We start from the raw sequence: 57671 nt of genomic DNA, 5'->3' as shown, positions 1-57671 counted from the left end.
ATTAATGGAGCGGCCTGAGCCATTAAGCTATCCACAAAACCATCCGAAATATCGTTTTTACGGAAACAACATAAAGCGAATGATTGATGTGGCAAAAAGTTGGGAAGAAGGCGATAAAAAAGAAGGCCTTATCCTTACCATTGCAAACCACATGAAAAAGTGTTTTCTAAACTGGAATAAGGACACTGTGGAAGATGATGTAATCTTTGCACATCTTTTTGAACTTTCCGACGGAGAAATCAATTTGAAAAACAGCGATGAAGATTTGAGTGACGCTTCCAATCTATTGAAAAATAAAAAGCGTTTCAATACCACTTCCTCCAACAAGAAAAACTACAAATCAAACAGCAACAGCAACAACAATAACCGCAACCGTAAGCGTCATTAATATTTCAATCATTATTTATGGGAACTTTCCAAATAGAAGGCGGGCATAAACTGAAAGGCGAAATTACGCCACAAGGTGCCAAGAACGAAGCCTTACAAATTCTTTGTGCAGTATTGTTAACCCCGGAAAAGGTTATCATTGAAAACATTCCGGATATTCTGGACGTCAACAAGCTTATAAAAATTTTAGAAAATCTGGGTGTAAAAATCCAAAAACTCGGTAAGGGAAAATACGCATTTATTGCTGATGAAATAAATTTGGGCTATCTAGAATCTGAACTTTTCAAGCAGGAGGGAAGCTCATTGCGTGGTTCAATAATGATTGTTGGACCATTGTTGGCAAGGTTTGGGAAAGGATATATTCCACGTCCGGGTGGCGATAAAATTGGAAGAAGAAGGCTGGACACGCACTTTGAAGGTTTTATAAAACTTGGAGCAAAATTCAGATATAATAAGGAAGAACGTTTTTACGGTGTAGAAGCTCCCAAAGGTTTAAAGGGATCTTATATGCTTTTAGACCAAGCTTCGGTTACAGGAACGGCAAATATTGTGATGGCGGCTGTTTTGGCCAAAGGGACTACTACCATTTACAACGCAGCTTGTGAGCCTTACATTCAGCAGCTTTGTAAAATGCTTAGTTCAATGGGAGCAAATATTAGCGGTGTTGGCTCTAATCTATTGGTTATTGAGGGTGTTGAAAATCTTACCGGTTGTGAGCACAGAATTCTACCAGATATGATTGAGATTGGCAGCTGGATAGGTTTGGCTGCAATGACAAGAAGTGAAATTACCATTAAAAATGTGAGTTGGGAAAATTTAGGTTTAATACCTGAAACCTTTAGACAACTTGGTATAAAACTGAACAAAAAAGGTGATGATATTCATATTCCATCTCAAAAAGAATACGAAATTCAAGGTTATATTGATGGCTCTATACTTACGGTAGCAGATGCGCCGTGGCCCGGTTTTACACCAGATTTATTGAGTATAGTTCTCGTAGTATGTACGCAGGCAAAAGGAAGTGTGCTTATTCACCAAAAAATGTTTGAAAGTCGTCTATTTTTTGTGGATAAGTTGATAGATATGGGCGCAAAAATAATTCTTTGCGATCCGCACCGCGCCGTCGTTATTGGTCATAACTTCCAATCTAACCTCAAAGCAACAACAATGGTTTCGCCAGATATTCGGGCGGGAATTTCATTATTGATAGCAGCACTTTCAGCACAGGGAACTAGTACTATCCACAATATTGAGCAGATTGATAGGGGGTATGAAAATATTGACGAGAGACTTCGGGCAATTGGCGCAAAAATTACACGAACAGAGCCTTAAATCAAGTTAAGCTTTTCGATTCTTATTAATCTCGTCCTGTAGTTTTCTACGAAGCTTTTGTTCGCGCTCCAAACTGTTTCTGCGGTAATCTTCAAGTTCAATTTCCATTTCAGCCATTTTCAATTGGGTCTCGTTTGTAATTTTGTGGCTGTTCAAAAACCTGTAGAATAAAAATCCGCTTATCAATAACAAAATCAGGATTATACCCCACATTATTGTATTGTAAGTGGCTTTGGAAGTAAGTATTCCGAAAATCGATATACCATCTTCCTTTTCTTTTGAAGTGGCGAGATTTTGCTTTGTATTTGTTAAACCCTGACGAAGCGAATCAACTTCATTTTTCTGCTGTACTAGTTCAGTTTCCTGACTTTTAATTTTTTTCTCCAAAGAAGAAACGGAATCTAAAATATTTCGTTTTAAAGTAACGAGTTGCGTCTTCTTAACGACCTTAAATTCTTGGTAACTATTGCTTTTATCAAAAGCATCAATCATTTGATTGTTTAATGTATTTTTTTCAACTTGAATAGAATCCTGCGCGTTAGCGTTCAGGGTAAGTAGAAATAAAGGAAAGGTAAGTAATAAAATCTTCTTCATGGTTTCAGGTTTGTTGCGATGCTTTATTTAACTGTGCAAGAGTAGCAAAATTGTGCTGAATGGCATAAAATTCCTATCGCTTTACGTTTTTTTTAACAAATATGAATTCCTGAAAAAAATAATAATATTACGAAACGGCTCTTTTATAAACCTGCAGACAGCGCTCTCTAGCTTCTTTATGGTCTACCATTTTTTCGGGATAATTGCTCGTTCCAAATTCAGGAACATGTTTTTTGATATACTTATGGTCCTTGTCAAACTTTTCAATCTGAGTTGTTGGATTGAAAATCCTGAAATACGGCGCTGCGTCAACACCACTGCCGGCAGCCCATTGCCAGTTGCCAACGTTGCTTGACATTTCGTAATCCAGAAGTTTTTCAGCAAAATAAGCCTCGCCCCAACGCCAGTCTATTAAAAGATGTTTGCATAAAAAGCTCGCAACCAACATTCTTACGCGGTTGTGCATATAGCCAGTTTCATTCAGTTGACGCATTCCGGCATCAACTAAGGGATAACCTGTTTTGCCTTCTTTCCACTTTTTGAATTCAGTTTCGTTATTCCGCCATTCAATTCTATCGTATTTCTTTTTGAAGGCGTTGTTAACAGTTTCAGGGAAATGCCAAAGGATTTGCATAAAAAACTCGCGCCAAATTAATTCCTGCCAAAACACCTCATTCTTTTCTGCAGTGGCTTTTTTAATCATCTTCCGAATGCTTACGGTACCGAAACGAAGATGTGGTCCCAAATGCGAAGTTGCATCCTCTGCTGGAACATTTCTTCTGTTTTCATATTCCTGAATGGTTGTTGGCGTAACATCATATTCCGGAATTTCTATTTTAGATTTTGTGAAACCTATATCGCTTAATGTAAGATTTGGGAGCCGAGAATTTTGATATAGATTTTTTAAAAATTCATTGGTGTAATAAATCTTTTCATCATATTCTTTTTTGAATTTTGCCTTCCACGTTTTCATAAATGGAGTGTAAACAACGTATGGGTTGCCATCGCTTTTTACAACTTCATCTTTTTCAAAAATTACTTGGTCTTTGAAAGTATAAAACCCGATATTATCTTTTGAAAGTAACTTTTCAATTGTTTCATCGCGCTGCTTTGCATAAGGTTCATAATCGCGGTTTGTAATTACATTTTGAACCGCAAATTCTGTAATTATTTGTTTGAAAACATCTTCCGGTTTTCCGTGGTAGATAGCGATACTGCTGTCGTGTTGCTGCAAGTCATTCCGCATTTTTTGTAGGGTTTCAAAAATAAAAGTGACGCGGGCATCGTCTTTCGGAAGCTCGCTCAATATTTCTGAATCGAAAATAAAGATGGGCAATACTGGAAATTTTCCGTGAAGTGCTTTGTAAAAACCCACATTATCATCCAACCGCAAATCTCTTCGGAACCAAAAAATATTTACTTTTTCTGCCAAAATCTAGTTTGTATTTAAAGTTGAAAGACCGCCATCCACGCCAAAAACTTGGCCTGTTATCCATTTAGATTCATCGCTCAATAGAAATGTAGCCATAGCTGCAATATCTTCTGTAGTTCCAACTTTTTTCAATGGGTGACGCTCTGCCATTTTTTCTTTTTTGGCATCGCTGTTCAATAATTTGGAAGCTAAAGAAGTATCAGTCAAGGATGGGGCAATTACATTTACTCTAAAATTTGGAGCATACTCAGCTGCTAAAGCTTTTGCAAAACCTTCTATGGCTCCCTTGGCGGCAGCCACGCTTGTATGGAAAGGCATTCCTATTTTTACCGCAACCGTACTGAAAAATACCAAGCTAGCTTGCTCTGAATTCTTCAATTTTGGAAGTAAACCGTGTATAACGCGAACCAATGAATTAAAATTAAGTTCCATATCTTCATTAAAAGTTTCGGGACTCATCATTTTGAAAGGTTTTAGGTTTATACTGCCAGGGCAGTAAACCAAACCGTCTATTGTTTCTGGGAGATCTAATTCTGAAATATCATCTTTTAGCACATCAAAAGTATGATGTGTAACTCCTTCTGGAATATTGTCATTGCTTCTGGATGCAATTATTACATTGTGGTTTTCTTTTAATCTAGAAGCGATTGCAGCTCCTATTCCGTAGGAACCGCCTATTAAAATTATGGTTTTTGACATTGTTTAGTTTTTGAAATTATATTTCTCCGAAGAGTTCCATCAATTTATTTTTTCGGTATTCAAATATTTCGTCAAGTTTCGGTTTAACTAAAAAGGGGTGCACCAATTGGCCCAAAAAACCGAAGGGAAGTTTATAATGAAGCAAATCTTCCATTTCAACACCGCCATCGATTTCCTTTATGAAATGTTTGTGATGCCAAAGGGCATAAGGCCCAAAGCGTTGTTCATCTACGAAATATTTTTTATTCTCAACGTGGGTTATCTCTGTTACCCATCGTGTTTTAATTCCTAAAATTGGAGTAACAATATATTCAATGATTTGACCAGAATACATGGTTCTATCGGAGCCGGATTGAATATTAAAACCCATATAATCTGGCGTTATAACTTTTAAGTTTTTTGGATCTGAAAGAAAATCCCAAGCTTGATCAACAGAAATAGGTAAATTTTGTTTGGCGTGCAGTGTATAAATTTTCATTCAGTTTTTATTTGTTCTTATTGAATGTCAATTTTTGATTCATTCGCAATAGCCTATAGGTGTCTGTTTGAGCTACGTTTTTTTGAAATCTCGTTCTAAATATTCTTTTTAAATAGGTTAACATATCTTCATTTTTTCTTTAAAAATACTCTGTTTTACTATATCAAAAAAAGTTTAAACAAAAGATTAACAATTCTTCGGTATTAGTACTATAGTGTTGTTTTTCAACGATTGATCTGTGGACGTTATTTTTGTAATTTAGGGTTTTATTAACTATTTAAAATTTTGCAAACAGTAACTTCGTAAAAATTATAATCACCTTAAAACCATTACAATGAAAAAAAATATTTTACTTTTCACCGCTTTGATGCTAACCGCTGGCATTCAAGCTCAAATTGAAACTCCGCAACCGAGTCCATTTCAAAAAATTGAACAAAAAGTTGGACTAACAGACGTTACTTTAGAATACTCCAGGCCTTCCATGAAAGGAAGGACAATCTTTGGAGGATTGGTTCCTTACGATACCATGTGGCGTACTGGTGCCAACGCAAATTCTAAAATTACATTTAGCGATGACGTTGAAGTAGGAGGTAAAACCTTGAAAGCTGGGTCGTACGCAATATATACTAAACCGGGCGCTTCAAGTTGGGAAATTTATTTTTATGATGATACCACTAACTGGGGTAATCCTGAAAAATGGGATGATAGCAAAGTTGCGGTGCAAGTATCTGCACAGGCTTACCCAATGCCCATGAATGTTGAAACCCTAACAATGACGTTTGATGATTTAAAAAACGATATGGCTACTTTAGGCATACTTTGGGAAAAGACTTACGTTGGCGTACCAATTAAGTTTAATACTGATAAAACGGTAAGTTCAAGCATACAGAGAGTGATGAATGGACCGTCAGCAAATGATTATTACTCTGCGGCAGTTTATTATTTGGAAGCTGGAAAAGATATTAATCAAGCTAAAACTTGGATTGATAAGTCTATTGAAATGAATAAAGACCCAAAATTTTGGCAATTGCGCCAAAAGTCTTTAATTTATGCAAAAGCAGGTGATAAAAAAGGTGCTATTGAGGCAGCTAAAAAGTCAATGGAACTAGCTAAAGCAGCTGACAATAGTGATTATGTAGCCTTAAATGAAAAGTCCTTGAAGGAATGGGGAGCTATGTAATTTGATGATATTGTATAAAAAAGCCTCGAAATTTCGGGGCTTTTTTAGTATCTATTCTTTTCTCTTTTCCTGGTTATGCCGGTATCGACCTAAAAGCTCTCTTTTAAAATCATTCTCAGTTTTTTTCAGGATGATTATTTTTTTTGGAGAAATTACATTCCTTAATTCAGCTGTCATTTGTTTTCTCAATTCCAGTTCTCCGGATTCTATACTTAGATTTTTGTCAATTAGTTCGTTTGCCTCGGCGTCGGTTAAATTATCAAGACCATCTCTTAATTTTTGAAAAATCTCGTTACGTTCCTTTTTCCGAAGGGCGTGAAATTTCTCTTGATAGCGGTTGTATATAGGCCAAAACTTTTCCGCTTCAGCAGAAGTGAGTGCCAGCTTTTCTGTAATATAAGCGGCTTTTAAAGCTCTTATTTTTTCGTGTTTTTTATCCTGGGCTTGCAAGGTTGCAGCTAACAGGAAAAATAATATTGCTAATTTTTTCATTTTTCGTTTGTTATGATTTCTGTATCCAAATTTTCCAAAAGATAATCCTCCAGTGCAGCATCTGTGAATTGTTGCGTGTCAAAATCTAAGTTAGCAATGTCTTCGTCGTCTATAAATGAAGTTACCTCATAAAGATCTAGATTTAAATTGCCTTCCTCAATATAGGTGTCAATTGCGGCCAATTGCAGGGCGTCTAAATTTGAATTATCGGTTTTTTGGTTAAAAATATTGAAACCTATTAAAAGGCAAGCTGCGATTGCTGCGGCATAACCGAAATATTTTCTCGAAAAAAGCGGAATTACTTTCGTGGGTTTTTCTGAAACATTTAATTTTCCAATAACGCTTTCTTCAAATTTGTCGAAATAGTTTTTTGGAACCTTAAAGCCTCTAGATTTCGGAAACTTTTCTTCGGCAATTTTGCTAAAAAGACGTTCCTCAAAAGTTTCGAAATAACCTTTGGGTGTTTTAAAATCAGGTATGTTTTTTTCTTTTTTCACTTTAAATTTTGACTATCAATTTTTTATAAGGTTTTAGCTGTCTTTTTATTTTTTTATTGGACAGATAGAACATCCTAATTAAATATATTGCATTGATCTATATAGAATTAATGGATGTTTCATTCGTCTTTATGAATTCGGTAATTTTTTTTACTGCAATGTGATAACTGCTCTTTAGTCCGCCCACAGATGTTTCAAGTATTTCCGAAAGTTCCTCGAAGGTGTGATCTTCAAAATATTTCATTGTAAAAATCAACTTTTGTCTTTCTGGAAGTGTAGCAATTGCCTTTTGAAACTGAAGCTGTAGCTGGTCGCCTTCAAAATAGATATCGGTTTCTAGTTTTCGTACCGCATTATCACTTAAGTTTTCAATGGAAACATTGTTGTGCTTTGCTTTTTTGTTCAGAAATGTGATGGATTCATTCGCTGCAATCCGGTACATCCACGTATGCAACTTGCTTTCACCCTTAAAGGAATCAATATTTCTAAAAACTTTTATAAAGGTGTTTTGTAGCACGTCATCAGCATCGTCGTGGTCTAAAACGATATTCCGAATCTGCCAATACAACCGTTCCTTATATTGCGAAACAAGTTCCCTAAAGGCGGCCTCTTTGGCTCCCCCGGTTTTCAATGCCGTTAAGAGTTCTTGTTCTTCAACCATTATTGCGCAAGTGGGTATATGACCACAATATTGTAAAAAGGTTTAATCAGCGAAAAAATATTTTCCCACACGGCCGTAGAGACGCACGGCCGTGCGTCTCTACGCAAGTGATTGCATTTCCACCAAACTGTAGTAAACGCCTTTTTTCTCTAAAAGCTCTTGATGCTTGCCCTGTTCCACAATTTTTCCTTTGGAAAGAACCACGATTTTATCTGCATTTTGAATGGTGGAAAGTCGGTGCGCAATAACAATGGAAGTTCTATTCTTCATCATTTTTTCCAAAGCATCCTGCACCAAGCGTTCACTTTCAGTGTCCAATGCAGAAGTTGCTTCGTCCAAAATCATGATCGGCGGGTTTTTCAAAACGGCGCGGGCAATACTTAAGCGCTGTTTTTGGCCGCCGCTCAGTTTGTTTCCACTGTCGCCAATGTTAGTTTCAAAACTTTCGGGAAGATCTTTTATGAATTCATAGGCGTTGCTTATTTCCGCAGCATCCATTAATTCTTCTTCGGAAGCGGTCGGTTTTCCGAGTTTTAAGTTATTCCCGACAGAATCATTAAAAAGAATAGAATCCTGCGATACAATGCCCATCAATCCACGTAGCGATCTTTTTGAAATATCTTTTATATCAACACCGTCAATTTCTATGCTTCCTTCGTTTACATCATAAAAACGTGTCAATAAATTTGCAATCGTACTTTTTCCACTTCCGGATTGGCCAACGAGCGCCACGGTTTTTCCCTTCGGTATTTCCAAAGAAAAATCTTTTAAAACATATTGATCTTCGTATTTAAATGAAATATTTTTAATAGAAATTACAGTATCAAAACCTTCCTTTTGAACTGGATTTTCAATATCGGTGATTGTGTTTTTGGCTTCCAGCAATTCTAAAATACGCTGGGCAGAACCATTAGCGCGTTTCACTGAATAACTTGCTTTTGCGATCGCCTTTGCAGGGGTTAAAATATTATATGCCAGCATAATATAGCCGAGAAAAAAACTAGCGTCCAATGTTTGATCTACAAATACCAGATAACCTCCATAAACCAAGAGAACCCCAATGGTAATGATTCCTAATAATTCGCTCAACGGCGAAGCGAGATTTTGACGGTTTAATACTGTGTTTGAATATTTATAAAAACGCTGGTTACTATCCTCAAATTTTTTCTGGAATAAATTCTCTGCGTGAAAAGCTTTTATAATACGCAGTCCACCCATAGTTTCCTCCAAAATGGAAAGAAAAACACCCTGTTCCTGCTGCACTTTTAAAGAGCCTTTTTTAAGAGATTTTCCAATTTTGGAAATTAAAAAACCCGAAATAGGTAAAAATACAAATACAAAAAGGGTAAGCTTCGGACTTATAAAAAGCATCGTGGCTAATGAAAAAATGATTGTTAACGGCTCACGCACAATCATTTCCAGAACTGAAAGCACTGAATTTTTCACTTCATCAACATCACCGCTAAGGCGGGAAATAGTATCACCTTTTCTTTTCTCAGAATAAAAAGCCAATGGAAATTGGATCACTTTGCTGTAGAGATCGTTTCGAAGATCTTTCAAAACACCGTTCCTTAGAAATGTGGAGTAAAACATGGCCAAATAATTGCTCAAGTTTTTCAGCAGAAATATGGCTATTATTACTCCTATCATAAATAGAAGCACCTTAAAGTCGCCGTACTCATTGATATATTTAACCAAATGGTAGTTGAGGGAATCTTGGATATATGTAGTTAATTTGGTGATGCCTTCATAAACTGGCAGTTTCCCAACTTCACGTTGGTCGCTAAATATAACCTGTAAAACCGGGATCAAAGCGAGAAATGACAACGTGCTGAAAAGGGCATAGAGTATATTGAAAAATATGTTCAGATACGCATACTTTTTATACGGGATGACATAGCGTAGTATTTTTTTGAAATAATTCATTAACTCACGTTTAGTTGTGCGGCGATAGCGTCAATTTTTTTCTGAAGTATGTCTTCAAAATTTTCCTTTTCTAAAGTATTCACGCTAATGTAAAACTTTATTTTCGGTTCCGTTCCGCTAGGCCTTGCGGCAATTTTGCTGCCGTCTTCAGTGTAATAGATTAATACGTTTGATTTTGGTAGATTTAATGGCAAAGTTTCCTGTTTTATAAAATCTGTGGTCTCGTTTTTTGAAATATCATCCATTCTAACCACCTTGCTCCCCGCAATTTCCTTATATGGATTTTCGCGAAGCACTTTCATCATTGCTGAAATTTCTGCAGCGCCCTGTTTTCCTTTTTTTGTGACCGAAATCAAATGTTCACGGTAGTTCCCGAACTGTTCGTAAACATCGTTCAAATATTGGAACATGCTGCTGCTGGAATGTTTTTTTTGCGCTGCAATTTCGCAGGCAAGTAGGGTAGCGGTAACAGCATCTTTATCGCGGACAAAATCGCCAACTAAATAACCGAAGCTTTCTTCGCCGCCGCCAATAAATTCGAGTTCGGGATGGTCCTTTATCATTTTCGCTATCCACTTAAAACCTGTTAGACCTTCAATATATTTTACGTTGAAATGTTCCACAACATTTTCAACCATTGGCGTAGAAACAATAGTTGATGCAACAAACTGTTTTCCATTCAGTTTTCCCGCTTTTTGCCATTGCTTCAAAAGGAAATGCGTCATTAAAACCATTGTTTGGTTTCCGTTGAGCAAGACCATTTCATTTTTATTATTTCGAACGGCAACTCCCAAACGGTCGCAGTCTGGGTCAGTACCAATTACAATGTCTGCATTTTCTTTTTCTGCAAGTTCCAAAGCCATTTTTAGCGCAGCAGGTTCTTCGGGATTGGGTGATTTTACCGTTGGAAAATCACCGTTTGGTTCTGACTGTTCTTCAACAATTAATACATTTTTATACCCAGCCATTTCCAAAACCTTTGGAACCATTGTGATTGAAGTTCCGTGAAGCGAGGTGAAAACAATTTTCAAGTTATCTTTTGCTGCTTGGGAAGTATTGAAAGTTCCGTTTTTAACAGAAGCATTTGCGAATGATTCATCAACTTCGGTATCTATAATTTGAATCAAACTTTCATTAGCTTCAAACTTTATGTCTTCGTATTTCAGTGAATTTATTTCGGCAATAATTTCGCCATCCTGTGGTGGAACCAATTGTCCGCCATCTTCCCAATATACTTTATAACCGTTGTATTCTGGCGGATTGTGTGAGGCTGTTAAAACAATTCCAGCCTTACAATCCAAATGTTTTACTGCGAATGAAAGTTCGGGCGTAGGCCGTAATTCAGAAAAAAGAAAGACTTTTATTCCGTTTGAAGAAAAAACATCGGCTACTACTTTTGCAAACTCTTTACTGTTGTGGCGGCAATCGTACGCAATTGCTACTTTAATTTCTTGGTTTGGGAATTGATCTTTTAAATAATTTGAAAGTCCCTGTGTGTTTTTTCCTAGTGTATATTTATTGATCCTGTTGTCGCCAAGGCCCATAATACCTCGCATTCCACCAGTTCCAAATTCTAAGTTTTTATAAAAACTGTCTTCCAATCCATCGGGATCGTAAGCTATCATTTCTTTAATATCGTGTTGGGTTTTTTCGTCAAAAAAAGGAGTTAGCCATTGGTTAACGCGGGCTAAAATTTTTGGATCTACGTAAATCATTCGCTTAAATTAATTTGCAAAAATAAAGATTCTCTGCGGTTAATCTTTGAAGTTTCGTCGTTCTTTAATGATGTAGTTTCGGGAGTCTTTTTTACTTCTCAATATTAATTCTCCCAAAAAACCTGCGAGAAAAAGTTGGGTTCCCAAGATCATTGCCGTAAGTGCTATAAAAAATTCTGGGCGAGCGGTGATTAGTCTTGCGGATGGATTTATAAATAACTTGTCAATGCCCAAATACAGAGCGAAGCAAAAGCCCACAAAGAGCATAAATGCGCCCCAGGCGCCAAAAAGGTGCATTGGCCGTTTTCCAAAAGTTGATAAAAACCAGATCGTTATCAAATCTAAAAAACCACGAATGAATCGTTCTGCGCCAAATTTGGTTGTTCCATATTTTCGGGCTTGGTGCAAAACAGGTTTTTCTGAAATTTTGCTAAAACCTGCATTTTTTGCCAAAACTGGAATGTAACGGTGCATTTCGCCAGTTACTTCAATTGTTTTTACAACGTCTTTTTTGTAAGCTTTCAGCCCGCAATTAAAGTCGTGTAGTTTTACACCCGAAGTTTTTCGTGCAGCGTAATTGAACAGTTTAGAAGGTAAATTTTTACTTATTACAGAATCGTAACGCTTCTTTTTCCAACCTGAAACAAGGTCGAAGCCTTCTTCGATAATCATTTTATAAAGCGCTGGGATTTCTTCGGGATTGTCCTGCAAGTCGGCATCCATTGTGATAATCACATCGCCTTCCGCCATTGAAAAGCCAGCGTGTAAGGCTTGCGATTTTCCGTAGTTCTTTTGAAAACGGATTCCTTTAACTGCAGGATTTTCTTTGGAAAGGCTTTCAATTATTTTCCAAGACTTATCGGTACTGCCATCGTCAATAAAGATGAGCTCGTATAAAAAACCATTGGATTGCATAACGGATGCAATCCAACGGTAAAGTTCATTTAGCGATTCTTCTTCGTTTAGAAGAGGTATAACGATGGAAATATTCATCAATTAGTTTAACGGGTTTGGATTTTTTGTTTTGAAAATAAGTGCGACCAGCAATCCTATTACGCTCATAAATGCAAGGCTGAAAATATAATTTTTGAGCTGAGTACCAATTGCGAAGTTGTCCTGCTCCGCCATTTTTGCCATTTGTTTATCAATCTCTGCTCGTGGTGTGCCTAATTTTTGTAAAAATTCTGCGGTCATTTCCAAGGTTTTTTCTTGCAGAAATGCCGCCATTTCAGGATCAATTATATTGAAAATTAATATACCCACCACGGTACTAATAAATAGTCCAAGGGCAACAGTAATAAAATAAACCGTAAAAGCTTCTTTAAAGCTCATTATTCCGTCGAGTATACCCTTTGCTTTGGCTACCGAAACTATTCCTAAGGCAATAATTATAATAAAACTTATTATACCCACCCACCATTTTGTGAAAAGGTCTGGGTTTAAAACATACATTAATGTGGTCATAAGTGCTAAAACTGCACCTAAGATAAGGCCGTAATTAACTGCAGATTTTTTAATTGAAATAGGTTGGGTTTCCATTTTAAAGTTGATTTTTTTGGTTTGGTCTGTTAGTAAACAAAGATAGCAAAACGTTACATTTGCCAGTGATTTAGCGATGAATTAAAAAAGAGTAAAATATTGTTGCTAATTTCCAATTAATACTTAAATTTGCAAACTCAATTCCGAAAGGTCGGGAATGAATTTTTTTTAATACAAATTATTACAATCATGAGAAAAGGTATCCACCCAGAAAATTTTAGATTAGTTGCTTTTAAGGATATGAGCAATGAAGATGTATTCCTTACTAAATCAACTGCAGATACAAAAGAAACTATCGAGGTAGATGGTGTTGAGTATCCTTTGGTAAAGATGGAGATTTCACGTACTTCGCACCCTTTCTATACTGGAAAAGCAAAACTTATCGATACTGCTGGACGTATTGACAAATTCAAAAACAAATACGACAAGTTTAAAAAACCAGCAGCTAAAGAAGCTAAAACAGAAGAATAATCTTCTTTTTTGTGAAAACATACAAAAGCCTTCGAGAAATCGAGGGCTTTTTTTGTTAGCTTTGAAATTAAATCTAGATGTAAAAACAATGAATTACATTCTCTTCGACGGCAACGTCCGTAACCAGCTTTTGCCATTTACGTTTACTCGGCCAGTGGCAGACATTCGTGTGGGTATTTTGACCATTCGCGAAAAGTGGGAATTTTTTTTAGGGTTCACAACCACGAGCGTCACTGAAGATTACCTTTCCGAAAAATATCCTTTCTTGGAATTGGAGAAGAATATTTTAATAAACGCGTCCTTTCTTCCATCGGAAAATTTAGTAAACATAATTAAAGGGTTGGAAGAAAATCAAGCTATTTTTTTTGATGATGAACCTATTGCTTTTTATACCAAAGAAGGACAGGAAGTAGATTTTGAAACCTTCGATATTATTCAATATGAGCACAAAGATGTCTTACGAATTGAATACAGCTGGGATATCTTTTCAAAAAACGGTGAAGCGATAATCCGCGATTTTGAAATGATTACAAAAGGCAGAGATTCACAGCCAATTCCAAAAGGGATTTGGACAAAAAAACCCGAGAATATTTTTATTGAAGAAGGGGCAACGGTTGAATTTTGCACGCTAAATGCTTCCGAAGGACCTATTTATATAGGTAAAGATGCTGAAATTATGGAGGGTTCTATGGTACGCGGTCCTTTCGCGCTTTGCGAAAATTCTACCTTAAAGATGGGCACCAAAATTTATTCAAACACCACTATTGGCCCACAGAGTAAAGTTGGGGGAGAGGTTAATAACTCTGTAATCTTTGGGTACTCAAACAAAGGTCACGATGGTTTTTTAGGGAATTCAGTTGTTGGGGAATGGTGTAATTTGGGTGCTGACACCAACAATTCCAATTTAAAAAATAACTACGCCGAAGTGCGTCTATGGGATTACGAAACTGAAGGTTTTGCCCGAACAGGCTTACAATTTTGCGGTTTGATGATTGGCGATCACAGCAAGTGCGGCATAAACACTATGTTCAATACAGGAACAGTTGTGGGCGTGAGTGCGAATATCTTTGGAAGTGGATTTCCTCGCAATTTTATTCCGAGTTTTAGTTGGGGGGGAAGCGGAGGTTTCACAACCTATAAAACCGACAAAGCTTTTGAAGTTGCCAAAGTGGTAATGGGCCGAAGAAATATTGAATTTTCAGAAATGGACGCCAAGATATTGGAGCACGTTTTTGAAGAAACAGCGAAGTGGCGGAAAACTTAATTATAAAATAAAAAGTAAATCAATACTCCAATAATTACAAACATTACGCTTCCGAAAACAATAGCTAAGTGTTTTTGGCGCCGTAATTCGTTTTCTTTCAATTTTTGTTTGAAAGCCACGAATTGTGCGGGAGACATTCTTTTATAGTCAACAATTTTTGTGGATGTTCCATATTTCGAAGGAACATCTTTTTCAAAATAACTATTTCGTTTGGCAAGTTGCTTCGCATTGTTGCGAATTGATTGAACCATTGCCGCAGCCGAGCCGCCAAATCCCATATTGTTCTATTAAATTAGTTTGTTTATTTTTCTTTTTTGACTTTTTTCAAGATCAAAAAATTCTGTGGATTAATACCCAGCCCAGAAACTTTTTTATTTACAAAGCGCACTGCCATATCATAAAACAAAGGCACTACTGGAGCTTCCTCAATAATGATGGAATCCATTTTGGTATAAAGTAATTTACGTTTATCAATATCTGAAACGGAAAGCGATTTCGCATAAAGACTATCAAAAGTCTGGTTTTTAAAGTGCATATAATTGGGGCCGTTTGGTGCAAAATTAGGACTATAAAAAAGCGAAAGATAATTTTCGGCATCGGGATAATCTGCAATCCAGCTGGCGCGAAAAATATCTAATTCACCGCTACTTTTCATTTGTCGTAGTGTGGAAGGGGGCATTACATCTATGGTTACAGCAATACCCAATTTTTCAAGTTCGCGCTGAACGTATTCACATAAGTCCAAGTACTGGCTGTTTGTTCCAATTGTTATTTCAGGTTTTGAATCGCCGGTTTCTGTTTTGTATTGTTCAATTAAGTGCTTGGCTTTTTCGGGTTGATAAGTATAACCATCTATTTCATCATAACCAGGCAATCCTTTCGGTATAAAGCCGTGAATGGCGGGAATGCCCATTCCGTTGCGGAGGTAGGTTACCATTTTTACGCGGTCAAAACCATAATTAATTGCTTGTCGCAAGGTTTTGCTTTTTATTTCGGGTGTATTGGCTCCCAGGAAAAACCCGAGATATTCCGTGTTCAAATAAGGCCCCGTAATCATATATGCCAAATCATCATACTTCGGCTGCAATTTTCCGTGGGTGCTTAATAATTCATCTTTGTAGCTGCCATCCAAACCCGAAATAAAGTCGAGTTTTCCCTGAGAGAATTCCAAAAATTCACTTTGTTTGTCTGGCAGAAATGTTATGGCAACGGCCTCCAAATAGGGGAGTTTGTTTCCATTTTTATCTCTTTCGAAGTAAAGCGGGTTTTTTCTGAAAACAAGTTTTACGTTTTCTTCCCACATTTTGAACTGAAATGGTCCAGTACCCACTGGGTTTCTTCGGAATTCGTTACCATAAAATTCCACCGCTTCTATTGGAACAACCGAGCAGTAACGCATAGAAAGTAATCCCAAAAATGCAGGAAATGGTTGTTTTAGCTGAATGGCCAAAGTGCTGTCGTTTACAGCTTTGTAGCTTTCTACATAGTTCATGACCCAGCTACCAGAAGAAGCAACTTTTTCATCCGTTAAACGATTGAAACTATAAACAAAATCTTGGGCAACAACCTTTCGTGTATAACGCGTGGGAGTGTGAAGCGCATCTTGTGCAAAGGCTATATTTTGATGAAAGTAAACGTCGTTTCGAAGGTTAAATGTGTAGGTGTTTGTAGAATCATCTATAACCCAGTTTTTTGCAATATCGGGCTTAATATTTAGAGAATCGTCCAATTGCACCAAACCATTATAAAGTTGGTTATCTGGCCAAATGGCTTGCGGATTACGAGCAAAAGCTGGGTCGAGGGTTGGAATGTTTCCGTGTTCGTTATAACGGAAAACAAGGTGTTCGCGATCTGTTTCTGCGCTTTTTTGGCATGAAAAAAGAGATACAATAAATATTAAAATTAAAGTAGTTCTAAGCATTGAGATTTTTTACCACGAATTCACGAATATATGGCTTTATTGTTTCCATAATGTATGGAAATATCAAAAGTTCTAAAACAAATAGTTCGTGCTTTCGTAGTTATTAGTTTGTATTTTTGCACTTGTTAAATGCCAAAAATACAATAATGAACGCACCAAAAAAAGTCGCTTTTTACACACTCGGTTGTAAACTTAACTTTAGTGAAACTTCTACTATAGCCAGAAATTTTGAAGGTGAAGGTTTTCAGCGTGTCGATTTTTCTGAAAAAGCTGACATTTATGTGATAAACACTTGCAGCGTTACCGATAATGCAGACAAGCGCTTTAAAACTATTGTAAAGCAAGCGCAGAAGGGAAATCCTAATGCTTTTGTTGCGGCAGTAGGATGTTATGCTCAGCTAAAGCCGCACGAGTTGGCGGATGTTGATGGTGTAGACTTAGTTTTGGGGGCAACAGAAAAATTTAAGATTACAGATTATTTAAATGATCTTTCTAAAAATGATTTGGGAGAAGTGCATTCCTGTGAAATTGAGGAAGCCAATTTCTATGTAGGTTCGTATTCCGTTGGTGACCGAACCCGCGCTTTTTTAAAAGTTCAGGACGGATGCGACTATAAGTGTACGTATTGCACCATTCCGCTAGCACGCGGCATTTCACGAAGCGATACTTTGGGTAATGTTTTGAAAAATGCCTCGGAAATTTCGCAACAGGGAATTAAGGAAATCGTGTTAACAGGAGTAAATATTGGAGATTACGGAAAAGGTGAATTCGGGAATAAAAAACACGAGCACACTTTTCTGGAATTGGTAAAAGCTTTGGATGAAGTAGCGGGTATTGAACGGCTTCGTATTTCTTCCATTGAACCCAACCTTTTGAAAAACGAAACCATTGACTTTGTATCAAAATCAAGAACATTCGTGCCGCATTTCCATATTCCGCTGCAGAGTGGAAGCAATGAGATTTTAAAATTAATGCGTCGCCGCTATATGCGTGAGCTTTATACGGAACGTGTTGCAAAGATTCGTGAAGTAATGCCACACGCCTGTATTGGCGTTGATGTAATCGTTGGTTTTCCCGGCGAAACAGATGAGCGCTTTTTGGAAACCTATCAATTTTTAAATGAACTTGACATTTCATATCTGCACGTTTTCACCTATTCCGAAAGGGACAATACAGCTGCTGCGGAAATGGAGGATGTTGTGCCTAAGAAAGTGCGAAGTAAACGCAGTAAAATGCTACGAGGTCTTTCTGCAAAAAAGAGAAGGTTTTTTTACGAGAGCCAATTAGGAACCACCCGCACGGTTCTTTTTGAGGGTGAAAATAAAGAAGGTTACATTCATGGGTTTACGGAAAATTATGTAAAAGTGAAAACTCCGTGGAATCCTGAATTGGTAAATACCTTACAGGAAATTACACTTACTGAAATTGATGAGGATGGTTTGGTTCGGTTTAAAGTAACCGAAACTGCATTGGCCTAAATATTTATACCAACGGGCAATAAATCTTTATACTTTCTACGGTTTTTCCGCATAAAACCAGCAATTTCGGGACTAGTAGGCACCAAGCTGATACCGCGGTTTTTTACTTCTTCAAAAACCGCTTTGATAAATATTTCCCTAAAGCCTTGCTCTTCGAGGTCTTCGGGCATTTCATATTTGGTAAGAAAAATTTTGCGATCCTGTAGGGCGTACTCTATACGCGCCATGTTATCGCCAATTTCAAGTTCGAACTGTCTTAAAAATTCGTTATCTGTAATTTCTACATCTTCAATCATTGGGAGTTGTTTTAAAAATTTGTTCAGCACATTTCATTTTTAGTAAAAGTGTGCGTTGCTTTAAAATAAATAGTTTTTTGTATAAAACTCTTACTTTATATACGGCACTATAAAATGTCTGGTTTGGTTTCAAAGTAAATTATTGGTAGAATTTTCAGTTTTTAAGGAAACTATAGTATAATTTTATCTTTGTACCCGTAAATTTACGAATAATCTTTCGTCTATTCCATTTTCTTCACAAAAGACTTATGAATTCTGATAAAACACACATTTATTTTGTTCCAGGCTTGGCCGCCGGGGGTGAAATTTTTAGGAATATTAAATTTCCAGATAATTATGAAATACATATTCTTGAATGGCTAATTCCTGAAAAAGGCGAAAGTTTGCACGCATATGCCCAGAGAATGGCAGCGAATGTAAAAGAAAAGAACTCAATTTTAGTTGGTGTTTCTTTTGGGGGAGTTGTGGTTCAGGAAATGAATGATATCTTAAAATTGAAAAAATTAATAATCATATCTAGTGTAAAAACAAAAGATGAGCTCCCGCGGCGTATAAAACTTGCTAGTTTAACAAAGGCCTACAAACTTATCCCAACAAGCTTGGTGTTGAGCACCGACGATTTAACAAAATACTCCATTGGACCAAAGAGCAAAAAACGATTATCGCTCTATCAGGAATACCTTCACGTTAGGGACAAGCAATATTTGGATTGGGCGCTTGAAAAAATGATTACTTGGGATCGTAAGGAAAAAGTAGCAAATGTAGTTCACCTTCATGGCGAAAAGGATATTGTCTTTCCTATTAAGAATATAGAAAATTGTCAAGTTATCAAGGGCGGCACACATATTATGATTCTAAACAAAGGGCGTGAAATCTCCCAAAGGCTTTTAGAAATTTTTGAAGAATAGTTTGTGCTTTTTTATTTAAGAGTATTTGAAATAAGTATCTTTATTAAAAATATGAGATTATGAATATGATAGGAAAAATAGGATTGGGTGTTGCAATTTTAGCCGTAAGCGCTATTAGCATTAACGCTGTACAGGATGCCCCAACGGATGCAAATCTAGAAAAAAAATTAGTTAATGATTATAATGTTTACGCATTACCATTGCCAGAAAAAATGGACTTTGCAGGGGAATCGGTTCCACTGAATAACCCAGATATTAGAGAGCGAATGGATCGGGAGCTTTTGGTGAATACCTATTGGCAGTCCAATGGTCTGCTAATTCTTAAACGAGCCAACAAATACTTCCCGATAATAGAGCCATTATTAAAAAAGCACGGCCTGCCGGATGATTTTAAATATTTAGCAGTGGCTGAAAGTGGGCTGGAATATACAAGCTCACCTGCAGGAGCCTCTGGTATTTGGCATTTTATGAAAGGCACCGGATTAGAATATGGCCTAGAAATAAATGATTATGTGGACGAGCGCTACAACCTTGAGAAAGCAACGATGGTCGCAGCGGAGTATTTGAAAAAATCAAAAGAGAAGTTTGGAAGCTGGACTATGGCTGCAGCCTCCTATAACGCGGGAGTGGGTGGAATGAACAAACAGATAAACCGCCAAAAGGAAACCAGTTATTACGATTTGTTGCTAAATAGTGAAACGAGTCGATATGTTTTCAGAATTTTGGCGCTGAAAGAAATAATGAGTAATCCCGAAAAATATGGTTTCAATTTTAGAGAGAAAGATTTGTACACAAACATCCCTACTTTCAAAGTAAAAGTAGATTCACCAATTGAGGACTGGTCAGAGTGGGTAAAACAATATGAAATCAATTATAAGATACTAAAGATTCATAATCCTTGGCTCCGGGATACGTATTTAAAAAATGCTTCGGGAAAGGAATATTTTATTGAAATTCCAGAGAAGGGTTATTATAAGTAAGAATTTAGATGATAATATTGAGGCCCGGAGGAACATTTAATCTTTACGGGTTTCGTTTTGATGCCAAGTGTTCTTTATCTTCATCACTAAAGCTTTTTAGAAGTGATATTCCGTTTAAAAAAGAATTGTAATTAAGCTCAAATGAAATTTCATACTTTTCATTGTAGGGGTGCAATACGCCTCTCCTAACATCAACAATCCGTTTGTTTTCGTCAATAAAAAAGGAAGTGGGAAAACCTAGACTATGCTTCATTATCTCAACTATATGGTCGTTTTTGTTTTCCTTTTCATCAACGTAAATAATGTTAATTTTACTGGAATAGTCGCGAGTTGATTCACGTACGTTTTTTTTGGAGTCCCAAAAAAGTATTACAAAATCGATGTCTTTATAATGTTTTTCTGCAATTTCATTCAACGCGGGAATTTCTCCCACACCTGGCGTACACCACGAAGCATAAGTCATTAGGAAAATAGGTTTATCAAACTTGTAGAGCTCAATTTTTCTTCCAGAACGTTTCCGTACTTTAAAGTTGTCCAAGTAACTGCCGTTTACAACATTGTTTATGAGCGAATCAAATAGAAACTCTGCGCGCTCATAATCCTGCTCTACGTATGCTTTTTGCGAATTTTTCGTGTATTTCTTTATGTTTTTTCCAATCGCCTCAGAGAAAGAAGTGCCTTGCTCAATCTGTGATTGTGCGAAGAAGGAAATTAAAAAAGAAAGGTAAAGTAGTTTTCTACCCATAAGCAAGAGCTTTGAGCAAATATAACTTACTTGGCTGATTTACAGTGAGCTATTCGATTAAAAGTAATTAAAATCGTTCATGCGTAATACAGTAAGAAAAAGACTATTAAAGAAGTAAATTAAAATCTTCTTCCTCCGCGACCGCTGCGTCCAAATTGTTGACGTGGCTGTCCCATTTTTTTCATCTGCTGTTTCATCATTTTTATTTGATCGTCCAGCATATTTTGTTTGTCGAGTTTTTTTGCTTCGATCATAAGTTGTTCTGCCTCGCGCTTTCGGTTTTTTGTCATCGCAATGCCAGCGAGATTTAGTTTTGTCATCGCCATATCTGCAGACATATTTAACCCTAACTTTTCGGCTTTTCTAAAATATTTTTCTGCTTCAACCATGTTGGTTTGCGAAATCATAAGTCCGTTCAGATAGTTATAATAGCCTTCTTGTTTGGGTACTAATGCAGCACTCGGATTTTTAATTTTATCTAGCCATTTTTTTGCGCCCGGAAAATCCTGTTTACGAAGGCGCAGAAATGCCAGTAGAATGATTTCATTTTTAAAATAAAGAAAAACGAAAATCAAAGAAAGCAAAATCAGCATAATGCCGTTACCAATATTTGTCTCAGTAAATTGCCAAACAGCTAAGCCAATTACTAACGCAACCAAAACTAATTTTATATTTTTATTGAACATGAGTCATCTTTAAAATGGTTGCAAAGGTATAAAAACTAAATTCTTTTTGGAAGGTTTTGTTCTCTTCTGAACCACACATTTTTTTTATTGAAAAAGTTGTTTTCTTATTAGCAATGTAAAGATATTTGCAACTCCATTTTTAATAGATGAATTTCGTTTGCATTTTTTTCAAAAAAGGTTTGCCTAAGTAAAAACTTGTTGTATTTTTGCACCCGACTTTTGAGGTAGTACCCAAAGGTTTTAAAAAAGGATATTACAGAAGTTAAAGCATACTATAATGAGCAAAAGAACATTTCAGCCATCAAAAAGAAAGAGAAGAAACAAACACGGTTTTAGAGAGCGTATGGCTTCTGTAAACGGAAGAAAGGTATTAGCTGCCCGTAGAGCGAAAGGCAGAAAAAGACTATCTGTATCTTCTGAAGCCCGTCACAAAAAATAATGTTGATAAGTAATATATAAAAGGTGTTGTTTAACTAAGCAACACCTTTTTTTTATACCCTAGCGCGTCGTAATTTTGCAACACAGAAAAAAATAAAAGAAATGCCAAAAAATCCTTCCATTAAATCTGTACTTATTATAGGCTCCGGCCCCATTGTTATTGGTCAAGCTTGCGAATTTGACTATTCTGGATCTCAATCCTTGCGCTCTTTACGCGAAGATGGAATTGAAACCGTTTTGATTAATAGCAATCCGGCAACCATTATGACAGATCCGTCAATGGCAGACCATATTTACCTTTTGCCGCTTACCACAAAATCAATTATAAAAATCTTAAAAGAGCACCCACAAATTGATGCTGTTCTGCCAACAATGGGTGGACAGACGGCCCTTAACCTATGTATTGAAGCAGATGAAAAGGGGATTTGGAAGGATTTTGGTGTAAAATTAATTGGGGTAGACATTGATGCAATAAACATTACCGAAGACCGCGAAAAATTTAGAGCGTTGATGGAAAAAATTGGCGTAGGTATGGCTCCACAAGCTACTGCAAACTCCTATTTGCAAGGAAAAGAAATTGCACAAGAGTTTGGGTTTCCATTGGTTATTAGAGCGTCCTATACACTTGGTGGCGCAGGTGCTTCCATTGTTTATAAAGAAGAAGACTTTGATGAATTGCTATCGTACGGATTAGAAATTTCACCCATCCACGAGGTAATGATAGACAAAGCGATGATGGGCTGGAAAGAGTATGAGCTTGAACTACTACGAGATAATAACGACAACGTGGTAATTATTTGCGCCATTGAAAATATGGATCCAATGGGTATCCATACGGGCGACTCTATAACGGTTGCTCCAGCAATGACCTTAAGCGACCGTACATATCAAAAAATGCGGGATATGGCAATACATATGATGCGCAGTATCGGTGACTTTGCAGGTGGCTGTAACGTTCAGTTTGCCGTAAGCCCTGATGATGAAGAGAAAATTATTGCAATTGAAATTAACCCACGTGTGTCGCGCTCTTCGGCATTGGCTTCAAAAGCAACTGGGTATCCAATTGCAAAAATAGCTACCAAACTAGCCATTGGTTATAGACTTGATGAGTTGAAAAATCAAATTACTAAGTCAACTTCAGCTTTGTTTGAACCAACTTTAGATTATGTAATTGTAAAAATACCACGTTGGAATTTTGATAAATTTGAAGGATCAGACCGTACTTTGGGTCTTCAAATGAAGTCGGTTGGAGAAGTAATGGGTATTGGCCGCTCTTTTCAGGAAGCGCTTCATAAAGCTACACAATCGCTCGAAATTAAAAGAAACGGAATTGGCGCCGACGGGAAAAGCTACACCAATTACGAACAAATTCTCGATAAACTGAAAAACGCAAGTTGGGATCGCGTTTTTGTTATTTATGATGCTATCCAGATTGGAATTCCGTTGAGCAGAATTCACGAAATCACCAAAATAGATATGTGGTTCCTTCGCCAATATGAAGAACTTTATTTACTGGAAAAAGAAATTTCAAAATATACTTTGGAAACACTTCCGAGGGAATTACTTTTAGAAGCAAAACAAAAAGGATACGGCGATCGCCAGATTGCACATATGCTGAAATGTTTGGAAAGCCAAGTTTACAAAAAACGTGAGGAAATGAACATTCAGCGCGTATATAAATTAGTAGATACCTGTGCTGCCGAATTTAAAGCTGAAACACCCTATTACTACTCAACTTTTGAGAATGAAATGCAGCTTGAGGGAGAAAAGCCTTATTCAGAAAACGATAGCATTGTTACTGCAAAAAAGAAAATAATAGTACTTGGTTCTGGTCCAAACAGAATAGGGCAGGGCATTGAGTTTGATTACTGTTGTGTGCACGGTGTTTTGGCCGCTGCTGAATGCGGTTACGAAACCATAATGATAAACTGTAATCCTGAAACTGTTTCAACAGATTTTGACGTTGCCGACAAACTTTACTTCGAACCCGTTTTTTGGGAACATATTTACGATATAATCCGTCACGAAAAACCCGAAGGTGTTATCGTACAGTTGGGGGGACAAACAGCTTTAAAACTTGCTGAAAAGCTTGACAGATATGGCATAAAGATTATTGGTACAACCTATGAATCTTTAGATTTAGCTGAAGATCGCGGAAGCTTTTCAACGCTTTTAAAAGAAAATAATATTCCCTATCCAGAATTTGGTGTGGCTGAAACCACAGAGGAAGCCTTGGCGCTTGCCGATAAACTTGACTTTCCACTCTTAATTCGCCCTTCCTATGTGTTGGGGGGCCAAGGAATGAAAATCGTTATCAACAAAAAGGAACTGGAAGAGCACGTTGTGGATTTACTTCGCAAAATTCCTAATAATAAATTGTTACTGGATCATTACTTGGACGGTGCAATAGAGGCGGAAGCCGATGCAATCTGTGATGGTGAAAATGTATATATTATAGGAATAATGGAGCACATTGAACCTTGCGGAATTCATTCCGGAGATTCAAACGCAACCTTGCCACCATTCAATATTGGCGAATTTGTGATGCAGCAGATTAAAGATCACACGGTCAAAATTGCAAAGTCACTTAAAACTGTAGGTTTAATCAACGTCCAGTTTGCTATAAAAGATGATATTGTTTACATAATTGAAGCCAATCCACGTGCTTCACGTACTGTTCCATTTATTGCAAAAGCTTATGGAGAACCTTACGTAAACTACGCAACCAAGGTAATGCTAGGCCATAATAAAGTAACCGATTTTGACTTTAATCCAAAATTAGAAGGCTTTGCAATTAAACAACCTGTATTTAGTTTCAATAAATTTCCAAATGTAAATAAGCAATTGGGGCCTGAAATGAAAAGTACCGGTGAGAGTATTTTATTTATTGATAGCCTAAAAGATGATGCATTTTATGATCTTTACGCAAGAAGAAAAATGTACCTGAGCAAATAACACGCTGTATTTACGAATACTGCCGATTTATAGTTAATTTTTTCGTAATTTTGCAATACACTTTATAAACACCTCTTATGATGAAAAAAATTACTTTAATTATTGCCTTTTTTTCAATTACTTCCATATTTTCTCAAACAACGTTCGACCTTAATTGGGCTATTGGTACTAGTGGAACCGCTGCAAGTGTTACGATTGAAACTGGTGACACGGTTAGATGGACATTAACAGATGGATTCTCTCATACGGTAACAAGTATTGCTGGGAGTAGTGTTGAAACCTTTGATAGCGGAACCTTTAGCGGGATTGGATCTCAGTATTCTTTTACTTTTAGTGTGGAAGGTGCTAATGATTATAAGTGTAATTTTCATCCAGGCTCTATGTTTGGAAAAATTACGGTGGAAAGTGGTTTATCGGTTGAAGATAAATTTGTGAAAAATCTTAACTTCTATCCCAATCCGGTGAAAAACGATTTGACTATTTCTTCACTTTACAAGGTAGATAGTTACCAAATATATAATGTTTTGGGAAGCCTAGTTGCTGAGGGAAAAGGAAACGGAAATATAACGCTGGTTGATATGAGCCGCATGAATAGTGGTTTGTATTTTGTAAAGGTTACTTCTAAAAATATGCAAACAACTTTGAAAATTGCAAAAAAATAGTTTTTAAAATTTTTTAATTTCTGTTGAAATGAGGTGAATTTTCAAGCTCAACAGCCGTAATAAAATACTTCGTATCGCCCCAAATTGCAAAAGTTGCAAAACGCTCAACATAAGTTACCATCACATATTTTCCTTGAAATTGCTTAAGGTTTTCAATTACTTCCTGGTTTTTATCCAGTACTGAAAAAGAGAATATCTGCGCTCCGCTAATACCTTGGCTTATCTCACCTTCCCAAGTTTTGATAACTACTCCGCGATGACTAAATTTTATAAGTTCACCTGCACGTGTACCTTCGCTGTAGGGAACAAAATATACAAAAGCAAAGTAAAGCAAGTATATCGCTAAAAGGCTTCCGAGGATAATGAATAGTATTTTTTTCATTCTCTAAAATTAATCAAATTATTGATAGGGACTAGAGAAAATTGAAGCCGGCAATTAATGCAAATGAGTTATATGAAGAATCTATACTATCATAATTTAAGAGCTGGCGAGAAGTATGGTACCTAGCTTCAATGCTGTATCTATTTTTAAATCTAAAACCTACTCCTAAAGCAATTGCCACGTCTGCGTCAACATCCAAATCATAGCCGTTTTCATTACTTGAAACTACTTTAGAATCCATCATCGCTACATCCACTATTATAGCAGCATTAAGAAAAAAAGCGGCGTCTTGATTAACAAACATATAATGACGAGCACCAAGAGGTAACTCTATAGAATTATACTCGGCTGTAATAAGAGTGGTTTTTTTAATTGTAAGAAAATCTACATAAAGAAATTCTTTCTCAGATTTGTAGTTACGGTAGGTTGGTTCTATAAAAATTGACCATTTACCGTTATTGAAAGGCAAAACATATTCTGCTTCAAGCCCAATTCTAATTCCTGTATTAGTGTCAAAATCAATTCTTTCGTCACCTGATTTCAATATAGAAAGTGAACTAAATGTCACGCCGGGACGAAGGGTTAAATTGAACTTAGCCTTTTGTATATTCTTGGTGAAAACGACGGTTTCAGAATTTATACAATTGTTATAATTGGTAATTAATTTAACCAATTTTCCGACTTTATATTCCAGATTTTCAAAGCTACTTTCGTTTAGTTTACTGCAATTTAGGGTTGTGGCAAGTTGCTGTTTATAGCGTTCGTTTACACCTATTTTTGTTGGGGTAGCCAGATATCTTTTGTAGATGAGCTGTTCTATTTCTCCGTCATCCAATTTATAGAAATAACGCTTAATCTTGTCATTTTCAGTATAATAAAGTGATGCTTTTCCTTCTATTAAAGTTTTTAGAAAAAGCGTTTCCTCTTTCATTTCGGGATTACGCACGTCTGTTAAATCATTTATATTATCGTTAGATTGATCTATATTGACTGTAGCTTTTAAGTATTTAAAAGATTGGACTGAGCCAAATTCTATCACATTGTTTAGCGTTCCAGTTTTTATTTCACCGTTCTCCTCGAGTTTGTAATCAAATGTAGTCGGGCTTCCTTTCCAATCTTCATTTTTTATGAGACAATCCACCTTGACTCCATTGGTTTTGATGATATAACCGGGCTCGAATATTGTTTGCGAAAAAACGTTTAAGGTTGAGAATAAAATAGTTAAAAAAAGTAGATTTAGTTTCATAATTAGTGAGGCTTTAAATTTTAAAAAGTGGTAAATATATAGTTTTTTTTATTCCTCATCCTCGTTATTAACGGCTCGGTTCAGCAATTTTTCGTCAATATGCTTATTGGCTTTTGCACCTAGTTTTTTAAGTTTTTCAACACGGGTAACTAGATTGCCCTGTCCTGTAAGTTTTTTCATGGCTCCGTCGTAGCTTCCTTTTACGGTGTTCAATTGGGAACCAACTTTTAAAAGGTCATTGGTTAAATTCACAAAAGAATCATATAGTCTTCCAGCCTGTGTTGCAATTTCAATAGCATTCTGCTGTTGCTTTTCATTGGTCCACATACTGTCAACGGTGCGTAATGTTGCCAAAAGGGTAGAAGGAGTTACGATCACAATATTTTTTTCAAAAGCCCAATTGTATAGATTATTGTCATGGTTTATGGCCACTGCAAACGCAGGTTCAATTGGAACGAATAGTAACACGAAATCAGGACTTTCTATTTCATAGAGCGTATGGTAATTTTTAGCACCCAATTGCTCAATATGTTTCTTAAGTGAGGCAACGTGCTCCTTTAAAAAACGCGCGCGTTGGTCCTCATCTTCTTCATTCACAAAACGTTCATATGCAACAAGGGAAACTTTGGAATCGATAATCATTTTTTTATTATCCGGCAAATGGAGCACAACATCAGGAAGCACACGGCGGCCTTCTTCGGTAGTGAAACTGTTCTGCACAAAGTATTCACGATCTTTTTCTAGACCACTTTTTTCGAGGACCCGCTCAAGAACCAATTCACCCCAATTTCCTTGTATTTTGCTGTCACCTTTCAACGCTTTGGTAAGGTTGGTGGCTTCTTTGCTCATCTGCTCGTTCAGTTCTTTTAGCCCAATTATTTGTTGTCTTAGAGCTGCATGGCCAACGATACTTTCTTTATGTGTATCTTCAACCCGTTTTTCAAAACTTTTTATTTTCTCTTGAAGTGGATTAAGAATAATCTCGAGACTTTCTTTGTTCTGCTTTGAAAATTTTGATGACTTTTCATCCAAAATTCTATTGGCAAGATTTTCAAACTCCTTTGTGAATTTTTCCTGAAGTTTTTCAACTTCTTCTTTCTGCTCGCGATTACGGACTTCCAGGTTTTCAAATTCTGAATTTCGACGCGTCAGCTCCATATTGACTCTTTCCTTTTCTTGTCTTATAGCATCGCGTTCCTTTAATGCCGTTTCAAAACGCTCACTCAATTTTTCACCCTGTAATTGTGCATTTTCTAGGCGTTCTTCCAATTTACTTGTTTCAGTTTTGCTTTTTAAATGCGCAAAGTAATTGCCTATAAATGCTCCAAGCACTAAGAAAATTATGGCGATTAGAAAGGATAGAAAAATTTCGTTCATTGCAATAAATTTTAAAGTAAATATACTTATTTCCGAATAGTGAAACGTCCAGTTTTTCCATCAAAATCGATGGTTTCCTTTGGAAAAAGCGTATCAAATCTTCCTGCTTCAATAAGTTTGCAGGGATCGTCAAAATAAGTTTCGTTCTTTGCCATTACCAGCATCTTGTCTGTAAGTTGAATAGCCAAATCTATTTCGTGTGTTGAAAAAAGAATTGTTTTTTGCGTTTCCGAAGCTAATTTCTTCAGCAATTTCAAAATATAAGCGCGATGGTAAATATCTAAATGTGTGGTGGGTTCGTCCAGAATTATAATAGGCGTATCCTGCGCCAAAGCACGCGCAATGGCAACCCGCTGCATTTGGCCATCGCTTAATTCAAAACATTTGCGGTGGGCTAGGGTAGCGGTTTCAGTAGCTTCCAAAGCAAATTGGATTGCTTTTTTATCTTCTTCAGAAAGTGAACCTATCCAGTTGGTATAAGGTTGTCTTCCCAAGGAGACCATTTCCAAAACCGAAAGATTTTTTGAGGCTGGCGCTTCGGTTAAAACAACGCTTAATTGCGTTGCAAGTTGAAAAGACGAGTATTCATTCAGATTTTTTCCTTTTAAAAAAATAGCGCCATTTAAAGCATCTTGCATTCCTGTTAGCGTTCGCAACAAGGTTGATTTACCAATTCCGTTGGCGCCAACCAAACCGACCAATTCCCCTTTTTCAATAGAAAAATTGATTGCTTCGGCAACTACAGAATCGTTTCCTTTTTTCCAATAACCAACGGAAAGGTTACGAACTTCTAAAATGATATTTTTTTCTTCTGAAACCATTAAAAGAAAAGTTTTCGTTTTCGAACCAAAAGCCAAATTACAACCGGAGCTCCTATTAGCGAGGTTATTGCGTTAATTGGCAGCGTAAATTCACTAAATGGTAATTGTGCCACGGTATCACAAACCAGCATCAGCAAACTGCCGCAAAGCAGCACAGCTGGTAGTAAAACAAAGTGGTTTGATGTTTTGTAAAATTGTCGTACCAAATGCGGAACAGCAAGCCCAACAAAAGCAATTGGCCCAACAAATGCCGTAATACTTCCGGCAAGAATACTTGTCGCTAAGATTATTATAAAAGTGGTTCTCTTTATATGAAGTCCCATGCTTTTTGCATAGTTTTCTCCTAAAAGCAAACCGTTTAAAGATTTACTGCTGAAAACACTTAAACCCAAGCCTGCCAAAAAACACAAAGTTAAAATTGAAACGCCTTCCCAAGATTGGTTTCCTAAACTTCCAAAAGACCAGAAAATGTATTGTTGAAGCTGCTCTGCATTACTGAAATAGGACAAAACTGAAACCACTGCGGTAGTTACGCTACCGAACATTAAACCAATTATTAAAATTGCCATCGTGTCTTTTATTCTGAAAGTTACGGCCAAAACGGCCAGCAGCACCAAAAAGCTACCCAATGCCGAAGCGATAACCAAACTCCATTGGCTCATTAAAATAGTTCCGAAAAAACCACCAAAAGCACCAGCTCCCAAAATTAAAATTGCAACACCCAAACTTGCACCGCTGCTCAACCCTAAAACAAAAGGTCCTGCTAATGGATTTCGAAACAACGTCTGCATCAATAATCCCGATACCGCCAAACCGCCGCCAGCAAGCATTGCCGTTACTGCTTTTGGAAGGCGATAATCCATAATTATGTAACGCCAAGTTTCTTTGGAAGCACCGTTCCCAATAAAAACAGAGATTATTTCATCTAAAGGAATTGAAACCGAACCCATACCCAAATTCACTAAAAATGCAGCAATTAGCGCTATAAACAGCACAATAAACTGAACCCGATTTGCTTGGGTGGTTTGCATTATTTAAGTTTATTAAAAAAGAAAAGTTTGTATTCCGGTAACAATTCTGGATGAAGTATTTTGATAAGGTCTTTTAAAACTAAATCGGGTCTGTTTGGTGCCAATTCGTAATAAATTACGCCGCCAGTTGCGCCTTTTTTTAAACTATTTGAATACACGTTTCCAATTTTATAGGCTTTAAATTGAGCATAGGCTGCACTAGAATTTTTTAATTCAGGCAAACTGGTAAATTGTCCCGGGCCAATCCAAAATGCTGCATCAGTTCCTTTCTCCAAAACAGATTCCAAATTTAATGAAAGACTGCCAGTGCCTTCTGAATCTTTCCAAAGATAATCGCCATTTGCATCTGCTATAAACTGCGCCCCCCAACTATTGCCTTGTGGCATATACCAAACGTCTTTATACATTGCGCCGCTAATAACCGTCGGTCTTTCTTTAGCTTCAAAAGCTATTTTTTTTGCTGAAAGATATTCCGTTTCAATGTTTTTGAAAATACTATCTGCTTCTTCTTGTTTGTTGAAAAGCAACCCGAAAAATTTGATCCATTCGGCTTTTCCCAAAGGTGAAGTTTCTGTCCAGTCTGAATTATAAAGCACTGGAATCCCAGTTTTCTGAAGGGTTGCAAAGGCAGAATTGTTTCCGTCAACGGCAAAGCCAATTACGGCATCGGGATTTAAATCTATTAAAATTTCAGTATTGATGTCTTCATTTTTACCGAGTTCTTTTATGGTTCCTTTGGAAATTTTTTCGCGGGTTTTTTCCGAAGAAATATAGTCAAGATTTGGGAAGCCAACCAAGGTTATAAGTTCGTTTAACATTTCCAAAGAAGGAATGTGCGTGGTTGAAGTAACCACGATTCGCTTTACTGGAATTTCAACCACAGCATCATAATCTTCAGGGTTTTGAAGCGTGGTGTTTTTTTCAATTAAAGCATACTTGAAGGTTTTATCGGTTCCGGGCCACGGATTTTTTAGAGTGATTATTTTTAAGTTTCCTTGGTCTTCAATTTCAAAACCTTGAGCGTAATTTACTTCAATCATTTTCTTTTCAGAAGCATTTTTTTCTAAAGATTGGGGGGATTCGCTTTTGTTTTTACAAGCGGTAAAAAGAAGGAAGGTACTTAGGAGTAAAACGAATTTTTGCATTTTCAAAAATAATGGTTTTGTTTGGGTGAACTAGTATTTAAAAGCTATTTTTGCAATGAATTTTGGTGAGCTGTTTTCTACAACTGAAAACGCTCTTAAAAGGGAAATAGGTGAACTATTGTGATAATGTTTGACGAAAATTAAAAATCGGCAATCTTAATTCAACAATCGTAAATCCTATGCTGTTCCCGCAACTGTAAGTCGGTCCGAATTATTATTCGGGCGTGCATTCTTCAAAAACCACTGTTCCGATCGTTATCGGAATGGGAAGGTAGCACAAAAGACAAGCCAGGAGACCTGCCAAATTCATAACATAAACACATCAAACTTTCGGGATAAAGGTTGAATTATGAAGCAAAACTTTTACCATATAATTTTGGCTATTTTTCTGTGCACGGTTTCATCGTACGCACAACTTGATAGTATCCAGCAGTTGCCCGAAGTTATGTTAACAGATTCTAAACTTATTCGGTTTTCAAAAGGTTTCAAGCTTGAAAAACTCAATGATTCCATTGTTGAAAGGAATGCAACTTCGCTCACCGAAACACTTCGGTATAATTCTTCAATATATTTTAAGGAAAATGGTTTTGGGATGGTAGCATCACCTTCATTCCGCGGAACGAATGCTGCACAAACAGCTGTTATTTGGAACGGAATTAATATTAATTCAGTCTTTACCGGACAAACTGATTTCAATATAATTTCGCCTTTAAATTACAATGAAATTACTATTAGAAGCGGAGGCGGAGGTGTGCAATACGGCAGCGGTGCCGTGGGCGGAAGCATTCATTTGAATAATACATATTCTTTCGAAAAAATAGATACTACTGAAATTGGTTTGCGCTATGGAAGCTTTTCTACAATGGGCGCAAATGCTAGTACAACCCAAACTTGGGGCGATCATTATTTAAACGTGGGGCTTGATTTTATAAGTTCTAAAAATGATTATAACTACGTTGGAAAAAATCAAGAAAATACACACGGTGAGTTTTTGCGTTTTTCGGCAAAAATTAATGAAGCTCGAAAATTGAATCGCGGCATTGCTACTTGGAATTCCGACTACACTTATAACGACCGTAATTTTTCGGGCAGTTTGAACACAATTGGCAAAGACGCTTATAAAGATATTGCCACAAGAAACCTTTGGCAATTGCAGCAAAAATTTGGGCTTTTTACAAGCAAAGCGAGTGTGGCGCACCTTTTTGAACAATACAGCTATTATCCCGATAGTGAAAAACCGTATTATGGCGGAGGGAAAGCAAACACTTTTATAGGAGCGTTTCAGTCTGAGATTTTTCTTCTAAAAAAGCTTCGAATAAATGGTAAGTTGGAATATACTTATGTTACGGCGGAAGGAGATAATGTTGGGGAAAATTCCCGAAAAACCTTGGCTGCCGTAGTTTTGATGAATCATAAAATTTCTGAAAAGTTTAATTACGGAATTAATCTTCGGAAGGAATTTTTAAATGATTTTGATAATCCATTGCTTTTTTCAGCAGATGCAAAATGGAGCATTTCAAAAAAGTACGCGCTTCGTTTAAATGGTTCAAAAAACTATCGCGTGCCTACTTTCAACGATTTGTTCTGGTACGCCGGGGGTAATGTTAACTTAGAGCCGGAAACTTCCTATCAATTTGAATTGGGGCAGGAGTTGTCAATCGGGAATCTGAAAGCTGATCTTGCTGCCTATTATATTTCTTCGGAAGATTTAATTAAATGGATTCCCGGAAACGGTGGTCTTTGGGAACCAACAAATATTCAAAAAACTAGAAATTATGGAGTTGAAGCCGTTGTGGGTTATTTTCTGAAATTCGGCAACCAACAAACTTTGGATTTTACTGCAAATTACTCATATACCAAAGCGGAAGATTTAGCAAAAGAGAAGCAGCTTATTTATGTTCCATTCCACAAAACTGTTGCTACGTTGCAGTATAATTTTGATAAATTTTCTGCATTCGCTCAAGGATTATTTAATGGTGACGCCTTTACAACCACGGACAATAGTGAAATTGTTGAGTCGCATTCCATATTAAATTTTGGAGCAGAATACACATTGCCTTTTGAACCAAGCTTAACTTTTGGTGGCAGAATTAAAAATGTTTTTGACACCTATTACGAGAACGTTGCCTATCGGCCAATGCCCTCTAGAAATTTTGAAATATTCTTAACCTTTAAAATATAATTAAATGAAAATCATGAAAAAATTACTGTTTATTTCCTTAACTACTTTGCTTTTTATATCCTGTAGCAATGACGATGATGTCCAGCCCGAATCCATTCCAGAGGCTTTTGAAAAAGGAATTTTGATTACCAACGAGGGACCTTTTAACAACGGAAGCGGCACTATTACATATATTTCTGAAGATTATAGTACGGTGGCTCAAAATATTTATAGAACTGTAAATGGAAAAGAACTTGGTAACATAGTGCAATCTATGGGCTTTCAGGATGATAATGCTTATATAGTGGTTAGTAACTCACAAAAAATAGTAATTGCTAATCGTTATTCTTTTAAAAGCGTCGATTCAATAAATACAGGATTGCAGAATCCACGTTATTTTATAGGTGCAGACGGCAATAAAGGTTACGTTACAGATTGGGGCGATCCAAATGATAATAATGACGATTACGTAGCTGTTTTTGATCTAAGGACCAATACTATTTCCGCTTCAGTCTCTGTGCCTTTTGGACCTGAAAAGATGGTTGCATATAGCAACAAAATTTATGTTGCACATCAAGGTGGTTTTGGTCAAAATAATTTGATTTCCGTTATTTCAGGGAACTCTGTTGAAAGTTCCATTACTGTTGGCGATGTTCCTAATTCAATGGTAGTCGCAGGAAATTCGTTATTTGTGTTGTGCGGTGGAAACCCTAGTTATACGGGAAATGAAACTGCGGGATCTTTAGTGAAAATTGATCTTTCCAGCGGACAAGTTTCTAATACATATAGTTTTGGCGCCACCGAACACCCGTCGAATTTAACAATGGACGGAACCAACCTTTTCTATTCTTTGGATGGTAAAGTTTATAAACTAAATAGCTCTGCAATTGCATTGCCAGGAACCGATATTATAAGCGGATTCTTTTATGTGCTTCAAGCAAAGGACGGACTACTTTATGCTACCGATGCGGACGATTATGCAAGTAAAGGTTCATTAAAAATATTTGATCTTTCAACGAATCAGCAAATACAGGATTTCCAAACTGGAATTGTTCCGGGTGGAATTTATTTTAATGAATAGTTTGAATTAGCAAAAGATGCTACGAAAGAATCTATTAATTATTAATGGATTCTTTCAAAGTATCTAAAAGAAGTCAAAACATCATTTCACTAATATATCAACATTAACCTTTCGGAAATAGTTAAATAATAGGTTTATAGAAAAATTAATAAGGTATTTATGGCAAATTATAATTTATGGGATATGGCTGGACTAGACGTTTTCCTACAATCGTTGAGCGAACAGCAACGTGAGAAGTATTTCAATATAATTGAACCCCAGACATATTTGTCTCCATTAAAAAGTTGGGGGCTTTCTGCTGAATTTTTTAAGCCGACGGCACTTTTGGAAACACGGCAAAAAGACAGAGCTTCACTTACGCTATTGGCAAACCAATTTCACTGGAAAGCAAACCTTTCCGAAATACTAACCAAAAGCTACGATGCACTTATTGTTACTGATTTTTCACAAAAGATTGTTTGGGCAAACAATGGTTTTTTTAAAATGACCGGATATTCCGAAAGTTATGCTATTGGGAAAACGCCTTCTTTTCTTCAGGGCAATGAAACTTCAACCCAAGTAAAAGCATCAATAAGAGAAAAACTTCAAAGAGGCGAACCCTTTACCGAAGAAGTGTTAAACTATAAGAAAGATCAAAGAGAGTATTGGTGTAAAATACAGATTTTCCCATTACTTTCAGCGGGGTTAACCACTCATTATTTGGCTTTGGAAACAGAGTTGCTGTGAATATAGAAGATAGAATTACAAATTCCGAAACAAGGATTTTTAAGGCGGTTTTCCCAAATACCACCAACCATTACGACACGCTCTTCGGCGGCGCGGCAATGCAACTTATGGACGAGGTAGCTTTTATAGCCGCAACGCGTTTTAGTCGGCAAAGAATGGTAACCGTTTCTTCAGACCGCATTGATTTCAACAAACCCATTCCCGCAGGGACTATTGTGGAATTGGTGGGGAAAGTTTCGTATTTAGGCAACACTAGTCTAAAAGTAAAAGTAGAAATATACATTGAGGAAATGTATTCTTACAGCCGCGAGAAAGCCGTAACTGGCGAGTTTACTTTTGTGGCGATAGATGAAAATAAAAACCCAATTAAAGTACTATAAAAATTGTTAATCCACGGAATTCCTAGCTCTTCAACTTATTTTATTTTTGAGAAAGACTAATTTCCAATCATTTTTCCATCAATCGGAGAATTCGCCTTACTATCAGAAAATTCTTTTAATTGTTGAAACTCTCTGTTCGCTGGTAAAGGTCTTCCGGCAATTTCAAAAAGTGCAGCAGCTAGAAGCGGTTCGTTTTCATTGCCTAGCTGGCCGAGGTTAAAATAATTTTCATTTAATGGAATTTGAGGCACTAACCCATCTACATAATCAGTATTTCCTGCAACATTGGCGGTTTTGAATACAAGCGGAAGCATTGCGTAATAATGCGCTGGATTGGCATTCTGCCTTCCGAAAGTGGGTGCGGGCGAATCATAAAGCAAAAAGGAAGCTTGGAACTTTCCAGTGGTAGTATCGCCTACCTGTACGGTATTTATGTATGGATTAAGTCCGTTTATAACCAATTCACTGGCAGAAGCTGTTCTTTGGGTAGTTAGAAAATAAACATTGGTCAGGTTAAGGCTGTTGATTGCCGCACCGTTGCTGATTGCGCTATCAAAAAGACCGTCCTGCGCAAATTCTGCTTGGCGATCTTCATTCCAGAACTCTTTGTAAAAAACTTGTCCATTAAACTGTCCCGTAATCATTCCTGCCAGATCTGTAGCAGTTTCCACGGCACCACCACCATTATATCTCAAATCCAAAACCAGATTGGTAATTCCTTCTGCTTTAAATTGTGCAAAAGCATTGTTGAGTTCGGTGTCATAATTTTTTATAAAACTGTTATACATTAAGTAACCCACCTTTTCTCCATTAACGTCCAAGGTTTTCACCTTATAAACAGGATTTTCATTGTACTGGGTTTTATTAAGCAAAGCCGTTTCTCCGGTAGGAATAAAATTTGCACCATCATAAGTGGCTAAACCAATTGTGTAGCTATTCGGAGCCAATAAATCTTCAAAATTTGCTCTAGTTATTTGCTGTCCATCAATGGTCGTGAAAAGATTGCCACGCTCCAAACCATTTGCTTCAGCATCTGTATTGGGCAGTACATAGCGTACATACCCAAAAACATTATTGCTGCCAGGTGAATATGGCACCAAGCCAAACTCCATCCCATTACTCAGGCTTATTCCGCTTAGCGCATCTTCTATCACTCTAAAATCGCTGAAAAGGTTACTGAAACGATCTTGTGGCGACAACAAATAGTCAAACAAGGTCTCAGGAGTCTGATAATTGTTCAAAAAATCGTTTAGCTCGGTATCGTTTGCAAATGCGTTATTCGCAAGCTCGGGAGTGTCTGCTTTGTATAGATAGAAATAATTGAGGCCACGATAAATAAAATTTTGAATATCAAGGGTTGAAGCAGTTTGTAAATTGTCGTCAGCATCCTCAAAACAGGAAACAAAAAGTACTGAAATAGCTAAAAAGGAAATGAAAATATTTCTTTTCATAAGTAAGTTTAATTAAGGTATTCTTTTAGAACAGGTAAATTAGGGATTATATTGCAATGGTAAAAATATGCTTTTTTAGTCGAAATTATTTCGAGACTTTTCATTGTGAAATATTCTGCCACAAATTCACGAATAAATAGTTCAGAAATACATTAATGTCATCGAAATAAATGTTGGCAGATCGTATAAAAACACAATCGTGCAGTCGTGGCAGAAAACCAAGTAATACTGCATCATAGAACATTTGTTTATTGTGGGGAATTCCTTTGAAACAATATCAATGTAACAAAATTTGAATACGTTCGTCATTTAAATAGACGGCGAAATAATCCAACCAACCAAAATGGAAAAAACCGAATTTTTAGCATTAACGATGCCCTTTAAGGATAAGCTTTACCGCTTGGCCAAAAGGATTTTGGTTTCCAAGGACGAAGCTGAGGATGCCGTACAGGAAGTGTTTTTGAAATTGTGGAAGGGAAAAAAAAATATTGAAAACTATAAAAATCCCGAAGCGTTTGCAATTACGATGACCAAGAATTACTGTCTGGACAGATTAAAGTCGAAACAGGCATCAAATTTAAAAATTGTACACAGCAATTATCAAACTTCCGAAAATGTTGAAAAAAATATTGAAGCGAATGACGGGGTTGAAATGGTCTTTAGGATAATGGAAACTTTACCCGAACAACAGCGAATAGTACTTCAATTGCGCGATGTGGAACAATTCGAGTTTTCTGAAATAGCGCAGATGCTAGATAGTAACGAAACCGCAGTGCGAGTGGCTCTTTCCCGAGCACGTAAAACAGTTAGGGAGGCAATGATAAAAAAGTATAATTATGGAATCGGTTAAAATAAAACAATTATTGGAGGCCTATTTTGAAGGCGCAACTAGCATTTCTGAAGAAAAAATGTTGCAAGACTATTTCAACAATGAAAAAGTTGCGGACAATCTGGTTCAATACCAGCCCATTTTTGTTGCATTAAAGGCTGCGAAAGAAGAACGGTCAACTATGGTATTTAATCTACCGGAAACTAAACCACAAACCTCAAAAAAATGGTGGTACTCTGTTGCGGCAATCCTAGTAGTGGCTTTTGGAGTGGGCAGCTTCTACTTCTCGCAACCCAGTTATACCCAAGAAGAAAAAGAAGCTCTGGCGACCTTTGAGAAAAGCAAAAGAGCAATGATGCTGCTTTCAGAAAATTTTAATAAAGGTACTGAGCGACTAACGTTTGTTGGGCAGTTTGAAAGAACAAAGGACAAAATCTTTGAATAACTTTTATAAATAGATAGCGCTGCGGTAAAGTTTATACTGAGCATTGTTGATTGGCTCTGCGTCTGAAAATTTTAAAATCAATAAAAAATCGAAATAAACAATAAACAATAATTAACGATGAAAAAAATAACAATAATAATAGCATTGGCAATAGCGCCGATGGTTTCTTGGGCACAAAACGCTTTTGATTCCTTTGAAAACGAAAAAGATGTAACCTCTGTTGTGGTTACCAAAAATATGTTCAAGCTTTTAAGCAAGATGGATTTGAACTCTTCAGATCCAGAGGCGCAGGCATATCTTAAAATGGTGAACGACTTAGATAACATCAAGATTTTTACCACAGACAATCCTTCAGTATCCAAAAAAATGGAGGCCGCTGTGGCTAAATATATTTCAGGTTCACAAAATTTAGGTGAATTGATGCGTGTAAAGGAAGACGGAAGAAATATAAGATTTTATAGCAAAGACGGGAAGAATGAAAACTTTGTAAGCGAGCTGTTGATGCACATGGACGGAATTGTAGATGGAAAACCCATGACCGTTATTATGAGTATTACCGGAAATATAGACTTGAAACAAATTTCAAAACTTACTGAGGAATTAAAGGTTCCCGGTAGCGAACAGCTTAAGAATATTGACAAAAATAAAAAGCAATAAATATGGTACTTGTAAAATATTTTATGGCTTTAGTTCTTGCGGCAATGGCACTGAGCTCCTGTAGCGATAAATCACTTCAAAAGTATTTGGTAGAAAAACAAGATGATGATAAATTCGTAAAGATGGATATTGCTGCAAGTTTACTCCAAGGAAATAGTAGCAACTTTACCCAAGAAGAAAAGGATATTCTAAGTACGATTAAAAAGGTGAATGTTGTTGCTTACCCAATAATTGAAGGAGATACAGCCGATTTTGAAAAGGAGCGCCAAGAACTGAAAAACATTCTTGATCAGGAACAATACAAAGAACTTACGCGTATAAAAAGTAATGATTGGAACGCTACCTTAAAGTACACTGGTGAAGAAGATGCCATTGATGAGGTAATTGTTTTTGCGAGCGATGACAATCGCGGTTTTGCAGTATTCAGATTACTGGGTGAAAATATGCGCCCAGACCAGATGTTGAAGCTGATGAAATCTGCGGAGCGTGGCGATTTGGACGTCTCCAAACTTGAAGGTTTCGGAGAAATATTTAAGGATTAATTTAGTTGATTAATAGTTGAAAAGGGCTTCTTCCAAATTGTGGTTGAAGCCTTTTTTTAATGCTGTATTTGAAGGGATGCGGATATTGACCACGATACACGAATAAATTTATTTAAAAATATTCGTGAATTCGTGGTTGTATTTTTTTAGAACCGTAGTTTAAATCCCAGTATAGTTTCCAGGCGTGATGTTTCGCATTTCCTGTTTTACACTTTCCGGTATTTCCAAGGTTTCTATAAAGTTGGCAATTGAAGTTTGATTAATACGTTCATTAGTTCGTGTTAATCCCTTCAATGCCTCATAAGGATTTGGATAACCCTCTCTGCGAAGAATAGTTTGGATTGCTTCCGCTACAACGGCCCAATTGTTTTCAAGATCTTCAGCAAATTTTGATTCGTTCAGCACCAATTTATTCAAGCCTTTCAATGTTGAAGAAAAAGCGATAAGTGTATGCCCAATGGGAACCCCAATGTTTCGTAAAACCGTGCTGTCTGTAAGGTCTCTTTGCAATCTACTGATTGGTAGTTTTGCCGAAAAGTGTTCAAAAAGTGCGTTTGCAACGCCCAGATTTCCTTCACTGTTTTCAAAATCTATTGGGTTCACTTTGTGCGGCATGGCGCTGGAGCCTACTTCACCTTTTTTAATTTTTTGTTTGAAATAATCCATCGAAACATAAGTCCAAATGTCTCTGTCTAAATCAATCAAAATAGTATTGATCCTCTTTAAGCAGTCAAAAAGTGCAGCCATATGGTCGTAATGCTCAATCTGCGTAGTAGGGAAGGAGTGGTGTAGCCCTAAAGTATTCTGAACAAAATGTTTTCCGAACGCTCTCCAATCTATATTGGGATAAGCCACTTTATGCGCGTTAAAATTTCCCGTCGCGCCACCAAATTTCGCAGCACTTTTTATATTGTTCATCAAGTCAAACTGCTCCTCAATACGAACCACAAATACGTCAATTTCCTTTCCCAAACGGGTTGGCGAAGCAGGCTGGCCGTGTGTTCTGGCTAGCATAGCTATTTGTGCCCAATCTTCGGAAAGTTGCTTTAATTTATTTTTCACCTCCATTAAAAGCGGCACATAGACATTGTTGATAGCATCTTTCAGCGAAAGCGGAATCGCAGTATTATTTATATCCTGTGAAGTTAAACCGAAGTGGATAAACTCTTTGTATTTCTGAAGATTTAAATCTTCAAATTTTTCTTTTATAAAATATTCAACCGCCTTTACATCGTGATTGGTAACCTTTTCGGTCTCTTTGATTTTTACTGCATCCTGCACCGTAAATTCAAGATAAAGATCGCGCAAATCTGAAAAAAGATTTCTATCAAATTCCGCTAGCTGTGGCAGATCCAGCTCTACAAGGGCTATGAAGTATTCAATCTCCACCTGCACACGGTAACGTATAAGTGCTTCCTCGGAAAAATAAGGAATTAGGCTTGAAGTTTTTGATGCGTATCTGCCGTCTATAGGCGAAATGGCTTGTAAAGCGTTGGTGTACATGGTTCAAATTTTAAAAGTGCAAAGATATGAAACGCGAACGAGTTATACGGAAACGGTTTGTTTATATAAACGGCAGCTTTTTTACAAGTTATTTTATGAAATTACTAAGGGATGTGACTTTATGATAATGAATAGTTAAATAATTGTACTAATCTTTAAGTTTATGATTTTGTTAAGTGCAAAAGACTTATTTAAAAATTAGTTTTAATACTGAAAAGAAAAATGAATTATTAATTTAAACAAAACATGTTATGAGTACAGAAAATCAAAACCAGCAAAGGAATCCTCAAAATCAACAACAAGATCAGCAACGGAATCCTCAAAACAAACCACAGAACCAACGCAATCCTGAAGAGGAAGAAGAATAGGCGTTAGAATTAGAAAAATGGGTACCCAGATTTAGGGTACTGCGAAACCCCTTAATCATCACAATGAGAAAGGGGTTTCTTATTGTGGGGATATAAAAAAAAGTGGATTAGCGAATATATTAAATATTGTGCTTAATGAGCTAAGTTTATACCAATATTTGCTAATACACCTTGTTAATTTTCAATGATTTAGCACTAATTAGATAATTAAAACAATAGTGTGTGGATAATAGTGAAAATTTGAAAATTAGCATTGCAGTCGAATACTCGCAGTCTTTTCAACTACTAATTCCTTTTTAAGCTCGAAGCGGAGGCTTTTCTTATTTAAAAGATTATGAGATGCTTATGAAAAGTATTTGGGCTAAAGATTCAATCTTTTGAGTTAATCTTGGATAATTCCTTTTGCTAAATTAGCAACGCAAAGAATTGCTATGAAGAAGAGAACCCCGTCTGAAATATTTTCAGCGGGGTTTTTTTTATTTGTTCTGGTGTTTTTTGCGAAAATGGGATGGTGAGATATCATACTTTTCCTTAAAAATTTTTGAAAAGTAACTCTTACTGCTCAGCCCAATAGCATTTACAATTTCTGAAATGCTCAAATCCGTTTGGATTAAAAGGCTATAGGCTGTATCTAGACGCTTCTTTTGAACGTAGTTGTTCACGGTAGAACCGTACAGTTTTTTAAAACCTTCCTGCAATTTGTTAATGTTGAGGCCCGCCTCCCTAGCCAGATTTTCCACTGTTGGTATTTGCGAAATGTTGTTCTCTATTAAATTGGAGATGTGGTGAATCTGTTTCAGTTCAGATGAACGTAGCAAGGTTCTGCTGCCTTCATCCATTCTATCGTCTTGGTATTGTAGTATTTGATGCGTTAAAATTTGATAAGCCATGCCTTCTAAAAAGAGCTTGCGCATAAAATTTTCAGCAGCAAAGCCGGTCATTTCGTCCAAAATTCCAGAAATGTTTAGGCTGTAGTTTCCATTGTAATAAAAGGACCCGCTGGCCGTAATGTCCTTAAACAGCTGTTCCAGTTCTTCATCAAGGCTATTAATGTCGCACTCCATTTTTGTCTGAAATTTCTCCCGATCAATCTCGAGACTGTTCACTTTTATTGTTTCGCCTGCCTTAAATCTTAATACGTGGCCGTTTTGTTTACTGCTGGCTACAATAGCGTTTTGGTATTGCTTAATTTCGTGCAGGTCGTCCTCGTTTTCAAAACGATGATGAAGGATTCCGCTAACGGTATAGAGGAATTTCAGCGGGTGAACATTGTTTACAACAAAATGTATTTCCAGATCTTCATTAAATAGGCAATCGTATTGTAAGAGTCCTAAGCCACCTTCAAAGTTGATACCGCGGATGCTGCCTTCACCTACTGATGGAGGAAGTTGGAGCAAATATTCGCCACAGTTTTCGGAATAGGGAATGTCGAAAACTTCTGCTATGTCCCTAATCACATCTTTAAGTGGAAGTGAGTTAACTTGAATGGAATTCATGAGGTTGTTGTTTTGCTCGACCAAAATACTACATTGCTTTGAAACACATTACTACAGATACTTTATTTTGTTTAACTGGAATGTAGTTTTTTTGTAGCATATTGCTTTATAGTATTTTAAACGAATCGTTTTAATAAAATAACCGCCTAAAAATATGTTTTTAGGCGGTTTGCTTTATTTCTTAAAGTAAAATCTTACTCATAATATCTTTTGCGCTTTCTCCGCATTTGTCTAAAGATTGAAAGCAACAGGCAAGCGCTCAAAACGTAGAAAGCTGTTTTGGCGGGTTCTATTGGGCCAAATCCCAAGCCTAAAAAACCCAGGACGGCGGCAACTACTGTAAGAAACAGAAAAAGTATAGTCCAGATCATAATAAAGAGTGTATAGGTTTGTAAAATCTTATGAATCAGGTTGTAAAGATATTATATTGTTAAATTTTTAACTAATGAAATCCGAAGATTTTTTAACGCATTTAATTAAAAGCTTTTTGTGCTAATGCTCTTAAAAAATATTATGTAGTGACGCTTTTTACTGAAATACTATTAATAGGCCGTAGAGGTAGTGATGATTCAGAACCAACCGAAGTTCCGATTAACAATGCTTTTACCGCAACATTTGCAGAAGCTTGCATAACAATTTATGACGCTATTATTGCTAAGTTTTTCAACCAAAATTTCCCCATCAAAGCTTGTAAAGAACATATTAATTTTGGAAGGAAAGGAAGTAGTAATTTTTTTTCTGTTATCCAAATATTTTTAAAAGGGTTGCTTTTTTTAGCGGCTTTTCTATAAAATCAATAACTAAGGGATTTTCTTTTGCACGGTTAATGTCCTTTGGTTCAACGGAGGATGACAGTATGTAAATATCGTACTGCTCTTTTATTGAGGTATCAAAAAGCTCAAACTTTTCGAGGTATTCCCATCCTGATATTGAAGGCATATTAATATCGAGAAATAGTATTGTTTTTCCATCGGGAGGACTATGGCAGGGTTCAGATTTCATAAATTCCAATCCATCTTCGGGAACAGTAAACGCGTTAATTTGCACTAAGTCAAATGACTTTTTTAAAATCATTTTAGTGAGAGAATTATTTAGTGGGTCATCGTCAACGAGAAGGAACCGTTTTTTTATTTGTGCCATTTTGTTTCAGATTTAAATCTCAAATTCTATTGTGAATTCTGTTCCTTTATTGAGTTCGCTTGCAATAGCTATTTTTCCACCGAGCAATTCTACTTGAGTTTTCACCATAAATAGCCCCATGCCCTTTCCTTCAACATGGGAATGGAAGCGATTATAAAGCCCGAAAATTTTATCTTCTTTGGTTGTCATATCCATACCCAAACCATTATCTATAAATATAAGGATTATTTTTCCGTTTTCTTTTTTACTTTTTATTTCGATGAGTGGCGGTACGTTTGGTTTGCTGTATTTAATGCTGTTGCTAATAAGGTTATAGAAGATGCTGTATATATAAACTTTGAGTGAATAGATTTCGTCCACTTCTGAAAAGTCACGTTTGATGTGTACGCTATGATTGTAAAGTAGATTACCTATACTCAGCATGATATCGTTCACAAGTTTTGAAAAGATCACAGTTTCCTTTTTCTCGTGAACTTCGCGATTAATCTGCAAGATGGTGTTGATATCTTTGATGATGGTATCGAGCCCTGTTACGGATGCTGAAAGTCCTTGCAGTAGTTCTTTTTGCTCCTTCGGCTTGAGTGTTTCATCCTCTAAAATTTCTGCGAAACCTATTATGTTGGCAGTTGGTGCCCGAAGGTTGTGTGATACCATATATGAAAACTGCTCCAGATCGCTATTGCGCTGAACAATATCGGACATCATTTTTGCGCGTTCATTCTCTGCTTTTTTTTCTTTTGTAAGATCTCTTAAAATACCGTGTATGAAAAGAGGGTTGCGATGGGAGTCAAACTCAAATTTCCATTCGGATAATGCGTATCCAGATTCACCATTTTTTCTTATAAAACGAAACTGAAATGATGAATCTATATATGCGGAGAGAGCGTCCTCCATAGTGCTTAAAGCCATAGCCCTGTCATCGGGGTGAATAAATGACACGAAGGCTTCACGAGAGGGTATTACATCTTCCTTTATTCCTAAAATTCTATAAAATTCATCAGACCAACTTTGTTCCTTGGTTACCATATCTACTTCATAACTACCCACATGGGCAATATGCTGCGCAACTTTTAACTTTGTTTCGCTACGTATTACTTTTACTGCTGCTTTTTTACTTTCCGTAATATCCTGGCAAGTACCAATGGCAACCATAGGCGAACCCTTTTCATCCCTAGCAACGGACCAATTTTCTTCTACCCATTTTTCGATGCCTTGCAAGGTTATAATGCGGTGTTCTATTGAACTAGAACCGCTTTTGTTTAGTGAATCCTTAAAGGCTTTATCTATCATTTCCCTGTCTTCAGGATGAACGAAACTTTGAATAGATTTATAGGATGGTTCAAAATTATTAGGATCCGTTCCATAAAGACGGTACATTTCTTCTGACCAGTTTACTTGCCACGTTTGCAAATCTGTTTCCCAACTGCCTACTTTGGCTACTGACTGTGCTGTAACCAGACGTGTTCTTTCTATCTCTAATTCGGTAGCAAGTTTACGGTACTTCTGCTCACTTTCCATAAGCATTTTATCTACCACCAGTTTCTCCGTAATATCCGAGACCATCCACAACGAGCCTTTGAATTCTTTGGCATCAAAAATAGGATTGGAGGCTATTTGGGTCCAGATAAGCCTTCCATCCTTTTTCAAGAATGATGCTCTATAGGTTTCACTGATGCCTTGTCTTCGTTTTTTAAGAGCATCTATGGCAGTCTGTAAATCGGCTTCATCCTTAAAAAAGAAATTTGTTTTGCCCATCATTTCATCAAATGAATACCCAATGATTTCACACATTTTCTGATTCACAAAAGTGGTTTCACTGTTTTCATCTAACATCCATATTCCCTCCTGTGCAGTTTCTACAATCTGCCGGTATTGGAACTCGCTTTCCCTAATTTTTATCTCAGCATTTTTGCGATCCGTAATGTCTTGGAAACTTCCATGTATCTTTATACATTTCTCGTTTAAAAAATCTCCTTCGCCTATTGTACGTACCCATTTCTCGTTTCCTTTAAAAGTGATTATCTGCAATTCTTCATCCCAAGGTGTGCCATGTTTTATACAGTCCTTTACTTTTTGCTCAATGGTATCTCTATGAGTACCTTCCTTAAAATAACTTATGCCCTCACCTAACTGCGGAACATAATCTTTATCAACTTCACGTATTTCCTTTGTAATGTCTGACCAATAAACACTTTCCGTTACCACATCAATTTCCCAGCTACCAACTGCTGCAAGCTTGTTAGATTTTTCTAAAAGGTCTTCTAGGTGCTTTTTCTCGGTAATATCTGAAACCATTCCCAATGACCCTTTAAAATTTCCCAGATCATCAAAAAAAGGATTGGCAGATACCTTAGTGAGAACTATTTTTCTGTTTTTAGAGATAAAACTATATTCAAGATTTTCAGCTATTCCTTTCTTTCTTCTCTTCAATGCAGTTAAGGCTTTTTCCTTTCCACCTTCATCCATGAAATAATAATTCTCTTTCCCCATCATTTCTTCCTCAGTGTATTCAAGTATCTCGCACATCTTTTTATTTACAAAAGTTGTCCTGCATTTTTCATCGATTTGCCAAATTCCCTCGTTTGCCGTTTCTACAATTTGGCGGTATTGCTTCTCGCTTTTTTCTATTTCTTTCTGGGATATTATTTGTTCAGTAACGTCATTTATAAAAAAGAAAACGCCTTCTATATCTCCTTTGCCGTTTCTATAGGCCTGGTAGACGAAGTCTATATAGAAATCTGTCATTTCACCGTTTTTTTCTGTATTTACCTTGACCAACATTTCTGTACCGGTATATGATTCGCCAGTTTGGTACACCTGATCTAACATGCTAACGAACCCTTGTTCAATGACTTCCGGAAGCACTTCGGCCACTGTCTTGCCTACGATATCTTTTTTGCCTATCAATTTCAAATAGAGGGGATTTGCCATTTCAAAAACATGATTAGCACCCTTTAACATACCAATTGCCGATGGTGCTTTTAAAAACATATCGTAAAACTGATCCCGCTCACTTTCTATGGCTTTCTCCAGATTTTTCTTCTCCGTGACATCCTTTGCTATGCAAAACATTAATTGGAGCTTTTCATCCCAGTTGACGGACCATAGTATTGGAACCGCTTTTCCGTTTTTGTGCACATATCTGTTTTCAAAGAGTGGCATCTGGATTCCCCTAGCTATTTTTTCAGCCGCCTTGGTGGTAATATCAGCATCTTCACGATACACAAGGTTCATAAATTTGCTGCCGATAAGCTCCTCAGGTGTGTAACCCCAAACTTGCTGTGATGCAGCGCTGACATTTACAAACTCGCCATCAGCATTTATCGTACAAATAACATCTAATGAGGAATCTAGTATTTTATGAAGTTCAGAGAGTGTTTTTTGCAACTCAGCCGAAGTATTATTGAGCTTATTTTCGGCGATCTTTCTTTCAGTAATATCTTGATGTGAGATAACAACCTTATGTGCATCGCTTCCAAAATTTTTGACGCTAAGTAGAAACCATAGCTGCTGCTTAGGAGAATGACAGGGATATTCCATTTCGAACTTTTCCTCTTCCTTTTTTAAAACAGATTGAATACCGGCTAATGCTTCTGCTGCATCACTATCTCCATTTTCTATGGATCGTTTACAAACATCAAAGTAATTGCTACCTGTAGAAACACGTGATAGCCTTGTTTCTCCATTTTCTTCTGCAAAATCATCCCAAGCTTTGTTGACGGATATAATATTTCCATCTTCATTAATAACAGCTATCTGCGCAGCGAGGGAAGAAAGAACGCCCTTGTTAAATTGTTCACTTTCTTTTAAAAGTTGGTCTGCAAGTTTTCTTTCACTTATATCCCGAACGATCATTGAAGTTCGTTGTTCGCCATTAGCATTTTTATAAACTACGGAAGTAAGCTCACCTTGAAATCTCTCCCCATTTCCACGAATTAGTGTAAGTTCAGCTTTTGCCTTACCTGTACGCTGGCGTTCTTCAAGAGCTGCAGCCACCCGAGGGTCTGTGTTATCCACTAATCCAAATCTACCTGCTTCGCAAATTTCTTTCTCACTCATGCCAAACATAGTACAGGCAGCAGGATTTGCCGCAAGTATTTTTCCATCAGTTACTGTAAGGAGTATGGCATCCAAACTGTTGTCAAAAAGTGAATGATATTTCTCCTCGCTGTCATATAAGATTTGTTCTGCCTTTTTTCTTTCAGTAATATCATGGACTATCTTAACTGCTCCAATAACTTTTCCGTTATTGTCTTTAAGCGGGGAGATCGTGAGCGAAACATCTACTCTTATTCCATTTTTTGTAAGCCTTACGGTTTCAAACTGCTGTATAGATTCATCTCTTTTTATGCTTTCCATAAATTCCGATTCTTCCTGCAAACAGTCAGGTGGAATAATTATGGAGATGTTTTTGCCAATGGTTTCTGCTGCTGAATAACCAAAAAGCTTTTCTGCGCCAATGTTCCAACTACTAATTATTCCATCCAATGTTTTGCTAATAATGCCATAATTAGAAGCATTAACGATAGCAGCAAGATGCGCATGGTCATAAATAGTGCGCTTACGTTCTTTTTCACAGCTAAATTTCTCAATTGCATTCAGTACCGCCTGAGGCAAGCGATGCAAGCGGTCTTTGGGGATATAATCATCAGCCCCAGCTTTCATTACTTCCACAGCATATTCATCTGATACAGTTGCTGTAACCAGTATGAAAGGAATTTTTAAATCTTGTAGTTTCAATATCCTTATTGCTTCAAATGAATCAAAGGAAGTAAGGGTATGGTCTGCTAAAATGATGTCTGGAGCAAATTCTTTGAGTGCCTTTTCAAAGGCTGTTTTAGTGCCAACAACCAATTTCTCAAATTGAATATTTCCTTTTTTCAATTCACTTTCTACTAATTCAGCATCAGTAGGCGAATCTTCAAGGTGGAGTATTTTTAATTTAGTGTTCAATTTGGGGGATTTTTGTTTGTTCAAATGTGAGGTTGGTTCACTAGCAGCCAATAAAAATCAAGGTCTGTAACGGTTTTCTAAATTCATCAAATTCAAGCGGCTTTAATATATAGTTGTTTGCACCAAGCGAATAGGCGCGTTCCTTACCATATATAAATATAGATAAACCATCTGTATAGAGCTTTTCTTTTTCATCATTCGGCTAATGTAAGAAAATAACCCATTTTCCTACAAGTTAAATTTTGTCCCCAACCAATCTTTCAAAATCTTGAGCTTGAATCTGTTAAAAACAGCATTCCGACAACTAAGATTCCTCCTAATTTCATTTTCTTGAATATTGCATAACTATTATAATTATACAGAAAGTTCCTGTACAAAACTCAAATAGTATGCTGACACCAAAAAATAATTTTCTTTAAATAGCGCTATCTATAATTTCCTGTACCACCTCTGGATTTAGTAGCGTAGAGATATCACCCAAGTTATCGGTGTCCTTTTCGGCAATCTTTCTAAGAATACGGCGCATAATTTTTCCGCTTCGGGTTTTGGGCAGGCCCGTGGTAAACTGGATTTTGTCCAGTTTTGCAATAGGACCAATATGTTCTGTGATTATTTGGTTTATCTCTTTGCGCAGGTTTTCGTGCAGACGGGTTTCTCCAATTTCCTTCAATATCACAAAACCGTAAAGCGCATTCCCTTTCACATCGTGCGGGAAGCCCACAATGGCACTTTCCGCCACTGCAGGGTGTTCGTTTATGGCATCTTCAATGGGAGCAGTGCCCAAGTTGTGGCCAGAAACAATAATTACATCATCCACGCGACCCGTGATGCGGTAATAGCCAGTACTGTCGCGCAACGCCCCATCACCTGTAAAATATTTGTTCTCAAACGTTGAAAAATAAGTTTCGCGGTAGCGTTCGTGATTGCCCCAAATGGTCCGTGCCATTCCCGGCCAAGGGAATTTTATACACAAGCGGCCGCTAACTAAGTTTCCTTTCAGTTCTTCACCGTTTTCATCCATGAGCGCAGGTTGTATACCGGGCAATGGTAGTGTGGCATAAGTGGGAATAGTAGGCGTGGAGTAGGGAATAGGTGAAATCATAATACCGCCCGTTTCTGTTTGCCACCATGTGTCTACAATTGGGCAATTTTTCTTTCCGATATTGTCATTATACCAGTGCCAAGCTTCTTCGTTAATGGGTTCGCCAACGCTGCCCAAAATTTTAAGCGAAGAAAGATCATAGTTTTCTGAAAAGTCCAATCGCTCCTTCGCTAAAGCACGGATGGCGGTTGGCGCAGTATAAAACTGATTTACTTTGTGTTTTTCCACCACTTGCCAAAAACGTCCAAAATCTGGATAGGAAGGAACGCCCTCAAACATCAGGGTTGTGGCGCCATTTGCAAGTGGACCATAAACAATGTAACTGTGGCCGGTAATCCAGCCTATATCTGCCGTGCACCAAAAAACATCATTCTCGCGATATTGGAAAACGTTTTTGAAAGTATAAGCGGTGTAAACCATATAACCAGCTGTGGTGTGTACCATCCCTTTTGGTTTTCCGGTGCTACCGGAAGTGTATAATATAAACAATGGATCTTCAGCGTCCATAACTACTGGCACACAGTGGTGATATGCTTCGTCCAGCAAGGGTAGTAGCCACTTGTCGCGGTTTGGTTTCATTGCAATTTCAGAATTTATTCGCTTTGCCACCAAAACAGTTTTTACACTTGGGCAGGATTCCAGTGCTTCATCCACAATTCCTTTTAAATCTATGGTTTTGTTACCGCGATACGAGCCATCGCTGGTAATTACCATTTTGCAATCCGAATCATTGATACGCGTTGAAAGTGCCGTAGCCGAAAATCCAGCAAAAACCACTGAGTGAATAGCGCCAATGCGTGCACACGCCAATAGTGAAATGGCCTGTTCGGGAATCATAGGTAAGTAAATACAAACTCTGTCGCCTTTTTCTATTCCGTGTTCCAACAGCACATTTGCAAATCTGCAAACTCTTTCGTGCAGCTGTTTGTAAGTAATGTGTTCCGATTTTTCAGATGGGTCATTGGGTTCAAAAATAATGGCGGTTTTATCGCCACGGGTGTATAAATGTCTGTCTATACAATTCTCGGTAATATTCAGTTTTGCGCCTTTGTACCAAGAAATTTCGGGTTTTGAAAGGTCATATTCCAGCACTTTGTCCCAACGTTTGCTCCACATAAAGTTTTCTTCCGCAATTTCTTCCCAAAAGCTTTCAGGATCGCGAATAGATTTTCTGTAAACCTGAAAATATTCTTCTAAATTCTTGATGTGGTAATTGCTCATAATTAAAGGATTTCTGTGGCGAAAGTGAAGGTAGCCAATTTGATGCAGAAATGTATTTAATTAATGCGAGTCTTTATAATGAAAAGTAGGTTTTGTTGCGGAAATAATTTCGGTTGGAAAAGGATAAAATAATTTTGAGAGAATAGATTTTAAACGAAATAGTTTTTTCAACTTCGGGAAAAAGAAGCTTTCAAAACACCTTTAAAATTCGGGTACCTCGGGAATTCTTACATACGGATAACGCTCCATTTTGGTAAGTGAATAATAAGTATTTAATCCCGAAATACCTATGGCTTCTGAAATTTGCAAATCAATATCATCATCCATAAAAGCATTTTTCGGAATTATTAATTCTTCTATTTCGCCAATAATCAAAACAGTTCCATTTAAGGGAATGTCAATTTTTTCCTTGAAGCGAAGTCCCATTTTAAAGTTGCTTTCCTTTACAAAAGGTGCTTTGAAATCTTTAATATATTCTTCAGTAAGTCCGCAGCGGTCAAATTCTGAAATTTCCTGATCGAATTTTCCCGAAGTATAATGCGCGTTTTTAACGAATTCTGGGTGAATGTGATTTATAGTGTAAACTTCATTCTCCATAATATTGCTGTAAGTGTGGCCCGCATCTTCAGTATGCGGACGCGAAATAAAACCCAAAATTGCGGGATTGCTGCCCAAATGTACTACACTGCTGAAAATGGCTACATTGGTTCGACCGACGCTATCAATACTACCAATTAGGTTTGCGGGTTTTATTCCAGTAACCGAGTTTATAATTTTCAATCGCGTAACGCGGTCTAGGTTTTCAATGTCTTTCTTGCTGTAGTGCATTTTTGTAGTGTTCTAAGAGTTACCTTTTACTAATTTTATTTCCAGATATAGCTTTTTGTCGGGAACATTTAAAACGGCCAATTTCTAAGCTTCTTTTTTTAAGATGTTTTTTGCTTACACCACTATTTACACGTTTTCGCCACAACTTAAAGCTACTTTCTTTTAAGTTGCCGCGCATAATTTTTATAACTTCTTTTTCAGGATAGCCAAACTGAAAATCTATGGCTTCAAAAGGGGTTCTATCTTCCCAAGCCATTTCTATTATTCGGTCCAATTGTCTTTCTGTAAGTTCCTCTCCAATCATATTTCATTTACTTTTTCCCAAGTTTGGTCTACGTTTAAATAGAAACTGCCAATGTGTTTAAAGTTGCACTGCTCTGGGGCAATAAGTGAAAGAAAGCTGTTGCCTTCCTTTCTTTTATAAAGATGGTAAACTTCACCAATTACGGGTTCAAAACTAAATTCTGAATTAAAAATGAGGTTGTTGTACTCAAACTCCGTTATCATTTTTTCATATTCAGTCTTCAACTCAACATACTTGGCATTTATTTTATGGTTTGTTTTGTTGATGCTCCTATTTTTCCACGCAGTAGTGTCGGTAATTGTAATTACTGGTGCACCAACCGAAGTTGCGTAAGGCTTTAGCGCTGCATCATAGCGCTGTTTTTCAATGTTAAAAACTACGTTGTCTGGTTTTTTTTCGTCAGCCATTGCAAATTTATTTCAGCTTTTCCAGCTGCTTCATAACTTCTTCGGCTTCATACGCTTTTTGATCGCTCAGCTTTCGGTTGGTGGTAGAAAGATCGAAGGATTCTTTCTGCAGTTTTTGATATTTTTCCTGCAATTTTTCTTTTTCAGTTTTCTTTTTAAACATTCCAAACATAGCATTGTATTTATAGGATTGTGTAACAAATTTCATTGTGGGTAAAGATACATAATGTTTAAGAGAACGATAAATTACTTCAACAAAATTTTTCAGCCTTGCATCCTTTTATAATATTTTCTATTGAAAACATAATTGGCGATGCGCTTTCACTATTTTGATTCCTTCATTGTTATCAATCATGGTTATGGTATTATTTCTAATCTCAGTACTTAAATCATATCTTGCACGGCGCAACGCTACAACGATTAGGGGGTAGAAGAAAATAATAAAAATAATTGTTCAAGCATATTGGTGTTTTCAAGATAAAAAAATATTAAGCTACGGTTCTATCATAAAAAACCAAACATTCTTTTCAGAAGTATACTATAAATTTAAAAGCTTTTTCATTGACCCTTGGGATGATGATCTTGAAACTTTCATAATATATTCAAAAATAGTATATTAGTCATTCTTTTTTAACCAATTAAAATTATGAAACTCTTAGTGTTAAAAAAAACTGCTATTACCATAATGGTCCTTTTGTTAGGCATTAGTGAAATCCATTCACAAATGGGCTGTACGGATCCTCTGGCCAATAACTATGATCCCTCGGCAACGCAGAATGATGGCAGCTGCACTTACGACCCCGTCACTGTTTCCACTACAAACACCTATGCGCTTGATGCGGTACTCGCGGAAAATTCCGGGCTTATATATTGGAACGACAACCTTTGGACCCAAAATGACAGTAGCGATACCAATCTTTATGAGCTCGACCCTTCCAACGGTTCCATACTTGCCAGCGTTTCACTGGATCCTCTATTAAATGAGGATTGGGAGGAAATCTCCCAGGATGAAGATTATGTTTATGTGGGCGATTTTGGCAACAACGCAAATGGCAATCGTACAGATCTGAAGATAATTCGCGTGAGCAAAGTTTCCATTCAAGCGGGAACGCCGCAAATGGACATTATAAATTTTGCATATGAGGATCAAACCGATTTTACACCACAGGGTCCAAACAATACCAACTATGATTGTGAAGCATTTATCGTAACCGAAAGCTCCATATTTCTTTTTACCAAGGAATGGGTAAGCAACGAAACTAGGCTCTATAAACTACCAAAAATCCCTGGTACATATCAAGCTTTACTGCAGGAAGGATTTGATGTTAATGGACTGATAACAGGTGCCGTTTATAAAAATGACAGGGGAATCATCGCCCTTTCGGGTTACAGTACCATTTTACAACCTTTTGTTTTTCTGCTATATGATTATACAGGAGAAAACTTTTTGGGGGGCAATAAACGGAAACTTGGCGTTAGTTTGCCTTTTCATCAAGTTGAAGGTATAACGACCGCAGACGGTCTGAATTATTATATTTCCAATGAAAGATTTAATACCACTGGAACGATCCAACAATTACATACTCTGAACCTTACACCATATTTAGAGAACTATCTTATTGTAATTCCAATTGAAGATTCCGTACAGTTTAAAATTTATCCCAATCCCACTACCTCCATCCTGGAAATTATGGATAGCCAAAGTTTGTTTCCCATAAAATATACGCTTGTGGATACGGCCGCCAAAAAAGTGAGGGAAGGAACATTGACCGCCCAAAACCCAACTATTGATGTTTCGGCATTGTCCGTGGGAACCTATATTTTGAGGCTTGGTCAGGAAACCTCAAATTCATTTAGGGTTATAAAGAAATAGCTTTTTTTAATTGGGTTCAGTATCCAAATCTCTAGCGTATTATGGGCGAAGTTGAATTGGAGTCCAGCAATGAAATTGAGGTTCAAGATTAAGAGCGACGCATTCAAAAAATGGGTGCAGCTTGGCAGATATTGCGCAAAAACCACAGCTGTAAAGCGGCCGTAACAAAACATTATAAAAAAATTAACCTTTCTATTAATTTCCTCAATTTCGTGTTTTTCAGCGGATAAAAATTTCATTACGTCATTGTAAATCACTTTTGAAGTAGGTTTTTTCTTACATTTTTATAATCAGAAATATGCCCATTCACGTTCGGGTTTGGATTGATGCTTATTTTTTTTGCATATTTGAGGTGCTTTCCACAATCCTCCTCTGGAAAGCCAAGTAACAAAATTAAAGCTGGTCAACCTCACTTGAGCTAGTGTTTGGATTTCTTCTGACAAAATCCATTTAATAGGTTTTTTTTCCTTTTAACACTTTGCACATTTATTTGCTATGGTACTCGTTGGAATAAATCTATGTACTCATAGCATATATAAATCGTAATTTTTTTAACCAATAAATATATAATGCTATGAAAAAAGTAACTTTGAGTGTCGCAGCACTTTTCTGCGGAGCAATAATGGTTGCTCAAAACACAAACAATGTGACACAGAATGGTACCGGGAACGGCGCCATGGTTTCACAGACTGGTAATTTGAACGAATCCGATATCTACCAAAGAGGAAATGGTAATGATGCGGATGTTACACAAGATGGAACTGAGAATGATGCAAACGTGCAACAGGGAGATTCCCGCACATCATCAGCAAACTCCAATAACAATGATGCAACCATTGACCAAGTTGGAACTAGAAACGTTGCAAATACTACAACAATAGGAAATAACAACACAGTTACCCAGGAACAAGACGGTACTGATAACGTTGCAAATGCCAACCAAGGTAGGGTATTACAGATTTTTCCAGGTTTCTTTCAGGTAACTAAAAGTACCAATAATGAAATTGACCAAGACCAAGAAGGAAATGACAACGAAGCAAACGCTACCCAAGGTGGTGGTGGGTTTTTTGGTGGCGGTTCCGGAAACCTTATTACACAGGACCAAATTGGGGATTTTAACGTTGCAAATGCTTTCCAAGAAACGGGAGCTTCAAATAACGAGATTACCCAAACACAAGTTGGATATGGTAATGACGCTTTGGCCAGACAAGGTTCTGGTGGAGGAATCCAAACCTTTAGCAACGAGATTACCCAAACCCAAAACGGAGATTTTAACAGAGTAGAAGCCCGACAGTTGATTACTACTAAAAACTCAACGGCCACACAGACACAAACAGGTAACGACAACATTGGTTTATCTCGCCAACAAGGGGACAACAATACAGTGACCCAAGACCAAAACGGTGATTTAAACAATGCGAATGCTGATCAGGATGGTACTTTTGCAGGAACTAGTTTTGATAACGTGATCACCCAAACCCAAAATGGAGATGGCAACAATGCTTTTTCAGATCAAAAAGGTGCTACAAACACCTCTACTGAAAACCAAATGGGAAATGACAACCACTCTTCGGTAACTCAAACAGGAAACGGTAATGAGTCTATGGTTGCACAAACTGAAATTAACAATAATTCCATACTTACCCAACTTGGCAATGATAACGATAGCGATATTTCCCAAAATGGAAATAGTAACTTCAACTTTATCACCCAACGAAACAATAGAAATATTAGTTCCATAGAACAAGTGGGAGATTTTAACAATTCAAAAACCTTCCAAGGTTTTCCCAACGGTGGTAGTGATAATATGAGTACTACAATGCAAACTGGGAATAGTAACTTAGCCAACACGGCACAAAGCGGAAACTTCAACGTTACATCCCACCAACAGACTGGTAATGAAAACGATTTTGATGTGGATCAAAACGGAGATCAAAATTCCTCAACAGGTAACCAAGTAGGAAACTTGAACACGAGTGAACTTGACCAGGCAGGTAATTTGAACACTGCTATTTCTTTCCAAAACGGAGATAGCAACTTCACTAATACTTCCCAAAGTGGTGATGAGAACCAATCCAATACCAACCAAGTGGGCAATTTGAACATGTCCGAGGTTAATCAAAATGGCAACTTGAACGACTCTATGGTTATGCAAAACGGAATCTCCAACACCTCTGGGGTCTTCCAAGTTGGCAATAATCACACGAGCAACGTAAACCAAATGGGGAATGGTAACAACTCCACTGTAAATCAAGGCAATTAATATATTTGGTTTTATTATTTCACAAAGAGGCTGTCTAAAAAGGGCAGCCTTTTTTATGTTTTATAATTTTGACAACAGCGTGAAATTTTGTACTTTCATGCTATGAAAAGCAACGTAGTTTGGAAGACCAATAGCCAGAACCAACTGAGTCTTCTCCCTCCAAGTTATGATGATCTTGTTCCAGAGAATCATCCGGTTCGCAT

At 37.0% G+C, this 57671-nt stretch carries 53 protein-coding genes and 1 riboswitch (1 of these 54 running past the window's edge); of the genes, 21 read left to right on the top strand and 32 right to left on the bottom strand.

Annotation, left to right across the window (positions count from 1 at the left end):
• Together ESV24_RS13230 and murA are read left to right on the top strand one after the other, a co-directional pair.
• A protein-coding gene (locus tag ESV24_RS13230) for a DUF4290 domain-containing protein (RefSeq protein WP_111816827.1) crosses the window boundary here: on the top strand, positions 1–388 show its 3' portion. The gene continues 284 nt to the left of window position 1, outside the view; the window shows 388 of its 672 coding nt (coding positions 285–672); the start codon falls outside the window, past its left edge; it ends in the stop codon at positions 386–388.
• A 17-nt stretch (positions 389–405) separates the two neighbouring features.
• Positions 406–1719 carry a UDP-N-acetylglucosamine 1-carboxyvinyltransferase gene (gene murA, locus ESV24_RS13225; RefSeq protein WP_111816828.1) on the top strand — a complete coding sequence of 438 codons (1314 nt, stop codon included), beginning with the start codon at positions 406–408 and terminating at the stop codon, positions 1717–1719.
• A 6-nt stretch (positions 1720–1725) separates the two neighbouring features.
• Here murA and ESV24_RS13220 read toward each other — a convergent pair whose 3' ends face one another.
• The 4 genes from ESV24_RS13220 to ESV24_RS13205 all read right to left on the bottom strand — a co-directional run bounded on the left by ESV24_RS13220 (position 1726) and on the right by ESV24_RS13205 (position 4922).
• Positions 1726–2313, bottom strand: a complete 588-nt coding sequence (locus ESV24_RS13220) for a tRNA (guanine-N1)-methyltransferase (protein ID WP_111816829.1) — start codon at positions 2311–2313, stop codon at positions 1726–1728.
• A gap of 127 nt (positions 2314–2440) precedes the next feature.
• Positions 2441–3745, bottom strand: a complete 1305-nt coding sequence (locus tag ESV24_RS13215) for a cryptochrome/photolyase family protein (protein ID WP_111816830.1) — start codon at positions 3743–3745, stop codon at positions 2441–2443.
• 3 nt (positions 3746–3748) lie between these two features.
• The gene (locus ESV24_RS13210; protein WP_111816831.1) at positions 3749–4444 is read right to left on the bottom strand and encodes an SDR family NAD(P)-dependent oxidoreductase; all 696 of its coding nucleotides are present in this window, start codon (positions 4442–4444) and stop codon (positions 3749–3751) included.
• Positions 4445–4460: 16 nt separating this feature from the next.
• Positions 4461–4922 (bottom strand): SRPBCC family protein, encoded by a 462-nt coding sequence (locus tag ESV24_RS13205; protein ID WP_111816832.1) that lies wholly within the window; start codon positions 4920–4922, stop codon positions 4461–4463.
• A 334-nt stretch (positions 4923–5256) separates the two neighbouring features.
• Here ESV24_RS13205 and ESV24_RS13200 point away from each other — a divergent pair, with 334 nt between their 5' ends.
• Positions 5257–6102, top strand: a complete 846-nt coding sequence (locus ESV24_RS13200; protein WP_111816833.1) for a DUF2911 domain-containing protein — start codon at positions 5257–5259, stop codon at positions 6100–6102.
• A 51-nt stretch (positions 6103–6153) separates the two neighbouring features.
• Here the strand turns inward: ESV24_RS13200 and ESV24_RS13195 are convergent, their stop codons facing one another.
• The 7 genes from ESV24_RS13195 to ESV24_RS13165 all read right to left on the bottom strand — a co-directional run bounded on the left by ESV24_RS13195 (position 6154) and on the right by ESV24_RS13165 (position 12932).
• Entirely contained in the window at positions 6154–6594 is a 441-nt protein-coding gene (locus tag ESV24_RS13195; RefSeq protein ID WP_111816834.1) for a hypothetical protein, read from the bottom strand.
• Complete coding sequence (locus ESV24_RS13190) at positions 6591–7091, bottom strand: hypothetical protein (RefSeq protein WP_111816835.1); 501 nt, start codon at positions 7089–7091, stop codon at positions 6591–6593. Before ESV24_RS13190 ends, ESV24_RS13195 begins: the two co-directional genes overlap by 4 nt.
• A gap of 97 nt (positions 7092–7188) precedes the next feature.
• Positions 7189–7752, bottom strand: a complete 564-nt coding sequence (locus ESV24_RS13185; RefSeq protein WP_111816836.1) for an RNA polymerase sigma factor — start codon at positions 7750–7752, stop codon at positions 7189–7191.
• 99 nt (positions 7753–7851) lie between these two features.
• Entirely contained in the window at positions 7852–9678 is a 1827-nt protein-coding gene (locus tag ESV24_RS13180) for an ABC transporter ATP-binding protein (protein WP_111816837.1), read from the bottom strand.
• Positions 9678–11393 (bottom strand): phospho-sugar mutase, encoded by a 1716-nt coding sequence (locus ESV24_RS13175; protein ID WP_111816838.1) that lies wholly within the window; start codon positions 11391–11393, stop codon positions 9678–9680. The genes ESV24_RS13180 and ESV24_RS13175 overlap by 1 nt, the downstream gene beginning before the upstream one ends.
• Positions 11394–11432: 39 nt before the next feature.
• Entirely contained in the window at positions 11433–12386 is a 954-nt protein-coding gene (locus ESV24_RS13170) for a glycosyltransferase family 2 protein (RefSeq protein ID WP_111816839.1), read from the bottom strand.
• A gap of 3 nt (positions 12387–12389) precedes the next feature.
• Complete coding sequence (locus tag ESV24_RS13165; RefSeq protein WP_111816840.1) at positions 12390–12932, bottom strand: DUF4199 domain-containing protein; 543 nt, start codon at positions 12930–12932, stop codon at positions 12390–12392.
• A 189-nt stretch (positions 12933–13121) separates the two neighbouring features.
• On the opposite strand from ESV24_RS13165, the gene ESV24_RS13160 reads away from it, so the two are divergent.
• Together ESV24_RS13160 and ESV24_RS13155 are read left to right on the top strand one after the other, a co-directional pair.
• Positions 13122–13403, top strand: a complete 282-nt coding sequence (locus ESV24_RS13160; protein ID WP_111816841.1) for a type B 50S ribosomal protein L31 — start codon at positions 13122–13124, stop codon at positions 13401–13403.
• A gap of 88 nt (positions 13404–13491) precedes the next feature.
• Positions 13492–14667 (top strand): GlmU family protein, encoded by a 1176-nt coding sequence (locus ESV24_RS13155; RefSeq protein ID WP_111816842.1) that lies wholly within the window; start codon positions 13492–13494, stop codon positions 14665–14667.
• On the opposite strand, the gene ESV24_RS13150 is transcribed toward ESV24_RS13155, so the two are convergent.
• A complete protein-coding gene (locus ESV24_RS13150; RefSeq protein WP_111816843.1) occupies positions 14664–14945 on the bottom strand; it encodes a hypothetical protein in 282 nt (93 codons plus the stop codon). The genes ESV24_RS13155 and ESV24_RS13150 overlap by 4 nt on opposite strands.
• Before the next feature lie 23 nt (positions 14946–14968).
• Complete coding sequence (locus ESV24_RS13145) at positions 14969–16588, bottom strand: ABC transporter substrate-binding protein (protein ID WP_111816844.1); 1620 nt, start codon at positions 16586–16588, stop codon at positions 14969–14971.
• A gap of 146 nt (positions 16589–16734) precedes the next feature.
• Between ESV24_RS13145 and mtaB the strand changes: the two genes are divergently transcribed.
• The gene (gene mtaB, locus ESV24_RS13140) at positions 16735–18066 is read left to right on the top strand and encodes a tRNA (N(6)-L-threonylcarbamoyladenosine(37)-C(2))-methylthiotransferase MtaB (protein WP_111816845.1); all 1332 of its coding nucleotides are present in this window, start codon (positions 16735–16737) and stop codon (positions 18064–18066) included.
• Here the strand turns inward: mtaB and ESV24_RS13135 are convergent.
• Entirely contained in the window at positions 18063–18362 is a 300-nt protein-coding gene (locus ESV24_RS13135; protein WP_062620971.1) for a GNAT family N-acetyltransferase, read from the bottom strand. The genes mtaB and ESV24_RS13135 overlap by 4 nt on opposite strands.
• 248 nt (positions 18363–18610) lie before the next feature.
• On the opposite strand from ESV24_RS13135, the gene ESV24_RS13130 reads away from it, so the two are divergent.
• Both ESV24_RS13130 and ESV24_RS13125 read left to right on the top strand, forming a co-directional pair.
• Positions 18611–19270, top strand: coding sequence for an alpha/beta hydrolase (locus ESV24_RS13130; protein WP_111816846.1), 660 nt, complete (start codon positions 18611–18613; stop codon positions 19268–19270).
• A gap of 59 nt (positions 19271–19329) precedes the next feature.
• Complete coding sequence (locus ESV24_RS13125) at positions 19330–20250, top strand: lytic transglycosylase domain-containing protein (RefSeq protein WP_111816847.1); 921 nt, start codon at positions 19330–19332, stop codon at positions 20248–20250.
• A 43-nt stretch (positions 20251–20293) separates the two neighbouring features.
• On the opposite strand, the gene ESV24_RS13120 is transcribed toward ESV24_RS13125, so the two are convergent.
• Positions 20294–20995 carry a TlpA family protein disulfide reductase gene (locus tag ESV24_RS13120; protein ID WP_111816848.1) on the bottom strand — a complete coding sequence of 234 codons (702 nt, stop codon included), beginning with the start codon at positions 20993–20995 and terminating at the stop codon, positions 20294–20296.
• Between the two features lie 119 nt (positions 20996–21114).
• Positions 21115–21681 (bottom strand): DUF2892 domain-containing protein, encoded by a 567-nt coding sequence (locus ESV24_RS13115; protein ID WP_111816849.1) that lies wholly within the window; start codon positions 21679–21681, stop codon positions 21115–21117.
• A gap of 277 nt (positions 21682–21958) precedes the next feature.
• Here ESV24_RS13115 and rpmH point away from each other — a divergent pair, with 277 nt between their 5' ends.
• The 3 genes from rpmH (at position 21959) to ESV24_RS13100 (ending at position 25736) form a co-directional block, all read left to right on the top strand.
• A complete protein-coding gene (rpmH, locus tag ESV24_RS13110) occupies positions 21959–22120 on the top strand; it encodes a 50S ribosomal protein L34 (RefSeq protein ID WP_068760675.1) in 162 nt (53 codons plus the stop codon).
• 101 nt (positions 22121–22221) lie between these two features.
• Positions 22222–25074, top strand: coding sequence for a carbamoyl-phosphate synthase large subunit (gene carB / locus ESV24_RS13105; RefSeq protein WP_111816850.1), 2853 nt, complete (start codon positions 22222–22224; stop codon positions 25072–25074).
• A 77-nt stretch (positions 25075–25151) separates the two neighbouring features.
• The gene (locus tag ESV24_RS13100; RefSeq protein WP_111816851.1) at positions 25152–25736 is read left to right on the top strand and encodes a T9SS type A sorting domain-containing protein; all 585 of its coding nucleotides are present in this window, start codon (positions 25152–25154) and stop codon (positions 25734–25736) included.
• A 13-nt stretch (positions 25737–25749) separates the two neighbouring features.
• Here the strand turns inward: ESV24_RS13100 and ESV24_RS13095 are convergent, their stop codons facing one another.
• Genes ESV24_RS13095 through ESV24_RS13070 form a run of 6 tightly spaced genes read right to left on the bottom strand, consistent with a single transcriptional unit; the run spans position 25750 to position 31738 of the window.
• On the bottom strand, positions 25750–26118 hold the full coding sequence (locus ESV24_RS13095) for a 6-phosphogluconate dehydrogenase (protein WP_111816852.1): 369 nt from the start codon (positions 26116–26118) through the stop codon (positions 25750–25752).
• 31 nt (positions 26119–26149) lie between these two features.
• Entirely contained in the window at positions 26150–27364 is a 1215-nt protein-coding gene (locus ESV24_RS13090; RefSeq protein WP_111816853.1) for an outer membrane beta-barrel protein, read from the bottom strand.
• Between the two features lie 48 nt (positions 27365–27412).
• Complete coding sequence (locus ESV24_RS13085) at positions 27413–28741, bottom strand: DNA recombination protein RmuC (RefSeq protein ID WP_111816854.1); 1329 nt, start codon at positions 28739–28741, stop codon at positions 27413–27415.
• 26 nt (positions 28742–28767) lie between these two features.
• Entirely contained in the window at positions 28768–29562 is a 795-nt protein-coding gene (locus tag ESV24_RS13080) for an ABC transporter ATP-binding protein (protein WP_111816855.1), read from the bottom strand.
• Complete coding sequence (locus ESV24_RS13075) at positions 29562–30593, bottom strand: FecCD family ABC transporter permease (protein WP_111816856.1); 1032 nt, start codon at positions 30591–30593, stop codon at positions 29562–29564. The genes ESV24_RS13080 and ESV24_RS13075 overlap by 1 nt, the downstream gene beginning before the upstream one ends.
• Positions 30593–31738, bottom strand: a complete 1146-nt coding sequence (locus ESV24_RS13070; RefSeq protein WP_111816857.1) for an ABC transporter substrate-binding protein — start codon at positions 31736–31738, stop codon at positions 30593–30595. The genes ESV24_RS13075 and ESV24_RS13070 overlap by 1 nt, the downstream gene beginning before the upstream one ends.
• Before the next feature lie 45 nt (positions 31739–31783).
• Positions 31784–32057: riboswitch (cobalamin riboswitch) on the top strand.
• Positions 32058–32087: 30 nt separating this feature from the next.
• On the opposite strand from ESV24_RS13070, the gene ESV24_RS13065 reads away from it, so the two are divergent.
• The 4 genes from ESV24_RS13065 to ESV24_RS13050 all read left to right on the top strand — a co-directional run bounded on the left by ESV24_RS13065 (position 32088) and on the right by ESV24_RS13050 (position 36086).
• On the top strand, positions 32088–33920 hold the full coding sequence (locus tag ESV24_RS13065) for a TonB-dependent receptor (RefSeq protein ID WP_111816858.1): 1833 nt from the start codon (positions 32088–32090) through the stop codon (positions 33918–33920).
• A gap of 13 nt (positions 33921–33933) precedes the next feature.
• Positions 33934–34980, top strand: a complete 1047-nt coding sequence (locus tag ESV24_RS13060; RefSeq protein ID WP_249041584.1) for a YncE family protein — start codon at positions 33934–33936, stop codon at positions 34978–34980.
• Between the two features lie 159 nt (positions 34981–35139).
• Positions 35140–35706, top strand: coding sequence for a PAS domain-containing protein (locus ESV24_RS13055; RefSeq protein ID WP_111816860.1), 567 nt, complete (start codon positions 35140–35142; stop codon positions 35704–35706).
• Entirely contained in the window at positions 35703–36086 is a 384-nt protein-coding gene (locus ESV24_RS13050; RefSeq protein ID WP_111816861.1) for an acyl-CoA thioesterase, read from the top strand. The genes ESV24_RS13055 and ESV24_RS13050 overlap by 4 nt, the downstream gene beginning before the upstream one ends.
• A gap of 56 nt (positions 36087–36142) precedes the next feature.
• Here the strand turns inward: ESV24_RS13050 and ESV24_RS13045 are convergent, their stop codons facing one another.
• On the bottom strand, positions 36143–37537 hold the full coding sequence (locus ESV24_RS13045) for a S41 family peptidase (protein WP_111816862.1): 1395 nt from the start codon (positions 37535–37537) through the stop codon (positions 36143–36145).
• A gap of 343 nt (positions 37538–37880) precedes the next feature.
• Between ESV24_RS13045 and ESV24_RS13040 the strand changes: the two genes are divergently transcribed.
• The 4 genes from ESV24_RS13040 to ESV24_RS13025 all read left to right on the top strand — a co-directional run bounded on the left by ESV24_RS13040 (position 37881) and on the right by ESV24_RS13025 (position 40010).
• Positions 37881–38387 (top strand): RNA polymerase sigma factor, encoded by a 507-nt coding sequence (locus tag ESV24_RS13040; RefSeq protein WP_111816863.1) that lies wholly within the window; start codon positions 37881–37883, stop codon positions 38385–38387.
• Positions 38374–38811 carry a hypothetical protein gene (locus ESV24_RS13035; RefSeq protein ID WP_111816864.1) on the top strand — a complete coding sequence of 146 codons (438 nt, stop codon included), beginning with the start codon at positions 38374–38376 and terminating at the stop codon, positions 38809–38811. The genes ESV24_RS13040 and ESV24_RS13035 overlap by 14 nt, the downstream gene beginning before the upstream one ends.
• A 117-nt stretch (positions 38812–38928) precedes the next feature.
• Positions 38929–39468, top strand: a complete 540-nt coding sequence (locus ESV24_RS13030; protein WP_111816865.1) for a DUF4252 domain-containing protein — start codon at positions 38929–38931, stop codon at positions 39466–39468.
• A 2-nt stretch (positions 39469–39470) separates the two neighbouring features.
• Entirely contained in the window at positions 39471–40010 is a 540-nt protein-coding gene (locus ESV24_RS13025; RefSeq protein WP_111816866.1) for a DUF4252 domain-containing protein, read from the top strand.
• 159 nt (positions 40011–40169) lie between these two features.
• Here ESV24_RS13025 and purB read toward each other — a convergent pair whose 3' ends face one another.
• The 9 genes from purB to ESV24_RS12975 all read right to left on the bottom strand — a co-directional run bounded on the left by purB (position 40170) and on the right by ESV24_RS12975 (position 53504).
• Positions 40170–41513 carry an adenylosuccinate lyase gene (gene purB / locus ESV24_RS13020; protein ID WP_111816867.1) on the bottom strand — a complete coding sequence of 448 codons (1344 nt, stop codon included), beginning with the start codon at positions 41511–41513 and terminating at the stop codon, positions 40170–40172.
• A gap of 844 nt (positions 41514–42357) precedes the next feature.
• Complete coding sequence (locus ESV24_RS13015; RefSeq protein ID WP_111816868.1) at positions 42358–43377, bottom strand: helix-turn-helix domain-containing protein; 1020 nt, start codon at positions 43375–43377, stop codon at positions 42358–42360.
• Between the two features lie 741 nt (positions 43378–44118).
• Positions 44119–44517: a response regulator gene (locus tag ESV24_RS13010; RefSeq protein ID WP_111816870.1), complete on the bottom strand. Its 399-nt coding sequence runs from the start codon at positions 44515–44517 to the stop codon at positions 44119–44121.
• Between the two features lie 12 nt (positions 44518–44529).
• Complete coding sequence (locus ESV24_RS13005) at positions 44530–49470, bottom strand: PAS domain S-box protein (protein WP_160110630.1); 4941 nt, start codon at positions 49468–49470, stop codon at positions 44530–44532.
• A gap of 415 nt (positions 49471–49885) precedes the next feature.
• On the bottom strand, positions 49886–51793 hold the full coding sequence (gene acs / locus ESV24_RS12995; protein WP_111816872.1) for an acetate--CoA ligase: 1908 nt from the start codon (positions 51791–51793) through the stop codon (positions 49886–49888).
• Between the two features lie 201 nt (positions 51794–51994).
• Positions 51995–52621: a flavin reductase family protein gene (locus ESV24_RS12990; RefSeq protein WP_111816873.1), complete on the bottom strand. Its 627-nt coding sequence runs from the start codon at positions 52619–52621 to the stop codon at positions 51995–51997.
• Positions 52622–52640: 19 nt separating this feature from the next.
• Entirely contained in the window at positions 52641–52925 is a 285-nt protein-coding gene (locus tag ESV24_RS12985) for a TIGR03643 family protein (RefSeq protein WP_111816874.1), read from the bottom strand.
• Complete coding sequence (locus ESV24_RS12980) at positions 52922–53332, bottom strand: DUF2452 domain-containing protein (protein ID WP_111816875.1); 411 nt, start codon at positions 53330–53332, stop codon at positions 52922–52924. The genes ESV24_RS12985 and ESV24_RS12980 overlap by 4 nt, the downstream gene beginning before the upstream one ends.
• 7 nt (positions 53333–53339) lie before the next feature.
• Positions 53340–53504, bottom strand: a complete 165-nt coding sequence (locus tag ESV24_RS12975) for a Lacal_2735 family protein (RefSeq protein WP_111816881.1) — start codon at positions 53502–53504, stop codon at positions 53340–53342.
• Between the two features lie 474 nt (positions 53505–53978).
• On the opposite strand from ESV24_RS12975, the gene ESV24_RS12970 reads away from it, so the two are divergent.
• Complete coding sequence (locus tag ESV24_RS12970) at positions 53979–55205, top strand: T9SS type A sorting domain-containing protein (RefSeq protein WP_111816876.1); 1227 nt, start codon at positions 53979–53981, stop codon at positions 55203–55205.
• Positions 55206–55779: 574 nt separating this feature from the next.
• Positions 55780–57468, top strand: coding sequence for a beta strand repeat-containing protein (locus ESV24_RS12965; RefSeq protein ID WP_111816878.1), 1689 nt, complete (start codon positions 55780–55782; stop codon positions 57466–57468).
• The last annotated feature ends 203 nt before the right edge of the window (positions 57469–57671 follow it).

This window comes from Aequorivita lipolytica (assembly GCF_007997135.1).
GTDB lineage: Bacteria > Bacteroidota > Bacteroidia > Flavobacteriales > Flavobacteriaceae > Aequorivita > Aequorivita lipolytica.
This window is presented reverse-complemented; position numbering and strand designations above follow the sequence as displayed.

Coding starts and splice junctions, on each gene's coding strand:
- ESV24_RS13080 (WP_111816855.1), bottom strand. CDS start 29,562: ATGGTTTCAGAAGAAAAAAATATCATTTTAGAAGTTCGTAACCTTTCC.
- ESV24_RS13150 (WP_111816843.1), bottom strand. CDS start 14,945: ATGGGATTTGGCGGCTCGGCTGCGGCAATGGTTCAATCAATTCGCAAC.
- ESV24_RS13155 (WP_111816842.1), top strand. CDS start 13,492: ATGAATTACATTCTCTTCGACGGCAACGTCCGTAACCAGCTTTTGCCA.
- purB (WP_111816867.1), bottom strand. CDS start 41,513: ATGTACACCAACGCTTTACAAGCCATTTCGCCTATAGACGGCAGATAC.
- ESV24_RS13175 (WP_111816838.1), bottom strand. CDS start 11,393: ATGATTTACGTAGATCCAAAAATTTTAGCCCGCGTTAACCAATGGCTA.
- ESV24_RS13015 (WP_111816868.1), bottom strand. CDS start 43,377: ATGAATTCCATTCAAGTTAACTCACTTCCACTTAAAGATGTGATTAGG.
- ESV24_RS12985 (WP_111816874.1), bottom strand. CDS start 52,925: ATGATTGGAGAGGAACTTACAGAAAGACAATTGGACCGAATAATAGAA.
- ESV24_RS13085 (WP_111816854.1), bottom strand. CDS start 28,741: ATGAACGAAATTTTTCTATCCTTTCTAATCGCCATAATTTTCTTAGTG.
- ESV24_RS12980 (WP_111816875.1), bottom strand. CDS start 53,332: ATGGCTGACGAAAAAAAACCAGACAACGTAGTTTTTAACATTGAAAAA.
- ESV24_RS13145 (WP_111816844.1), bottom strand. CDS start 16,588: ATGCTTAGAACTACTTTAATTTTAATATTTATTGTATCTCTTTTTTCA.
- carB (WP_111816850.1), top strand. CDS start 22,222: ATGCCAAAAAATCCTTCCATTAAATCTGTACTTATTATAGGCTCCGGC.
- ESV24_RS13160 (WP_111816841.1), top strand. CDS start 13,122: ATGAGAAAAGGTATCCACCCAGAAAATTTTAGATTAGTTGCTTTTAAG.
- ESV24_RS13185 (WP_111816836.1), bottom strand. CDS start 7,752: ATGGTTGAAGAACAAGAACTCTTAACGGCATTGAAAACCGGGGGAGCC.
- ESV24_RS13220 (WP_111816829.1), bottom strand. CDS start 2,313: ATGAAGAAGATTTTATTACTTACCTTTCCTTTATTTCTACTTACCCTG.
- murA (WP_111816828.1), top strand. CDS start 406: ATGGGAACTTTCCAAATAGAAGGCGGGCATAAACTGAAAGGCGAAATT.
- ESV24_RS13120 (WP_111816848.1), bottom strand. CDS start 20,995: ATGGGTAGAAAACTACTTTACCTTTCTTTTTTAATTTCCTTCTTCGCA.
- ESV24_RS13210 (WP_111816831.1), bottom strand. CDS start 4,444: ATGTCAAAAACCATAATTTTAATAGGCGGTTCCTACGGAATAGGAGCT.
- ESV24_RS13165 (WP_111816840.1), bottom strand. CDS start 12,932: ATGGAAACCCAACCTATTTCAATTAAAAAATCTGCAGTTAATTACGGC.
- rpmH (WP_068760675.1), top strand. CDS start 21,959: ATGAGCAAAAGAACATTTCAGCCATCAAAAAGAAAGAGAAGAAACAAA.
- ESV24_RS13205 (WP_111816832.1), bottom strand. CDS start 4,922: ATGAAAATTTATACACTGCACGCCAAACAAAATTTACCTATTTCTGTT.
- ESV24_RS13055 (WP_111816860.1), top strand. CDS start 35,140: ATGGCAAATTATAATTTATGGGATATGGCTGGACTAGACGTTTTCCTA.
- ESV24_RS12970 (WP_111816876.1), top strand. CDS start 53,979: ATGAAACTCTTAGTGTTAAAAAAAACTGCTATTACCATAATGGTCCTT.
- ESV24_RS12975 (WP_111816881.1), bottom strand. CDS start 53,504: ATGTTTGGAATGTTTAAAAAGAAAACTGAAAAAGAAAAATTGCAGGAA.
- ESV24_RS13035 (WP_111816864.1), top strand. CDS start 38,374: ATGGAATCGGTTAAAATAAAACAATTATTGGAGGCCTATTTTGAAGGC.
- ESV24_RS13010 (WP_111816870.1), bottom strand. CDS start 44,517: ATGGCACAAATAAAAAAACGGTTCCTTCTCGTTGACGATGACCCACTA.
- acs (WP_111816872.1), bottom strand. CDS start 51,793: ATGAGCAATTACCACATCAAGAATTTAGAAGAATATTTTCAGGTTTAC.
- mtaB (WP_111816845.1), top strand. CDS start 16,735: ATGAACGCACCAAAAAAAGTCGCTTTTTACACACTCGGTTGTAAACTT.
- ESV24_RS13075 (WP_111816856.1), bottom strand. CDS start 30,593: ATGCAAACCACCCAAGCAAATCGGGTTCAGTTTATTGTGCTGTTTATA.
- ESV24_RS13180 (WP_111816837.1), bottom strand. CDS start 9,678: ATGAATTATTTCAAAAAAATACTACGCTATGTCATCCCGTATAAAAAG.
- ESV24_RS13045 (WP_111816862.1), bottom strand. CDS start 37,537: ATGAAAAGAAATATTTTCATTTCCTTTTTAGCTATTTCAGTACTTTTT.
- ESV24_RS13060 (WP_249041584.1), top strand. CDS start 33,934: ATGAAAAAATTACTGTTTATTTCCTTAACTACTTTGCTTTTTATATCC.
- ESV24_RS13090 (WP_111816853.1), bottom strand. CDS start 27,364: ATGAAACTAAATCTACTTTTTTTAACTATTTTATTCTCAACCTTAAAC.
- ESV24_RS13135 (WP_062620971.1), bottom strand. CDS start 18,362: ATGATTGAAGATGTAGAAATTACAGATAACGAATTTTTAAGACAGTTC.
- ESV24_RS12965 (WP_111816878.1), top strand. CDS start 55,780: ATGAAAAAAGTAACTTTGAGTGTCGCAGCACTTTTCTGCGGAGCAATA.
- ESV24_RS13170 (WP_111816839.1), bottom strand. CDS start 12,386: ATGAATATTTCCATCGTTATACCTCTTCTAAACGAAGAAGAATCGCTA.
- ESV24_RS13030 (WP_111816865.1), top strand. CDS start 38,929: ATGAAAAAAATAACAATAATAATAGCATTGGCAATAGCGCCGATGGTT.
- ESV24_RS13100 (WP_111816851.1), top strand. CDS start 25,152: ATGATGAAAAAAATTACTTTAATTATTGCCTTTTTTTCAATTACTTCC.
- ESV24_RS13115 (WP_111816849.1), bottom strand. CDS start 21,681: ATGTTCAATAAAAATATAAAATTAGTTTTGGTTGCGTTAGTAATTGGC.
- ESV24_RS13130 (WP_111816846.1), top strand. CDS start 18,611: ATGAATTCTGATAAAACACACATTTATTTTGTTCCAGGCTTGGCCGCC.
- ESV24_RS13200 (WP_111816833.1), top strand. CDS start 5,257: ATGAAAAAAAATATTTTACTTTTCACCGCTTTGATGCTAACCGCTGGC.
- ESV24_RS13065 (WP_111816858.1), top strand. CDS start 32,088: ATGAAGCAAAACTTTTACCATATAATTTTGGCTATTTTTCTGTGCACG.
- ESV24_RS13070 (WP_111816857.1), bottom strand. CDS start 31,738: ATGCAAAAATTCGTTTTACTCCTAAGTACCTTCCTTCTTTTTACCGCT.
- ESV24_RS13040 (WP_111816863.1), top strand. CDS start 37,881: ATGGAAAAAACCGAATTTTTAGCATTAACGATGCCCTTTAAGGATAAG.
- ESV24_RS13125 (WP_111816847.1), top strand. CDS start 19,330: ATGAATATGATAGGAAAAATAGGATTGGGTGTTGCAATTTTAGCCGTA.
- ESV24_RS13095 (WP_111816852.1), bottom strand. CDS start 26,118: ATGAAAAAAATACTATTCATTATCCTCGGAAGCCTTTTAGCGATATAC.
- ESV24_RS13195 (WP_111816834.1), bottom strand. CDS start 6,594: ATGAAAAAATTAGCAATATTATTTTTCCTGTTAGCTGCAACCTTGCAA.
- ESV24_RS12990 (WP_111816873.1), bottom strand. CDS start 52,621: ATGCACTACAGCAAGAAAGACATTGAAAACCTAGACCGCGTTACGCGA.
- ESV24_RS13025 (WP_111816866.1), top strand. CDS start 39,471: ATGGTACTTGTAAAATATTTTATGGCTTTAGTTCTTGCGGCAATGGCA.